At 72.6% G+C, this 57,671-nt stretch carries 48 protein-coding genes, 1 tRNA gene and 1 other RNA gene (1 of these 50 only partly in view); 13 read left to right on the forward strand and 37 right to left on the reverse strand.

Annotated elements, in window-relative coordinates; translation table 11 throughout:
- The first annotated feature begins 586 nt into the window (after positions 1–586).
- Positions 587–1,984 (forward strand): tetratricopeptide repeat protein, encoded by a 1,398-nt coding sequence (locus tag ABT232_RS02320; protein WP_351834815.1) that lies wholly within the window; start codon positions 587–589, stop codon positions 1,982–1,984.
- A gap of 43 nt (positions 1,985–2,027) precedes the next feature.
- Here ABT232_RS02320 and hppD read toward each other — a convergent pair whose 3' ends face one another.
- Positions 2,028–3,173 (reverse strand): 4-hydroxyphenylpyruvate dioxygenase, encoded by a 1,146-nt coding sequence (gene hppD, locus ABT232_RS02325; protein WP_351834606.1) that lies wholly within the window; start codon positions 3,171–3,173, stop codon positions 2,028–2,030.
- Between the two features lie 124 nt (positions 3,174–3,297).
- On the opposite strand from hppD, the gene ABT232_RS02330 reads away from it, so the two are divergent.
- The 5 genes from ABT232_RS02330 to ABT232_RS02350 are packed head-to-tail and all read left to right on the forward strand — an operon-like array spanning position 3,298 to position 7,492.
- Positions 3,298–3,780, forward strand: a complete 483-nt coding sequence (locus ABT232_RS02330) for an Lrp/AsnC family transcriptional regulator (RefSeq protein ID WP_351834609.1) — start codon at positions 3,298–3,300, stop codon at positions 3,778–3,780.
- 17 nt (positions 3,781–3,797) lie between these two features.
- Positions 3,798–4,445, forward strand: coding sequence for an ABC transporter permease (locus ABT232_RS02335; RefSeq protein ID WP_351834612.1), 648 nt, complete (start codon positions 3,798–3,800; stop codon positions 4,443–4,445).
- On the forward strand, positions 4,438–5,676 hold the full coding sequence (locus ABT232_RS02340) for a betaine/proline/choline family ABC transporter ATP-binding protein (protein WP_351834615.1): 1,239 nt from the start codon (positions 4,438–4,440) through the stop codon (positions 5,674–5,676). Before ABT232_RS02335 ends, ABT232_RS02340 begins: the two co-directional genes overlap by 8 nt.
- Before the next feature lie 53 nt (positions 5,677–5,729).
- Positions 5,730–6,527: an ABC transporter permease gene (locus ABT232_RS02345; RefSeq protein WP_351834817.1), complete on the forward strand. Its 798-nt coding sequence runs from the start codon at positions 5,730–5,732 to the stop codon at positions 6,525–6,527.
- Positions 6,524–7,492, forward strand: a complete 969-nt coding sequence (locus ABT232_RS02350) for a glycine betaine ABC transporter substrate-binding protein (RefSeq protein WP_351834618.1) — start codon at positions 6,524–6,526, stop codon at positions 7,490–7,492. Before ABT232_RS02345 ends, ABT232_RS02350 begins: the two co-directional genes overlap by 4 nt.
- A 39-nt stretch (positions 7,493–7,531) precedes the next feature.
- On the opposite strand, the gene ABT232_RS02355 is transcribed toward ABT232_RS02350, so the two are convergent.
- The 4 genes from ABT232_RS02355 to ABT232_RS02370 form a co-directional block, all read right to left on the reverse strand.
- Positions 7,532–8,323: a S16 family serine protease gene (locus ABT232_RS02355; protein ID WP_351834621.1), complete on the reverse strand. Its 792-nt coding sequence runs from the start codon at positions 8,321–8,323 to the stop codon at positions 7,532–7,534.
- 52 nt (positions 8,324–8,375) lie between these two features.
- The gene (locus tag ABT232_RS02360; protein WP_351834624.1) at positions 8,376–9,017 is read right to left on the reverse strand and encodes an IclR family transcriptional regulator; all 642 of its coding nucleotides are present in this window, start codon (positions 9,015–9,017) and stop codon (positions 8,376–8,378) included.
- Between the two features lie 303 nt (positions 9,018–9,320).
- A complete protein-coding gene (locus ABT232_RS02365) occupies positions 9,321–11,114 on the reverse strand; it encodes a DEAD/DEAH box helicase (protein WP_351834627.1) in 1,794 nt (597 codons plus the stop codon).
- 189 nt (positions 11,115–11,303) lie between these two features.
- On the reverse strand, positions 11,304–12,794 hold the full coding sequence (locus ABT232_RS02370) for an MFS transporter (RefSeq protein WP_351834630.1): 1,491 nt from the start codon (positions 12,792–12,794) through the stop codon (positions 11,304–11,306).
- A gap of 185 nt (positions 12,795–12,979) precedes the next feature.
- On the opposite strand from ABT232_RS02370, the gene ABT232_RS02375 reads away from it, so the two are divergent.
- A tRNA-Cys gene (locus ABT232_RS02375) sits at positions 12,980–13,054 on the forward strand.
- Between the two features lie 79 nt (positions 13,055–13,133).
- Here the strand turns inward: ABT232_RS02375 and ABT232_RS02380 are convergent.
- The 7 genes from ABT232_RS02380 to ABT232_RS02410 form a co-directional block, all read right to left on the reverse strand.
- The gene (locus tag ABT232_RS02380; protein ID WP_450871771.1) at positions 13,134–13,661 is read right to left on the reverse strand and encodes an SUKH-4 family immunity protein; all 528 of its coding nucleotides are present in this window, start codon (positions 13,659–13,661) and stop codon (positions 13,134–13,136) included.
- 66 nt (positions 13,662–13,727) lie between these two features.
- Positions 13,728–16,052: a xanthine dehydrogenase family protein molybdopterin-binding subunit gene (locus ABT232_RS02385; protein ID WP_351834633.1), complete on the reverse strand. Its 2,325-nt coding sequence runs from the start codon at positions 16,050–16,052 to the stop codon at positions 13,728–13,730.
- Positions 16,049–17,665, reverse strand: coding sequence for a 2Fe-2S iron-sulfur cluster-binding protein (locus tag ABT232_RS02390; RefSeq protein WP_351834636.1), 1,617 nt, complete (start codon positions 17,663–17,665; stop codon positions 16,049–16,051). The genes ABT232_RS02385 and ABT232_RS02390 overlap by 4 nt, the downstream gene beginning before the upstream one ends.
- Complete coding sequence (locus ABT232_RS02395) at positions 17,662–18,555, reverse strand: FAD binding domain-containing protein (protein ID WP_351834639.1); 894 nt, start codon at positions 18,553–18,555, stop codon at positions 17,662–17,664. Before ABT232_RS02395 ends, ABT232_RS02390 begins: the two co-directional genes overlap by 4 nt.
- A gap of 238 nt (positions 18,556–18,793) precedes the next feature.
- Complete coding sequence (locus tag ABT232_RS02400) at positions 18,794–20,416, reverse strand: beta-N-acetylhexosaminidase (RefSeq protein WP_351834642.1); 1,623 nt, start codon at positions 20,414–20,416, stop codon at positions 18,794–18,796.
- A 218-nt stretch (positions 20,417–20,634) separates the two neighbouring features.
- Entirely contained in the window at positions 20,635–20,916 is a 282-nt protein-coding gene (locus ABT232_RS02405; protein WP_043501286.1) for a DUF3039 domain-containing protein, read from the reverse strand.
- A gap of 30 nt (positions 20,917–20,946) precedes the next feature.
- Positions 20,947–21,519, reverse strand: a complete 573-nt coding sequence (locus ABT232_RS02410; protein WP_351834645.1) for a YqgE/AlgH family protein — start codon at positions 21,517–21,519, stop codon at positions 20,947–20,949.
- Positions 21,520–21,772: 253 nt separating this feature from the next.
- On the opposite strand from ABT232_RS02410, the gene murA reads away from it, so the two are divergent.
- The gene (gene murA / locus ABT232_RS02415; RefSeq protein WP_351834648.1) at positions 21,773–23,113 is read left to right on the forward strand and encodes a UDP-N-acetylglucosamine 1-carboxyvinyltransferase; all 1,341 of its coding nucleotides are present in this window, start codon (positions 21,773–21,775) and stop codon (positions 23,111–23,113) included.
- Positions 23,114–23,213: 100 nt separating this feature from the next.
- Here the strand turns inward: murA and ABT232_RS02420 are convergent, their stop codons facing one another.
- The 15 genes from ABT232_RS02420 to ABT232_RS02490 form a co-directional block, all read right to left on the reverse strand.
- Positions 23,214–23,495 carry an HU family DNA-binding protein gene (locus ABT232_RS02420; protein ID WP_003990598.1) on the reverse strand — a complete coding sequence of 94 codons (282 nt, stop codon included), beginning with the start codon at positions 23,493–23,495 and terminating at the stop codon, positions 23,214–23,216.
- Positions 23,496–23,863: 368 nt separating this feature from the next.
- A complete protein-coding gene (locus tag ABT232_RS02425; RefSeq protein WP_351834651.1) occupies positions 23,864–25,279 on the reverse strand; it encodes an NAD-dependent malic enzyme in 1,416 nt (471 codons plus the stop codon).
- Positions 25,280–25,658: 379 nt separating this feature from the next.
- Positions 25,659–27,968 (reverse strand): HelD family protein, encoded by a 2,310-nt coding sequence (locus tag ABT232_RS02430; protein WP_351834654.1) that lies wholly within the window; start codon positions 27,966–27,968, stop codon positions 25,659–25,661.
- Between the two features lie 60 nt (positions 27,969–28,028).
- Positions 28,029–28,814 carry an anti-sigma factor family protein gene (locus ABT232_RS02435; RefSeq protein ID WP_351834657.1) on the reverse strand — a complete coding sequence of 262 codons (786 nt, stop codon included), beginning with the start codon at positions 28,812–28,814 and terminating at the stop codon, positions 28,029–28,031.
- Positions 28,815–28,864: 50 nt separating this feature from the next.
- Positions 28,865–29,449 carry a sigma-70 family RNA polymerase sigma factor gene (locus ABT232_RS02440; RefSeq protein ID WP_351834660.1) on the reverse strand — a complete coding sequence of 195 codons (585 nt, stop codon included), beginning with the start codon at positions 29,447–29,449 and terminating at the stop codon, positions 28,865–28,867.
- Between the two features lie 194 nt (positions 29,450–29,643).
- On the reverse strand, positions 29,644–30,255 hold the full coding sequence (locus tag ABT232_RS02445; protein ID WP_351834663.1) for a CGNR zinc finger domain-containing protein: 612 nt from the start codon (positions 30,253–30,255) through the stop codon (positions 29,644–29,646).
- Positions 30,256–30,386: 131 nt separating this feature from the next.
- Positions 30,387–31,562 (reverse strand): uroporphyrinogen-III synthase, encoded by a 1,176-nt coding sequence (locus ABT232_RS02450; RefSeq protein WP_351834664.1) that lies wholly within the window; start codon positions 31,560–31,562, stop codon positions 30,387–30,389.
- 99 nt (positions 31,563–31,661) lie between these two features.
- Positions 31,662–33,056 (reverse strand): nitrate/nitrite transporter, encoded by a 1,395-nt coding sequence (locus ABT232_RS02455; RefSeq protein ID WP_351834667.1) that lies wholly within the window; start codon positions 33,054–33,056, stop codon positions 31,662–31,664.
- 157 nt (positions 33,057–33,213) lie between these two features.
- The gene (locus ABT232_RS02460) at positions 33,214–34,227 is read right to left on the reverse strand and encodes a hypothetical protein (RefSeq protein ID WP_351834670.1); all 1,014 of its coding nucleotides are present in this window, start codon (positions 34,225–34,227) and stop codon (positions 33,214–33,216) included.
- A 61-nt stretch (positions 34,228–34,288) separates the two neighbouring features.
- Positions 34,289–34,438, reverse strand: a complete 150-nt coding sequence (locus ABT232_RS02465; RefSeq protein ID WP_351834673.1) for a hypothetical protein — start codon at positions 34,436–34,438, stop codon at positions 34,289–34,291.
- A 6-nt stretch (positions 34,439–34,444) separates the two neighbouring features.
- Positions 34,445–35,275, reverse strand: coding sequence for an NAD(+) synthase (nadE, locus tag ABT232_RS02470; protein ID WP_351834676.1), 831 nt, complete (start codon positions 35,273–35,275; stop codon positions 34,445–34,447).
- Positions 35,276–35,362: 87 nt separating this feature from the next.
- Positions 35,363–36,718 carry an acyltransferase family protein gene (locus ABT232_RS02475; RefSeq protein WP_351834679.1) on the reverse strand — a complete coding sequence of 452 codons (1,356 nt, stop codon included), beginning with the start codon at positions 36,716–36,718 and terminating at the stop codon, positions 35,363–35,365.
- Entirely contained in the window at positions 36,715–38,910 is a 2,196-nt protein-coding gene (locus ABT232_RS02480) for a bifunctional polysaccharide deacetylase/glycosyltransferase family 2 protein (RefSeq protein ID WP_351834682.1), read from the reverse strand. The genes ABT232_RS02475 and ABT232_RS02480 overlap by 4 nt, the downstream gene beginning before the upstream one ends.
- Positions 38,910–40,541, reverse strand: coding sequence for a hypothetical protein (locus ABT232_RS02485; RefSeq protein ID WP_351834685.1), 1,632 nt, complete (start codon positions 40,539–40,541; stop codon positions 38,910–38,912). The genes ABT232_RS02480 and ABT232_RS02485 overlap by 1 nt, the downstream gene beginning before the upstream one ends.
- A 300-nt stretch (positions 40,542–40,841) precedes the next feature.
- Positions 40,842–41,825, reverse strand: coding sequence for a LysR family transcriptional regulator (locus ABT232_RS02490; protein WP_351834688.1), 984 nt, complete (start codon positions 41,823–41,825; stop codon positions 40,842–40,844).
- 84 nt (positions 41,826–41,909) lie between these two features.
- On the opposite strand from ABT232_RS02490, the gene ABT232_RS02495 reads away from it, so the two are divergent.
- From ABT232_RS02495 to ABT232_RS02505, 3 genes are all read left to right on the forward strand, one after another.
- Positions 41,910–43,109: an MFS transporter gene (locus ABT232_RS02495; protein ID WP_351834691.1), complete on the forward strand. Its 1,200-nt coding sequence runs from the start codon at positions 41,910–41,912 to the stop codon at positions 43,107–43,109.
- Between the two features lie 87 nt (positions 43,110–43,196).
- Entirely contained in the window at positions 43,197–43,484 is a 288-nt protein-coding gene (locus ABT232_RS02500) for a hypothetical protein (protein ID WP_351834694.1), read from the forward strand.
- Positions 43,484–44,494, forward strand: a complete 1,011-nt coding sequence (locus tag ABT232_RS02505) for a LacI family DNA-binding transcriptional regulator (RefSeq protein ID WP_351834697.1) — start codon at positions 43,484–43,486, stop codon at positions 44,492–44,494. Before ABT232_RS02500 ends, ABT232_RS02505 begins: the two co-directional genes overlap by 1 nt.
- A gap of 81 nt (positions 44,495–44,575) precedes the next feature.
- Here the strand turns inward: ABT232_RS02505 and dacB are convergent, their stop codons facing one another.
- From dacB to ftsE, 6 genes are all read right to left on the reverse strand, one after another.
- A complete protein-coding gene (gene dacB / locus ABT232_RS02510; RefSeq protein WP_351834700.1) occupies positions 44,576–46,171 on the reverse strand; it encodes a D-alanyl-D-alanine carboxypeptidase/D-alanyl-D-alanine endopeptidase in 1,596 nt (531 codons plus the stop codon).
- Between the two features lie 129 nt (positions 46,172–46,300).
- Positions 46,301–46,700: a transfer-messenger RNA gene (gene ssrA / locus ABT232_RS02515) on the reverse strand.
- A gap of 104 nt (positions 46,701–46,804) precedes the next feature.
- A complete protein-coding gene (gene smpB / locus ABT232_RS02520) occupies positions 46,805–47,284 on the reverse strand; it encodes an SsrA-binding protein SmpB (RefSeq protein WP_351834703.1) in 480 nt (159 codons plus the stop codon).
- 60 nt (positions 47,285–47,344) lie between these two features.
- Complete coding sequence (locus ABT232_RS02525; RefSeq protein WP_351834706.1) at positions 47,345–48,508, reverse strand: S41 family peptidase; 1,164 nt, start codon at positions 48,506–48,508, stop codon at positions 47,345–47,347.
- Positions 48,509–48,576: 68 nt separating this feature from the next.
- A complete protein-coding gene (gene ftsX, locus ABT232_RS02530; protein WP_351834709.1) occupies positions 48,577–49,494 on the reverse strand; it encodes a permease-like cell division protein FtsX in 918 nt (305 codons plus the stop codon).
- Between the two features lie 32 nt (positions 49,495–49,526).
- Entirely contained in the window at positions 49,527–50,216 is a 690-nt protein-coding gene (gene ftsE / locus ABT232_RS02535) for a cell division ATP-binding protein FtsE (protein WP_351834712.1), read from the reverse strand.
- Positions 50,217–50,453: 237 nt separating this feature from the next.
- On the opposite strand from ftsE, the gene ABT232_RS02540 reads away from it, so the two are divergent.
- Positions 50,454–50,645 carry a hypothetical protein gene (locus ABT232_RS02540; protein WP_351834715.1) on the forward strand — a complete coding sequence of 64 codons (192 nt, stop codon included), beginning with the start codon at positions 50,454–50,456 and terminating at the stop codon, positions 50,643–50,645.
- Positions 50,646–50,727: 82 nt separating this feature from the next.
- On the opposite strand, the gene ABT232_RS02545 is transcribed toward ABT232_RS02540, so the two are convergent.
- The 4 genes from ABT232_RS02545 to ABT232_RS02560 all read right to left on the reverse strand — a co-directional run bounded on the left by ABT232_RS02545 (position 50,728) and on the right by ABT232_RS02560 (position 55,904).
- Positions 50,728–51,375, reverse strand: coding sequence for an LPXTG cell wall anchor domain-containing protein (locus tag ABT232_RS02545; RefSeq protein WP_351834718.1), 648 nt, complete (start codon positions 51,373–51,375; stop codon positions 50,728–50,730).
- A 284-nt stretch (positions 51,376–51,659) separates the two neighbouring features.
- Entirely contained in the window at positions 51,660–52,763 is a 1,104-nt protein-coding gene (gene prfB, locus ABT232_RS02550; protein WP_351834721.1) for a peptide chain release factor 2, read from the reverse strand.
- 90 nt (positions 52,764–52,853) lie between these two features.
- Positions 52,854–54,086: a serine/threonine-protein kinase gene (locus tag ABT232_RS02555; protein ID WP_351834724.1), complete on the reverse strand. Its 1,233-nt coding sequence runs from the start codon at positions 54,084–54,086 to the stop codon at positions 52,854–52,856.
- Positions 54,087–54,194: 108 nt separating this feature from the next.
- Positions 54,195–55,904 (reverse strand): serine/threonine-protein kinase, encoded by a 1,710-nt coding sequence (locus ABT232_RS02560; protein ID WP_351834727.1) that lies wholly within the window; start codon positions 55,902–55,904, stop codon positions 54,195–54,197.
- Between the two features lie 397 nt (positions 55,905–56,301).
- Here ABT232_RS02560 and ABT232_RS02565 point away from each other — a divergent pair, with 397 nt between their 5' ends.
- Positions 56,302–57,671, forward strand: partial view of an FHA domain-containing protein gene (locus ABT232_RS02565; protein WP_351834819.1) — the 5' end (the start) only. Its footprint extends 2,497 nt past the window's final position; 1,370 of the gene's 3,867 nt are visible here — the first part of the coding sequence; its start codon is at positions 56,302–56,304; its stop codon lies off the right edge, out of view.

Raw genomic sequence — 57,671 nt, forward strand, 5'->3', positions numbered from 1 at the left:
CGAGGGCACGCCCAGGACCGAGACCACGCCGAAGGCCAAGAGCACACCGAAGACCGAGAGCACCGCGAAGACCCAGAGCACCGCGAAGACCGAGGACCCGGAGCGCGCCGGTGATGACCGCCCCGAGAGCACGCCGGACACCGGGCACGACCCGAACGCCGTAAGCCCGGAGAACGCCGTGGGCCCGGAGAACGCCGTGGGCGCGGAAGCCCTCAAGGGCACTGCCAGGCGCAGCCGCGCCGCGAGCGCCGGACGCGGGCGAGGCGGTGGCCGCCCGAAGAACGTCTCGGGCGCCGGGAGCACCCTGGGGGCCGAGGACGACCAGGCCCCGGTTCCGGCTGTCGGGACGTCGCGCGGTGGGCCGAGTCCCGCGCAGGCGACGGACGGTGACAGCGCCGAGGGTCTGGGCCGGGACGGAGCCGAGGCGGACGACGACGGCGATCGCGGCGCCGGGACCTGGCAGGGCACCGGTGAGCCGGTGGGTGCCGTTCGCAGCACCTTGGTCGTCGCGGACGGTGGGGCTCCGGAACCTCGGACCGCCGCGATCCCCCGCCCCGCCGCCGCCCAGGACGGGCCGTCGCCGTGGCTGCGCGTGCTCAAGGGCGTGGCGGGAGCCTCGCTGGTCGGGTGTCTGGTGCTCGGTGGCGTGCTGGTGTGGCGCGCGCCGGAGCGGCCGGGCGCGGCGGTGCCGGCCGCGGGGCCCGAGAAGGCGCGGGAGGCGGTGGTCGAGGGGACGCCCGCCGCGCTGGACGAACTGGCGGTGCTGATCGGGGACCGGGAGGCGCATCTGCGCAAGCACCCGCTGGACGCCCCGTCGTGGGCGGTGCTGGGTGCCGCGTACGTGGAGCAGGGCCGGCGGACCGCGGACGCGGGGTACTACCCGAAGGCGGAGCAGGCGTTGCGCACCTCGCTGAAGGTGCGGCCGAAGGGCAACGCGGAGGCGCTGGACGGTCTCGCGGCGCTGGCGAACGCGCGGCGGGACTTCCCGGCGGCGCGGAAGTGGGGCGAGGCCGCGCTGGCGGCGGACGCCAAGCGGTGGACGACGTATCCGCAGCTGATCGAGGCGTACACCGGCCTCGGTGATCACAAGGCGACGCGGCGGACCCTGGACCGGTTGCAGAAGCTGCGTACCGGGCCGGCCGTGATGGCGCGCGCGGCGGCCGTGTACTGGGACCAGGGCTGGCGCGAGGACGCCGCGGCGGCGCTGTCGGACGCGGCGGCGGCCGCGGAGACGCCCGCCGAGCGGGCCGCCTGGCTGGAGCGGGCCGGGCAGCTGGCGTGGGAGCGCGGGGACCGCGAGGGCGCGCTGCTGCACTTCCAGGAGGCGCTGCGGACCGATCCGGACCAGCGGGCCGCGCAGGCCGGCCAGGGCAAGGCGCTGGCGGCGCTGGGCCGGGTGTCGGAGGCGCTGAGCGCGTACCGGGCGGCGCTGGCCAAGCAGCCGGCGCCGGTGTACGCGCTGGAGCTGGGCGAGTTGTACGAGTCGCTGGACCTCGCGCAGCCGGCGCGGGTGCAGTACGACCTGCTGCGGGAGCGGGTGCGGGCGGCGGCCGCGGGCGGTGCGGACGAGCAGCTGGTGCTGGGCCGGTTCGAGGCGGATCACGGCGACGCGCGGGCCGCGGTGCGGCTGCTGCGCGCGGAGTGGCGCCGTCAGCCGTCGATCGCCGTCACCGACGCGCTCGGCTGGGCGCTGCACCGGGCCGGGGAGCACAAGGAGGCGCTGAAGCTGGCGGAGCGGACGATGGACGCGGAGAAGGGGGGCGGTGTGCGCAGCGCGCTGTACGCGTTCCACCGGGGGATGATCGAGAAGAAGCTGAACATGACCGGTCCGGCCCGGCGGCATCTGCGGGAGGCGCTGCGCATCAACCCGTTCTTCTCGCCGCTGGGTGCGCGGACGGCGCAGACGGCTCTCCAGGAGCTGGGCGAGCCGCCGCTGGTGAAGCCGCCGACGGGCGACGCGAAGTCCTCCGGGGCGGCGGGCTGACCGCTCGTCGCGCCCCGGAGGCGTTCGGTGCCGCGCGTCGTCGCTACAGGTTGCCGCGCTTGGCCTGTTCGCGCTCGATCGCCTCGAAGAGGGCCTTGAAGTTGCCCTTGCCGAAGCCCATGGAGCCGTGCCGCTCGATGAGTTCGAAGAAGACGGTCGGGCGGTCCTGGACCGGCTTGGTGAAGATCTGCAGCAGATAGCCGTCCTCGTCGCGGTCGGCGAGGATCTTCAGTTCGCGCAGGGTCTCCACGGGGACGCGGGTGTCGCCGACCCACTCGCCGAGGGTGTCGTAGTACGAGTCCGGGGTGTCGAGGAACTGCACCCCGGCCGCGCGCATGGTGCGGACGGTCGCCACGATGTCGTTGGTGTTCAGCGCGATGTGCTGGACACCGGCGCCGCCGTAGAACTCCAGGTACTCGTCGATCTGCGACTTCTTCTTGGCGATCGCGGGCTCGTTGATCGGGAACTTGACCTTCAGCGTCCCATCGGCCACGACCTTCGACATCAGCGCGCTGTACTCGGTCGCGATGTCGTCGCCCACGAACTCCTTCATGTTCGTGAAGCCCATGACCTTGTTGTAGAAGCCGACCCACTCGTTCATCCGGCCGAGTTCGACGTTGCCGACGCAGTGGTCGACGGCCTGGAAGGTGCGCTGGGCGGGCGGCTCGACCAGGGGGCTCGCGGCGGTGTAGCCGGGCAGGTAGGGGCCGTCGTAGCCGGTGCGCTCGACGAGGGTGTGCCGGGTCTCGCCGTAGGTGGCGATGGCCGCGAGGACGACCGTGCCGTGCTCGTCCTTCAGCTCGTACGGCTCGGCCACCGAGCGGGCGCCGTGCTCGATGGCGTAGGCGTAGGCGGCGCGGGCGTCCGGCACCTCGATGGCGAGGTCGACGACGCCGTCGCCGTGCTCGGCCACGTGCTGGGCGAGGAAGTGGCCCCAGGTGGTGGCGGGCTTGATGACGGAGGTGAGGACGAACCGTGCCGAGCCGTTCTCCAGCACGTACGAGGCGGTCTCACGGCTGCCGTTCTCCGGTCCGGAGTACGCGACCAGCCGCATGCCGAAGGCGGTGGAGTAGTAGTGCGCCGCCTGCTTGGCGTTGCCCACGGCGAACACGACCGCGTCCATCCCCTTGACCGGGAAGGGGTCGGCCTGCCGGGCGGTGTCGGGAGTGTGGTGTGTGGTCTGCGTCATAGCCGAAGCCTGGCCCCGCTCTGCAAGGTGCGCAATAGTTTGCGTATTCGCTGGGCAATCTGCTCAGCCGTACGGCCGCTTCGGCGGACTTTCTGTACAGGATGCTCACCGCAGGAGGGGTCGGATGGCGATCGATCGTCTGGACGGCCGGATCATCGTGCTGCTGGCGCGGGAGCCGCGGATCGGGGTGCTGGAGATGTCCCGGCGGCTGGGTGTGGCGCGCGGCACGGTGCAGGCGCGGCTGGACCGCCTTCAGTCGAACGGAGTCATCCGCGGATTCGGTCCGCAGGTGGACCCGGCCGCCCTCGGATATCCGGTGACGGCCTTCGCCACGCTGCAGATCCGGCAGGGGCAAGGAGCGGATGTGCGGGCCCACTTGGCGACCGTGCCGGAGGTGCTGGAGCTGCACACCACGACCGGCGCCAACGACATGCTGTGCCGGCTGGTGGCCCGCTCCAATGCCGATCTTCAGCGGGTGATCGACCGCGTTGTCGGTTTTGATGGCATTGTCCGGGCCTCCACCGCGATCGTCATGGAGAACCCCGTTCCGCTGCGGATCATCCCGCTGGTGGAGCAGGCGGCGGAGGATCCGGAGCGGACGTCCTAGTCGTGGGGTGAGGCGGTGTGAACTTCTGGGAGTACCTGGGCAGTCGCCATCAGCAGTTGCTCACCGACGCCGGGCAGCACGCCAGCGCCGTCTTCCAGTGCATGGTGGTGGCGACCGTCATCGGTGTGCTGATCGGGGTGGCCACCTACCGCAGCGCCTGGGCGGGCAATCTGTCCACGACCGTGACCTCCACCATCCTGACCATTCCCTCGCTGGCCATGATCGGTCTGCTGATCCCGATCGTCGGCCTGGGCGTGGCCCCGACGGTGATCGCGCTGACCCTGTACGGGCTGCTGCCGATCGTGCGGAACTCGATCGTCGGCCTGCGGGGCGTGGACCCCTCGCTGGTGGACGCCGCGCGGGGCATCGGGATGTCCCGGCTGACGCAGCTGGTGCGGGTGGAGCTGCCGCTGGCCTGGCCGCCGATCCTGACCGGCATCCGGGTCTCGACGCAGATGCTGATGGGCATCGCGGCCATCGCGGCGTACGCCTCCGGGCCCGGCCTCGGCAACGAGATCTTCCGCGGGCTGGCCTCCCTGGGCAGCAAGAACGCGCTGAACCAGGTGCTGGCGGGCACCCTCGGGATCATCGTGCTGGCCCTGCTCTTCGACGCCGCCTACGTCCTCCTCGGACGGCTGACCATCCCCAGGGGGATCCGTGCCTGAGACCAGCGCCAGTGGTGCCACCATCGAGCTGGAGAACCTGACCAAGCGGTATCCGGGCAATCCCGAGCCGTCGGTGGACAACGTCACCATGGAGATCGGCGCCGGCGAGACGGTGATCTTCGTCGGCCCGTCCGGCTGCGGCAAGTCCACCACGCTGAAGATGATCAACCGGCTGATCGAGCCGTCCGGCGGCCGGATCCGCATCAACGGCGAGGACGTCACCGACATCGACCCGGTGAAGCTGCGCCGCAAGGTCGGGTACGCCATCCAGTCGGCCGGTCTCTTCCCGCACATGACGGTCGCGCAGAACATCGGTCTCGTACCGAAGATGATCGGCTGGTCCAAGTCCCGGATCCGCTCGCGGGTGGACGAGCTGCTCGACCTGGTGGGCCTGGACCCCGGCGAGTTCCACGGCCGCTATCCGCGCCAGCTCTCCGGCGGCCAGCAGCAGCGGGTGGGCGTGGCGCGGGCGCTGGCCGCCGATCCGCCGGTGCTGCTGATGGACGAGCCGTTCGGCGCGGTGGACCCGATCACCCGGGACCACCTCCAGGACGAGCTGATCCGGCTCCAGCACGAGCTGCACAAGACGATCGTGTTCGTCACCCACGACTTCGACGAGGCGATCAAGCTGGGCGACCGGATCGCGGTCCTGCGGGAGCGGTCGCACATCGCCCAGTTCGACACCCCGGAGGCGATCCTCACCAACCCGGCGGACGACTTCGTCTCCGGTTTCGTCGGCGCGGGCGCCGCGCTGAAGCGGCTCAACCTGACCCGCGTACGCGATGTGGAGATCACCGACTATCCGACGGTGACCGTCGACGACCCGCTCCAGGGCATCTTCGGCCGGCTCCGCTCCAGCGGTACGAACGAGATCCTGATGCTGGACAAGCGGGGCCGCCCCTACAAGTGGCTGCGGCGCGGCGACCTGATGCGGGCCAAGGGGTCGCTGGCCCGCGCGGGCACCCTGGTGAGCGACACGGTGACCCGTGACGCCACCCTGCGCGACGCGCTGGAGGCGGTGCTCACCGACAACGCGGGGCGGGTGGTGGTGACCGGGCGGCGCGGCGAGTACACCGGCGTCGTCGACATGGAGACGCTGATGAACTCCGTGCACGAGCTGCTGGAGGCCGACCGGCTGGAGGCGATGGAGGCCCAGCACGAACTGGAGGAGGCGCGGGCCGAGCGCACCCACGCGGAGCAGGAGGGCTTCGGCGGGGAGGCGAAGGCGTGACCACCGATTCGCGGCGCGGCGACCGCCCCGAGACCGGACGGGAGGCCGACGACCTGCTCCACCAGGACGACGGCGAGCCGGATCAGGCCCCCGCGCCGCGCCGTCCCGCGCGCCGCCGGGTCGGCTGGCGGAAGCTGGTCTTCCTGCCCGCCTTCGTGGTGGCGCTGCTGCTGGCGACCTGGCTCTGGTTCGCACAGGCCGACCTCGACACCATCTCGGAGAACGCGCTGTCCGGCGGGCAGGTGTCCAAGGCGCTGTGGCAGCACATCCAGCTGACGGTGATCTCCACCTTCTTCGTGCTGATCATCGCCATCCCGCTGGGCATCCTGCTGACCAGGAAACCGTTCCGCAAGGCCACCCCGGTGGCGATGGCGCTGGCCAACATCGGTCAGGCGACCCCGGCGATCGGCCTGCTGGCGCTGCTGGTGATCTGGCTCGGCATCGGCCGCCGGGCGGCCCTGATCGGCATCATCATCTACGCCATCCTGCCGGTGCTGGCCAACACCATCGCCGGCCTCAAGGCGAACGACCCGACCCTGCTGGAGGCGGCGCGCGGTATCGGCATGTCCTCGACGGGTGTGCTCACCAAGGTGGAACTGCCGCTGGCGGTGCCGCTGATCCTGGCGGGCGTGCGGACGGCGCTGGTGCTGAACGTGGGCACGGCGACGCTCGCGACCTTCGGGGGCGGCGGCGGGCTGGGCGTGCTGATCACCACCGGCATCACCAGCCAGCGCATGCCGGTGCTGTGCCTGGGCGCCATCCTCACCGTCTCCCTCGCCCTGCTGATCGACTGGCTGGCCTCGCTGGCGGAAGTGGTGCTGCGGCCGCGGGGGCTGGAGGTGGGGACATGAGACGGCGGATGTGTCTGCTGCTGGCCGGCGGACTGCTGACGGCGGCCTCCGGGTGCGGGCTGACCAGCGGCTCGCCGATGGTCGACGATGTGCGGCCGGGCTCCGTCGGGCAGGGCGAACCGCTCGAGGGCGCGAAGCTGACCGTGACGTCGAAGGAGTTCACCGAGCAGCTGATCCTCGGCGCGATCATGGGGATCGCGTTCCAGGCGGCCGGCGCGGAAGTCCTCGACCGCACCGGCATCCAGGGGTCCATCGGCTCGCGCGAGGCCGTCAAGAACGGCGACGCGGACGCCGTGTACGAGTACACCGGCACCGCCTGGATCACGTACCTGGGCAACAGCGAGCCCATCCCGGACCCGCGGCAGCAGTGGGAGGCGGTGGCCGAGGCCGACCGGAAGAACGGCCTGACCTGGCTCGCGCCGTCCTCCCTGAACAACACCTACGCGCTGGCGATGAACCAGGCGAACTTCGAGAAGTACGGCACGAAGACGCTCTCGGACGTCGCCGAGCTGGCGGAGAAGGACCCCGGTGCCGTGACGCTGTGCGTGGAGGGCGAGTTCGCCAACCGGGCGGACGGGCTGCCGGGGATGGAGAAGGCGTACGGGATGGACATCCCGCCGGGCCGGGTCACGCAGATGGACACCGGCATCATCTACACCCAGGCGGCGAAGGGCAGCTGCACCTACGGCGAGGTCTTCACCACGGACGGGCGGGTGAAGTCCATGAACCTGGTGGTGATGGAGGACGACAGGAAGTTCTTCCCCAACTACAACGCGGCGCCGGTGATCAACACGGACACGCTGAAGGAGTGGCCGGCGATCACGGGCATCCTCGACCCGATCACGAAGAAGCTGGACAACTACGTGGCGCAGGAGCTGAACGCCAAGGTCGACGTGGACGGCGAGGACCCGCACCAGGTGGCGCTGGACTGGCTGGTGGACGAGGGGTTCGTGCGGGAGGGCTGACACGCTGAGCGATCGGGGACGGCCGGCAACCGGGAACGGTCAGCAGCTGGGGACGGACCCCTTGCCGGACTCCAGCGCCTCGAGGGACCGCACGGCGCCCTTGAGCGTGCTCACCGGGATCAGCCGCAGGCCCTTCGGCAGCTCCGCCTCGGCCTCCGAGCACTCCGCCTCGGGCACCAGGAAGACGGTCGCGCCGTCCCGCCGGGCGGCCTGCGTCTTCAGGGCCACCCCGCCGACCGCGCCGACCTTGCCGTCGGGCGTGATCGTGCCCGTACCGGCGACGGTGCGGCCGCCGGTGAGGTCGCCGCCGCTGCCGTCGCCGCGCAGCTTGTCCACGATGCCGAGCGAGAACAGCAGGCCGGCGCTGGGGCCGCCGACGTCGGCGAGTTCCAGCCGCACCTCGATGCCCTCGTCGGAGCGGCCGAGGTAGTTCAGCGCGGCCTCGGTCGCCGCGTCCTGCGACTGCCGCATCTGCTCCGTGTTGTACTCCTCGATCTCCTTGACGCTGTCACCGCTCGGGTAGACGGAGTCGCGGGGCATCACGGCCTGGTCGGTGCTGAACCAGCCGTCGACCACCTCCGCGAGCGACACCGCGGTGTCCGGGCTGGTCGCCTCGATGGTCGTCATCCGCAGCTCGCCGCTGGTGTCCCTGGTCGGGGCGCCCGAGACGGTGATCACCGGCGTCCCCTTGTCCTCCCCCAGCACGTTCGCGGTCAGCCCCGGCTGCGCCACCGCGAAGGGCAGCGGCGCGAACACCGCCGTGGCGACCAGCGCCACCACGGGCACCGCACAGACACCGAGGGCTTGGGGACGCGAGAGACGTGAGAGCACGGGGTCAATCTAACGTGAGCGAAGCGGGGTGCGGCCGGTGGGCGGCCGCAGCTCACCGCAGCGCTTCCGCGACCTCCCGCGCCGCCTCCATCACCCGGGTCCCGACCCGCTCCGGCACGGCGTCCGCCAGCATCACCACGCCGACGCTGCCCTCGACCCCGGTCACGCCCAGCAGCGGCGCGGCGGCCCCGCTCGCCCCGGCCTCCAGCTCGCCGTGCGTCAGCGTGTAGCCGGGCTCCGCCGAGGGCCGCTGCCGGGCGGAGAGGATCGCCTTGCCGGCGGCTCCGCGGTCCAGCGGATGCCGGAACCCGGCCCGGTAGGCCACGTGGTAGTCCGTCCACGTCGGCTCCACCACGGCGACGGCGAGCGCCTCGGCCCCGTCCACCAGTGTCAGATGCGCGGTGGCCCCTATGTCCTCCGCCAGCGACCGCAGCGCCGGCAGCGCCGCCTCGCGGACCAGCGGATGCACCTGGCGGCCCAGGCCGAGCACACCGAGCCCGACCCGGGCACGTCCGCCGAGGTCACGACGTACCAGTGCGTGCTGTTCCAACGTGGCGAGCAACCGGTACACCACGGTCCGGTTCACGCCCAGTTTGGTGGAAAGCTCGGTGACGGTCAGCCCGTGGTCCGTGTCGGCCAGCAGCTTGAGGACACGCAGTCCCCGGTCGAGCGTCTGAGAGGTCTCCGCGGTCACGACGCCCACTCCTTAAGTGGTGAGGTCGGCAGCCCCCTCGCGTCGGATGCGTCGCCGAGTCCCGTCAGCGACGCGCTTCAGAGGCCGCCGATCGGCCGGCGGCCCGGCCTGTGCCGGGCCGCGTCGCTTCACGGCTGCGCTCCGCGGCGGCGCTGCCACGGGGCGTGTGCGTAGCGGGACAGTAGCGAAGCCAGTCCGCTGAGCGGAAGGCATCGTCCAGAATCCGGGCAGTGACCGATATGACCTGCCGCGATTTGTCCTGTTACGTACGGCGCGCGCCGCCGCGTCTCACGCCTCGGGCGGCTACCGCATCCGCGTGGCCCACTCCTGCACCTTGGCGATCCGCTGCCGCAGCTGGCCGGCCGTGGCCTCCGCGGCCGGCGGCCCGCCGCACACCCGGCGCAGCTCGGTGTGGATGACCCCGTGCGGCTTGCCGCTCTGGTGGACGTACGCGCCGACCATCGTGTTCAGCTGCCGCCGCAGCTCCATCATCTCCTTGTGGGAGACCACCGGCCGCCGCTCGGCGGGCAGTTCCAGCAGGTCCGCCTCGGCGTCCGGCTTCTTCTTGCTGTGCGCGATCTGCCGCGCCTGCCGCTTCTGGAGCAGCAGCTGGACCTGCTCCGGCTCCAGGAGGCCCGGAATGCCGAGGTAGTCCTGCTCCTCCTCGCTGCCGGGGTGGGCCTGCATACCGAACTCGGCGCCGTTGTACATGACCCGGTCGAACACCGCGTCGGACTCCAGCGCCTCGAAGGGCAGCATGTCCTGTTCGCCGGTGTCCTCGTCCTGCTGCTTCTCCGCCTCCGCCAGGAGCTTGTCCTCCTCGGCGTACGGGTCCTCCTCGCCGTCCTTCTTCGGCTTGTCGAGGACGTGGTCCCGCTCGCGCTCCATCTCGTTGGCGAAGGTCAGCAGGTCGGGCACGGTCGGCAGGAACACCGACGCGGTCTCGCCGCGCCGCCTGGACCGCACGAAGCGCCCGACGGCCTGCGCGAAGAACAGCGGTGTGGAGATCGTCGTCGCGTACACCCCGACCGCGAGACGCGGCACGTCGACGCCCTCGGACACCATGCGTACGGCGACCATCCAGCGGTCGGTGCTGCCGCTGAACTCGTCGATCCGGTCGGAGGCCCCGGCGTCGTCGGAGAGCACCAGCGTCGCCTTGTGGCCGGTGATGTCCCGGATGAGCTTGGCGTAGGCGCGGGCCGAGTCCTGGTCGGAGGCGATGACGAGGGCGCCCGCGTCCGGGATCGCCTTCCTCACCTCGGTCAGCCGCTGGTCGGCGGCGCGCAGCACCGCGGGCATCCAGTCGCCGCGCGGATCGAGGGCGGTGCGCCAGGCCTGGCTGATGGCGTCCTTGGTCATCGGCTCGCCGAGCCGGGCCTCGATCTCGTCACCGGCCTTGGTCCGCCAGCGCATGTTGCCGCTGTAGGAAAGGAAGATCACCGGGCGGACGACGTTGTCGGCGAGCGCGGAGCCGTAGCCGTAGGTGTAGTCGGCGGCCGAACGCCGGATGCCGTCCTGTCCCTCCTCGTAGGTGACGAAGGGGATGGGGTTGGTGTCCGAGCGGAACGGCGTACCGGTCAGCGCGAGCCGCCGGGTGGCCGGCTCGAACGCCTCCAGGCAGGCCTCGCCCCACGACTTGGAGTCACCGGCGTGGTGGATCTCGTCGAGGATGACGAGGGTCTTGCGCTGCTCGACCCGGTTGCGGTGCAGCATCGGCCGGACGCCGACACCGGCGTAGGTGACCGCGACGCCGTGGTACTCACGGCCCAGCGGTCCCGCGCTGTACTCGGGGTCCAGCTTGATCCCTATCCGGGCGGCGGCCTCGGCCCACTGCTTCTTCAGATGCTCGGTGGGCGCGACCACGGTCACCTGCTGCACGACGTGGTGGTGCAGCAGCCAGGACGCCAGCGTCAGCGCGAAGGTGGTCTTGCCGGCGCCGGGGGTGGCGACCGCCAGGAAGTCTCGCGGCTGCTCCTGGACGTACTTCTCCATCGCCCCCTGCTGCCAGGCACGCAGCTTGCTGGCGGTTCCCCACGGGGCACGGCCGGGGAAGGCGGGCGAGAGGTGGTGGGAGGAGGAAGCGGCGGTGGTAGTCACGGTCTCCGTACGGGGTCGAATCCAGGGGGCCGCGCGCGGCGCGTCGCTCGAAGATGGCGGCGGGCGACGGGCGGGGCGCTCGGCTACGTAGGACAACCGGGCCACCCTACCGGCGCCCCGGCACCGTCAACGCGCGAACGACACCGGGTCGCCCGAGGGTGGGACTGACGTCACAACACCCTCGGTGACTCAGCGGTTTCGCAGCCGGGTCGTCACCCACGCGCCCGCCAGCGCCACCGCCGCCATGGGCAGGAAGACGGCCGCGAAGGCCACCGGATGGGAGGCGTCCGCGGAGCCGGACGCGGCGTGCGCGACCGTGCCGCCGCCGAGCGCCGCGAAGGCCGCGCCGCCGGCCGCGAGGAGGATCACATTGGACAGGCCGTCGGAGATCTGGAGGGCGGCGGAGTTGCTGCCGGCCTCCCGCGGGGCGGAGAGCTGGAGCAGCAGCACGCTGGTGGAGGAGATCACCAGGCCCATGCCGAAGCAGCCGAAGCCCCAGGCCACCGCCACCGTCCACACCGGCACCGCGTCGATCAGCACGCTCGGCGCGGTCGCGATGGCGGCCGCCACCAGCACCATGCCCGCCGTCGTCAGCCGCTCCCGGTACCGCTCCAGCCGAGGCCGCGACTGCACCCAGGAGCCCAGCGCCCAGGTCCCGCCGCCAGCCGCCAGCGAGAACCCGGCGAGCGTCGGCGACAGCCCCCGCTGGGTGACCAGCATCAGCGGGACGAAGGACTCCGCCGCGATGAACGAGCCCGCCGCGACACCGCGCAGCAGCACCACGGACGGCAGTCCGCGCGCCGCCCGGAAGGTGCCGCGCGGCAGCAGCCCGAGGGCCGTCGGGACCAGCAGGGCGGCACCGGCCGCGCCGGGCAGCAGGGAGATCCAGCGCAGGTCCTGGGCGGCGTACTGGAGGAGTCCGGCGCCCAGGGAGAGGCCGAGCGCGAGGCGGATGCGACGGCCGCCGAAGGAGCCCGTGCCGCCGGACCCGCCGTCCGCCGCCTCGCCCGCCTCGCCGTCCGCGCCGACCGCTCCGGACGCCCGGCGGCGGATCTGCGGCAGTGCCAGCGCCAGCGGGAACACGACGAGGACCGGGATGCCGACGAACACCCAGCGCCAGCCCAGCTGCTCGGTCACCGCGCCGGCGGCCAGCGGGCCGACGACCGAGGGGACGACCCAGCTCGCGGCGAACGCGGCCATGATCGCGGGCCGCAGCCGCTCCGGGTAGGCCCGGCCGACGATCACGTACAGCGCGACGATCACCAGTCCGCCGCCGAGGCCCTGCACCGCCCGGCCGAGGATGAACAGCCACATCGCCCCGGCCGTCCCGGACAGCAGCAGCCCCGCCGCGAAGGCGGCTATACCGCAGGTCAGCGGCCCCAGCGGGCCGCGCCGGTCGGACCACTGCCCGGACAGCACCATCGCGAACAGGCTCGTCGTGAAATACCCGGAGAACGCGAACGCGTACAGCGACACCCCGTCCAGCTCCCGCGCCGCGACCGGCATCGCGGTCCCCACGGCCGTCGCCTCGAAGGCGATCAGCAGAACGACGGAGACGATGCCGACGCTGAGCGCGCGGTAGGACCGGCTCAGCACCCCGCCGCTCTCGACGGGTTCGGGGAGCGGTGGGATCACTTCGGCGTCGGCGACAGCGGCGTCGCGGGGTTCCAGGGCGGCCATGCAGGTCAGAGTAAGGGGCAAGCACCTTGTTGACCCCTGTCGGGAGACGGTGATCTCCTCAGCCCTTGGTCGTACGACCAGCCGGCGTCCCGCGTTTTGTGAACGCCGTATGGCAGTCCCGTTGCAGCCCTCCCGATCCTCTTGAGCCCCGCTCCGCCCCGGCCATACCGTCAAGGCATCACGTCGGCCGTGTGCCCGAGTGGTTCAGGGGCTCGCCTGCAAAGCGAGTTACGTGGGTTCGAATCCCGCCACGGCCTCCATACGCACCGCGCGTCCCGGCGCGGTGCGCGGGCGGCATCCCGTCGGGGGTGCCGCCCCCTTGCCGTAGGTGACCGCGAGTCACCTCGGCGCGATTCCCGCCGCCGTCTCCAGGCCGGTCGTCACCTCGTCGCTCTTGGCGCGCAACAGGCAGAGGGCGAGGACCAGTTCCGAGACGTCCCGGTTCAGGGGGTCCAGGCGGGCCTGGGGTTCGGTCCAGCGCAGGATCTCGCCGGTGGCGCCGTCGACGACCAGGCCCGCGTCGCCCCGCAGGCGGCCGAGGCGTATCAACTGGTCGGCGGTGTGCGGGAGATGGTCGAGCGGGAAGTCGCCCGCGTACTCCTCGTCGGTGTAGAACTCGGTGAGCGTCGGCAGCGGCAGGTCGGTGTCCAGGGAGAACAGCGCCTCGTCCGCGGGCAGTCCGGTCTCGCTCAGGAAGCGGCGGGTCGGTTCATGGGTGAGCGTCGCGGGGAAGTCGACGTCCTCGAAGCGGGCCACCCGGCCGCGCCCGAACTCCTCGTCGAGCAGGCGCGGGGACAGGTCGAGGGCCAGGCCCGATGCGGTGGCCGGGGTGCTGATCGCCGTGACGACGGCGCCGGTCGTGCTCATGGGACAAACACTACGCGGCGCCACTGACAATCACCCTGACCAGCCCGGACACCGGTCACTCGGCGCCTACTGAGCGGTCACCACCGCCGCCTGCGGCCGGATCGGCAGCCGGTTCACGGGACGCCCCGTGGCCGCCCGCACCGCCGACGCGATCGCCGCCGGCGAGGCCACCACCGGCACCGCGCTGACCGCCTTCGCGCCGAACGGCGCCACCACGTCCCGCTCCTCGACGAGCTTGACGATCCGGATGTCCGGCGCGTCCAGGGCCGTCGGCAGCGCGTAACCGGTGAGGTCCGGGTGCCGTATCACCCCGCGCGGGGCGCGCAGGTTCTCGGTGAGGGCGATGCCGACGCCCTGGGTGACGCCGGCCTCGATCCGGGCCGCCAGCTGGGCGGGGTTCAGCACCCGGCCGACGTCCTGCGCGACCGCCAGCTCCACCACCCGGACGGAACCCAGCTCGATGTCGACGTCGACCACCGCGCGGATCGCGCAGAAGGCCATGCCCACGAAGGCGTCGCCCTGTCCGGCGGCGTCCAGCGGCTCGGTGGGGTGCGGCCGGCACTGAGCGGTCGCCCACAGCTCCTTGCCCTCCAGGGCCTCGCCGACCGTGGTGGACAGCACCCCGTCGTAGGAGGTGATCTTGCCGTCGGCGATCTGGAGCAGCTCGGTGGACATCCCGAACTTGTGGGCCAGCGGCTGGAGCAGCTGGGTGCGGACCATCTTGGCGGCGCGCTCGACGGCCCCGCCGGACACCCAGGTGTGCCGGCCCCGGCAGCCCGCCCCCGCGGGGGGCTGGTCGGTGTCCACCGGCGCCACGTGGACCTCGTCGACGCCCAGGATCTCCTGGACGATCTGCCGGGCGAGCGTGGTGAAGCCCTGGCCGGTCTCGACGGCCGCGCACAGCACGGTCGCCACTCCGTCCTGCACCTTCACCGTGGCCGTGGAGACCTCGTCGGCGCCCTCCGCGCCGAGCATGTGCACCATGCCGAGGCCGTAGCCCACGCCGCGGCGCACCGCGCCCGGTTCGCCCGCGCCCTCGGGGCCGCCGGGCAGCAGCCACTCGTCCTCGGGGGTGTCCTTGGGCAGCGCGGGCAGCGGGAAGTCCCGTACCGCCTGGAGGAGTTCGGCGACCGGCGCCGGGCAGGTGACCGTCTGGCCGGTCGGCAGGAGGTCGCCGGTCGCCATGACGTTGCGCAGCCGCAGCTCGGCCGGTTCGACGCCGAGTCTCTTGGCCAGCTTGTCCATCTGCGCCTCGTACGCGGCGCACACCTGCATCGCGCCCTCGCCGCGCACATGGCCGGAGGGCGGGTTGTTGGTGCGGACGGCCCAGCCCTCGATGAAGGCGTTGGGGACGACGTAGGGGCCGCAGGCGAAGGCGACGGCGGCGGCCAGCGCGTCCGCCGAGGTGTCGGCGTACGCGCCCGCGTCCAGCAGGATCTGCGCCTCGACCTTGACCAGCCGGCCCTCGGCGTCCGCGTGGTGGCGGTAGCGCAGCAGGGTGGGGTGGCGGTGGGCGTGGCCCAGGAAGGACTCCTCGCGCGTGGCCGTCAGCTTCACCGGGCAGCCGGTCTTCAGCGCCAGCAGGCCGAGCGGCAGCTGGAAGCCCTGGTCCTCGCGGTCGGCGGTGGCGCCGGGCACTCCGGTGACGACGACCTTGACCCGCTCGGGCTCCAGCCCGAAGGCGGCGGCGGCGGTGTCGCGGTCGGTGTGCGGGTCGGTGGAGGCCACGTACAGCTCCACGCCGCCGTCCGGGCGGGGCACGGCGAGCCCGGCCTCGGCGCCGATGGGGGCCGGGTCCTGGCGGCCGATGCGGTACAGGCCCTCGACGACGATCTCGCCGGCCGCCTCGGGGTCGCCGTGGCGCAGCGGGATGTGCCGGATCAGGTTGCCGTCGGGATGCAGCGGCTCGGCCTCGAAGGCCTGCTCGGGGTCGGTCACCGGCTCGAGCACCTCGTACTCGACGATGACGGCCGCGGCGGCCATCCGCGCGGTGTCCGGGTGGTCGGCGGCGACGGCGGCGATGGGCTCGCCGTGGTGGCGGACCACCTCGGAGGCGAAGACCGGCCGGTCGGCCGTGCCGCGGCCGTGCAGCGGGCTGCCGGGGACGTCCTCGTGGGTGACGACGGCCCGCACGCCCGGCATCGCGCGGGCGTGCGTGGTGTCGATGGAGGCGATCCGCGCGTGGGCGTGCGGCGCGCGCAGCACGGCCGCCCACAGCAGTCCCTCGGCCCACAGGTCGGCCGCGTAGGGGAAGGTGCCCTCCGTCTTGGCGCGGGCGTCGGCGGCGGGCAGCGAGGAGCCGAGGCCGTGCGGGATCGGCTCCGGGCCGGGGCCGGCCTCCGCGGCTGGGGCCGCGGTCGCGGTGGTCGCGGTGGCGGCTTCGTTGCTCACGCCTGGCCTCCGTCCTGTCCCTGTCCGTACGAGGGGTCACGTGGTGCGAACGCCGACGGGTTGACGCCTCCGGCGCCCGGCCCCGCCTGGTGCGGGATGCGGGCCTCGTCGGTGTCGTGTCCGGCCGGGTCGGGCGCCAGGTGCGCGTCGCGTTCGGCGACGACCTCCTGGACGGCCTCGACCACGGCCCGGTAGCCGGAGCAGCGGCACAGGTTGCCGCACAGCGCCTGCCGGGTCTCCAGCTCGGTGGGGGCCGGATTGCCCTCCAGCAGGTCGTGCACGGTCATCGCCATGCCGGGCACGCAGAAGCCGCACTGCACCGCGCCGCACCGGGCGAGCGCGCGCTGCACGTCGGAGGGCTGCCCGTCGACGGCCAGGCCCTCGACGGTGCGGACCTCGCTGCCGGCGGCGGTCACGGCGGGCACCAGGCAGGAGGCGACGAGCCGTCCGTCGACCTGGACGTTGCAGGCCCCGCACTCGCCCTGCGAGCAGCCGTCCTTGGCGCCGGCGAGGCCGAGGCGTTCGCGCAGCACGTACAGCAGCGACTCGCCGATCCACGCGTCGGTGACCGGGCGGTCGCTGCCGTTGACGCGCAGGACGTAGGAGGCGAGGGGGTGCTCTTCACCCGGAAGAGCGGGGCCGGGAGGCGGCTCCTCGGTGTCCCCCGTGGTCGCGGTGTCCCCGGTGGTCCCGGTGGCCTCGGTGGTCCCGGGTGCGTCGGGGACGGCCTCGGCGGCCGTGGGGTCGGTCTGCGGCGCGGGTTCGCCCACCGGCCCGGCGACCGCGGGCCGGTGGGGCTCGCCGGAGTCGTCGGTGAGGCCTTCCGGGTGGCTCTCGGCGGCCGTCGGGACCTGTCCCGGCCCCTCGGTGCCCGCCACGGCCTCGGCGGCCTCGAAGGCGCCTTCCACGGCCTCCACGGTGCCCTCGGCGCCCTCCCCGGCCGGCTGTCCGGGCGAGGAGGCGGGCGCGGTCGGGCGCTCCCGGTAGGCGGGCACGCCGATCTCCGGCGCCGTGCTCGCCGCGGCGGTGCCGTCCTCGGCGGTCGCCTGCTGCCCCCAGGCCTGTCCGGCGCCCTCCGTCGCCCAGGGCGCGGCCGCGCCGCCGGGCAGGGTCGCGGGCGGGGTGGCACCCCACTGCTCGACCAGCGCGGACGTGGTGAACTCGCCGGACTCGTCGGGGAGGTCACCGCCCGCGACGGGGATCGACCACTGGCCGGTGACGTCGTGGCCGGGGGCCGGCGGCGCCTCGGCGGTCTCCTCGAACGCCCACTGTCCGGTCGAGCCGGGGTCGTACGTGAACCGGTCGTGCCCGGTGTCCTGCCGCGGCACCGCGTTCGGGTCGGGCCACCGCACGCCGTCGGCGGGCATCGCCCAGCTGCCGGTGGCCGCCGGGTCGGTGCCCGCGGTGGTGGCCGGGGTGACCGTGATGGGCGGGGGCACGTAGCCGTGGCCGGGCGCGGCGAGCGGACTGTCGGAGGAGGCCAGGAGGGCGTCGATGCCGCCCTCGGGGAGTTTCACGAAGGCGGTGGCGCCGTCGTCGTAGTCGCCCTGGGGCAGCGGGTCCCAGCGGCCCGCGCCCTGGGGCGTGCCCTCTCCGTGCTGGTCGTCGGTCACGACAGCGCCCTCCCCAGTGCTCGTCGGGCCAGTGCGGCGACGGTGCGCCGCAGGTGCAGTACGGCGGGCGGAAGCGCGGCCACCGAGCCGTCCTCGGCCGGGACCGGGTCCGGGATGCAGGCCGCGGCGACGTACTCGCCGAAGGCGTGCAGCGCCTCCGGGACGATCGCGCGGTCGTTGTCCCAGTCGATGAGCTGGGCGACCCACTGCTCGGCCTCCAGGGGCCGCAGCGGCATCGGCGCTATGGCGCCCACGGCGCACCGGACGCCGCGCCGCGCGGGGTCGAGGACCAGGGCGACGGAGGCGACGGCGCGTCCGGGACCGGTGCGGCCGGTGGCCTTCAGGAACACCTGCGGGGCGTGCAGCAGCGGCACCCGCACGAAGCCGATGAGTTCGCCGCCGCGCAGCATCTCCATGCCGGCCAGCAGGTGCGACACCGGCATCTCGCGGCGGGCGCCGCCCGGGCCCGCGATGATCAGCGTCGCCTCCAGGGCGGCCAGCACCGGCAGCGCGTCGCCGGTGGGGGCCGCGGTGACGATGTTGCCGCCGAGGGTGCCGGCGTTGCGGATGTGCGGCGGGCCGGCGGCGCGCGCCGACGCGGCGAGCGCGGGGATGAGCGCGGCGAAGTCGGGGCGGCCCATGCGGGCGTGGGTGAGGCCCGCGCCGAGCAGGGCGTGGCCGTCCTGGTACTGCCAGCCGCGGATCTCGCTGATCCGGCCGAGGCCCACCAGTCCGGCGGGCCTGAGCTGACCCGAGTTGACGGCGGTCATGAGATCGGTGCCGCCCGCCACCGGTACCGCGGCAGGCATCGCGGTGAGCGCCGCCACGGCCTCGTCCAATGTGGCGGGCAGGGTGACGGCCTGCGCCGCCTGCGGTGCGTGCGTGGTCAAACCGGCTGCCCCTTCCCGCTGCCCCACCTGGTCCCGCCTGTGCTGCCGTACGGTACGTGCTGACAGGGTGGACGTGGCAACTCTGGCACATCTTCGCGGGGCACGAACGCGGGGGTCCGCTAGGAGGCATTCGCCCACCTCATCGGGGAGATGGTCCGTTTTGGCCGCACATCACCGCTTCGCCGGGATTGCCACTCTCCGGTGAACTACGGGCGGTTCCTCGGGCCCGAGCCGTCGCTCACCGCGCGGGCGGCGGGCCGTCGATCGGCCGCCCGAGCACTCCCGGCCGCCGCTGCCACGGCCGCGGTCCGGTGGGCGGGCGGTACGCCACCCCCAGGACGTCGAGCCGCCGGCGGTGCGTGTCCATCCGCCGCTCGAAGCCGGCGAAGTCCCGCCGGTCCGGGGCGGGCAGGGCGCTCCAGGCGACCTCGGCGAAGGCGGCGAGCCTCGGGAAGACCTGGTAGTCCACGCGCGCCTGGTCCTCCATCACCTCGGTCCACACGTTGGCCTGCGTACCCAGCACGTGCCGGGCCTGCTCGGGCGTCAACTCCGGCGCCACCGGCTCGAACCGGAAGACGTCCTCCAGAGTGCGGACGTAGCCGATGGGGACCGGCTCGTCCGCGCCGGCGTCCTGCCGGTGGTCGAGGTAGACCTGCTGCTCGGGGCACATGACCACGTCGTGGCCCGCGCGGGCGGCCGTCACCCCGCCCGCGTAGCCGCGCCAGGACGACACCGCCGCACCCGGCGCGAGGCCGCCCTCCAGGATCTCGTCCCAGCCGATGAGCCGGCGCCCGCGCGCGGTCAGCCACCGGTCGAAGTGGCCGATGAACCACGACTGGAGGGCGTCCTCGCCGGACAGCCCGAGTTCCGCGATGCGCGCCTGCGCCGCGGGCGAGTGCTTCCACTGCTCCTTGAGGCACTCGTCACCGCCGACATGGACGAACTCCGAGGGGAACAGCTCCAGCACCTCCTCGAAGACGTCTTCGTAGAAGCGCAGGGTGTGGTCGGTGGGGGCGAGCACGTTGGCGGAGATGCCCCAGTCGTCCCAGACCATGAGGGCGGTGGTGTCGACGACGTCGGTGTTCCCGAGTTCCGGATACGCGGCGATGGCGGCCTGCGAGTGGCCGGGTACGTCGATCTCCGGGACGACGGTGATGTGCCGTTCGGCGGCGTAGGCGACGATCTCACGGATGTCGTCCTGGGTGTAGTAGCCGCCGTGCGGCCTCTCGTCCCACAGCGGCGAGGCCCGGTGACCGAATCTCGTCCGCGCCCGCCAGGAGCCGACCTCGGTCAGCCGCGGGTACTTCAGGATCTCGATCCGCCAGCCCTGATCGTCCGTCAGGTGGAAGTGCAGGACGTTCAGTTTGTGCGCCGCCATGAGGTCCAGGTAGCGCAGGACGCCTTCCTTCGGCATGAAGTGCCGGGCGACGTCCAGCATGAGGCCGCGCCAGCGGAAGCGCGGGCCGTCCTCGACGGTGACGTGCGGCACGACCCAGGCGCGGTCGCGGTCGAGCGGGGCCCTGCGGTAGGCGTCGGGACCGAGGAGCTGCCGCAGCGTCTGGGCTCCCCAGAAGACACCGGCCGGGCCGCCGCCCTCGACGAGGACGCCGCCTCGGTCGCTGACGAGGCGGTACTCCTCGGGGCCCAGGGCGGGGTCGACACGGAGGCCGATGCCGCCCTCGGCCTCGGCCGGCTCCCGCCCCTCGCACAGCGGCAGGCCGGTGGCCTGCCGGAGGACGGACTGGAGCCAGTGGCCGACCCGTTCGGTCGCGGGGTCGGCGTAGAACCGCGAGTGCGCCGTCAGCCGCAGCTCGCCGGAGCCGGCGACGACACTGCGGGGCGCCGGAATCAGATCGGTCATGTCAGCCCTTCACCGCCCCGCTCCAGGCAGGCGTTGCAACATACGCAATGCGCGTTTCGTTGTGCACAACACCCTGAAGGTTAGGGAGTCCGGGAACAGGACGACAAGAGGTCTGAACCACTTCGTTCATGCCACACGAAAGGCCCCCGGGCGCGCCACAGCGCACTCGGAGGCCTCGCGGAGTTCGAACCGCTTCCGGGACCGCTCGACCGCTCGGACTACTTGTCGCCCTTGCCCTTGTCGTCGCCGCCGGCACCCATGGATTCGTAGATCTCCTTGCACATGGGACACACGGGGTACTTCTTCGGGTCACGGCCCGGCACCCAGACCTTGCCGCACAGCGCCACGACGGGCGTGCCGTCGAGGGCGCTCGCCATGATCTTGTCCTTCTGGACGTAGTGGGCGAAGCGCTCGTGATCGCCGTCGCCGTGGGACACCTGCGGCGTCGGTTCGACGAGGGTCCCCGTACCAGTCCCGCGCTCGGGCTCGAGAGTGCTCATAGGACCCAAGCGTACTGAAGGGCGCACGGATCAGTTGAGCGAAGGGTCGTCCGGATACGTCGCCACCATCGCCAGCTCGTTGCGCTGGCGGCGCAGCACCTCGCGCCACAGCCGCTCGGGGGCCGGGGACGAGACGTCCCCGGGTTCGGACTCGACGACGTACCAGGCGCCGTCGACCAGCTCGTCCTCCAGCTGGCCGGGTCCCCAGCCGGCGTACCCGGCGAAGATGCGCAGCGAGCCGAGGGCGGAGGCCAGCAGTTGTGGCGGTGCCTCCAGGTCGACCAGACCGATCGCCCCGTGCACCCGGCGCCAGCCCAGCGGCGCGGCCTCGCCGGACGCTCCGCCGGGGACGACGGCGACCCCGAGGGCCGAGTCCAGTGACACCGGGCCGCCCTGGAAAACTACGCCGGGCTCACCGGCCAGGTCCGCCCAGTCCTCCAGGATGTCGCCCACGCCCACCGGCGTCGGACGGTTGAGGACGACACCGAGGGAGCCCTCCTCGTCGTGGTCGAGAAGGAGCACCACCGCACGGTCGAAGTTCGGGTCCGCCAGGGCGGGCGTTGCCACGAGCAGCCGCCCCGTGAGCGAGGACACCTCGGTCATGCCAGACATGATCCCGCATCTTCCCCCGGCGTGGGGAGGCAATCCGGATGCCGGGGTGACCGCCGGCCGGGGCGCACCGGCGCACCCCGCGCGCACCGGCGCGACCGTGACCCCATGTGCCCGATAGGGAACGGTTCGTGTTGTGACACAGCTATGACGTGGCTGGGTGGCACTCGGGCTTACTGGAGGGGGGTGCACGGCGATTACTCTGTCTCTCCGGCCCTGCCCCCCATTCCAACGGAACGCGAGATTCATGACCGTCAACGACGATGTCCTGCTTGTCCACGGCGGAACCCCGCTGGAGGGCGAGATCCGTGTCCGCGGCGCGAAGAACCTCGTGCCCAAGGCCATGGTGGCCGCGCTGCTGGGCAGCGCTCCGAGCCGGCTGCGCAACGTGCCGGACATCCGCGACGTGCGGGTCGTCCGCGGGCTGCTCCAGCTGCACGGGGTGACGGTCCGTCCGGGCGAGGAGCCGGGCGAGCTGCTGCTCGACCCGACGCACGTCGAGAGCGCCAACGTGGCCGACATCGATGCCCACGCGGGTTCCAGCCGCATCCCGATCCTGTTCTGCGGCCCGCTGCTGCACCGTCTCGGCCACGCCTTCATCCCGGGCCTCGGCGGCTGCGACATCGGCGGCCGGCCCATCGACTTCCACTTCGACGTGCTGCGGCAGTTCGGCGCGACGATCGAGAAGCGGGCGGACGGCCAGTACCTGGAGGCCCCGCAGCGGCTGCGCGGCACCAAGATCCGGCTGCCGTACCCGTCCGTCGGCGCCACCGAGCAGGTGCTGCTGACGGCGGTCCTCGCGGAGGGTGTCACCGAGCTCTCGAACGCGGCCGTCGAGCCGGAGATCGAGGACCTGATCTGCGTCCTTCAGAAGATGGGCGCCATCATCGCGATGGACACCGACCGCACGATCCGCATCACCGGTGTGGACAAGCTGGGCGGCTACACCCACCGCGCGCTCCCGGACCGCCTGGAGGCCGCCTCCTGGGCGTCCGCCGCGCTGGCGACCGAGGGGAACATCTACGTCCGCGGCGCCCAGCAGCGCTCGATGATGACGTTCCTGAACACCTACCGCAAGGTGGGCGGCGCCTTCGAGATCGACGACGAGGGCATCCGCTTCTGGCACCCGGGCGGGCAGCTGAAGTCCATCGCCCTGGAGACGGACGTGCACCCCGGCTTCCAGACCGACTGGCAGCAGCCGCTGGTGGTCGCCCTGACCCAGGCCACGGGCCTGTCGATCATCCACGAGACGGTCTACGAGTCCCGCCTCGGCTTCACCTCCGCGCTGAACCAGATGGGCGCGCACATCCAGCTGTACCGCGAGTGCCTGGGCGGCTCGGACTGCCGCTTCGGCCAGCGCAACTTCCTGCACTCCGCGGTCGTCTCCGGCCCGACCCGGCTGCAGGGCGCCGACCTGGTCATCCCGGACCTGCGGGGCGGCTTCTCGTACCTCATCGCGGCGCTGGCGGCGCAGGGCACGTCGCGGGTGCACGGCATCGAGCTGATCAACCGGGGCTACGAGAACTTCATGGAGAAGCTCATGGAGCTCGGCGCCAAGGTCGAGCTGCCGGGCAAGCCGCTCGGCTGACCCTCCCGGTCACGCGTACGCCGATGGGGCGGTCACCCGGAGTCCGGGTGACCGCCCCATCGGCGTTTGTCGCGACGCCCCTGACGGGGCGCGGGGGGGCTTACTTGCCCTTCGCGGCTTCCTTGAGCTTGGAGCCCGCGGAGACCTTCACGCTGTAGCCGGCCGGGATCTGGATCGGCTCGCCGGTCTGCGGGTTGCGCGCGGTGCGAGCGGCACGGTGGGTGCGCTCGAAGGTCAGGAAGCCGGGGATGGTGACCTTCTCGTCGCCCTTGGAGACGATGTCGCCGACGACGTCGGCGAACGCGGCCAGGACGGCGTCGGCGTCCTTGCGGGTCACCTCGGCGCGGTCGGCCAGCGCGGCCACCAGCTCACTGCGGTTCATGTTGTTACTCCCGTGTTCTTCTTGCTGTTGGGGCGTGCCACGCGGCGGAGCCGCATATCGGGCACAGCGAAGCCGATGCTGCCAGGGCCCTCGGACGGGTCCCGGACCCGGGTCCGTCGTCAGACGCTCGCGCCCAGGGACGCATCCTGCCCCTACCTGCGGCGGGAAAGCCAATCCGGCACCCGTTGGAGTCGTGAGAACACCCTTGGGAGTCACACGATGAGCGCCACTGACCGGCCGTCCACCCGGAGGGCGGCCGACGGCCCGCTCACCCTAGAGGGCTGCCGGGGCCGTGCGGTTCCGCGACGCGCCGTGGTGACGGCGCATCGTGGCGATCCTCACAGCCGCGGCACAGCCCGGCCAGGGGGTCAGACGGTGGCGCCGGCCGCCTTCGCGGCCTCGCGCACCGCACCGGCGACGGCACCCGCGACCTTGTCGTTGAAGACGCTGGGCACGATGTAGTTCGGGTTGAGCTCGTCCTCGGTGACGACGTCCGCGAGGGCCTTCGCGGCCGCGAGCATCATCTCGGTGTTCACGGTGCGGGACTGGGCGTCCAGCAGACCGCGGAAGACGCCCGGGAAGACCAGCACGTTGTTGATCTGGTTCGGGAAGTCGGAGCGGCCGGTGGCCACAACTGCGGCCGTCTGGCGGGCGATTGCCGGGTCGACCTCGGGGTCGGGGTTCGCGAGCGCGAACACGATCGCGTCGTCGGCCATGGCGGCCACGTCGTCGCCGTCGAGGACGTTGGGGGCGGAGACGCCGATGAAGACGTCGGCGCCGCGCACCGCCTCCTTCAGGGTGCCGGTGATGCCCTCGGGGTTGGTGTTGTCGGCGATCCAGCGCAGCGCGGAGTCGGGGGCGGCGTCGACCAGGTCCTCGCGGCCGGCGTGCACCACGCCGTGGATGTCGGCGACGACGGCGTGCTTGACGCCGGCGGCGATCAGCAGCTTGAGGATGGCCGTACCGGCCGCGCCGGCGCCGGACATGACGACGCGGACGTCGCCGACTCCCTTGTTCACCACGCGCAGCGCGTTGGTGAGGGCGGCGAGCACGACGATCGCGGTGCCGTGCTGGTCGTCGTGGAAGACGGGGATGTCCAGGGCCTCGCGCAGCCGGGCCTCGATCTCGAAGCAGCGGGGCGCGGAGATGTCCTCCAGGTTGATGCCCGCGAAGCCGGGAGCGATCGCCTTGACGATCTCGACGATCGCGTCGGTGTCCTGGGTGTCCAGGCAGATCGGCCAGGCGTCGATGCCGGCGAACCGCTTGAACAGGGCCGCCTTGCCCTCCATCACGGGCAGCGCGGCCTTGGGGCCGATGTTGCCGAGGCCGAGCACGGCCGAGCCGTCCGTCACGACCGCAACGGAGTTGCGCTTGATGGTGAGGCGGCGGGCGTCCTCGGGGTTCTCGGCGATGGCCATGCAGACGCGGGCCACACCGGGCGTGTAGACCATGGAGAGGTCGTCACGGTTGCGGATGGGGTGCTTCGACGCCATCTCGATCTTGCCGCCGAGGTGCATCAGGAAGGTACGGTCCGAGACCTTGCCCAGCGTGACGCCCTCGATGCCGCGCAGCTGCTCCACGATCTGGTCGGCGTGCGCGGTCGACGTGGCCGCGATGGTGACGTCGATACGGAGCTTCTCGTGGCCGGACGCGGTGACGTCGAGGCCGGTCACCGAGCCTCCGGAGGACTCCACGGCGGTGGTGAGCTGCGAGACGGCGGTTCCGCTCGCGGGCACCTCCAGCCGGATGGTCATCGAGTAGGAGACGCTGGGCGCCGTTGCCATGCCGACTTCCTCTGCTTTCACCGTGTCGCGAAGTTGTGCCGTCCGATCGTCGCACCTACCACCGAGTACGTGGTAGCCGCCCTGGATTGCGAACGTTTTGTTCGCGCTCCGGCCACTTCGGGGCGACGCGGGGACCGCCTTTCGGAAAATCACTTCCACCATACGAGAAGTGTCCGGGCAAAGAAAGAGACCCACGTCACACGGAGTGACGTGGGTCTCCCTCACGTTCATGACACCGACCCGCCATGCTCGCCTCGCGGCAAGTGGTCGCTCGTAGCGACGAAGGTTGGGCCCGGGGGCTTGGATCGAGCCGGTGCCACACCCAGGCTAACAAACGATCCCGGACGACCATTCCTCTCCCGGAAAAAGATCCCCGCGGTCAGTCCCGCAGCAGGTCCGGAACCCCGGCCGCGTCCGGCTCGTCCCGCTCGCCGGAGACCACCGTCAGCTGCTGGGTCGCCCGGGTCAGGGCGACGTACAGCACCCGCAGTCCGGCCGGGCTCTCGTCGGCGATCTCGGCCGGGGAGACCACGACCGTCGCGTCGTACTCCAGGCCCTTCGCCTCCAGGCTGCCCAGGGCCACCACCCGTTCGCCGAGGCCGGCCAGCCAGCGCCGCGCCTCCTCGCGCCGGTTCATGGCCACGACGACGCCGACCGTGCCGTCGACCCGGTCGAGCAGCTGGGCGGCCTCCTCCCGGACGGTCGCGCCCAGCGACTCCCGGACCACCGCGAAGCGGGGCTGCACGCCCGTCGAGCGCACCGCCGACGGCGACTGCGACCCCGGCATCGCCAGCGCCAGCACCTTCGCGGCCAGCTCGGCGATCTCGGCCGGGTTGCGGTAGTTCACGGTGAGCTGGAAGCGGCGGCGCGGACGGCTGCCCAGGGCCTCGTCGCGGGCCTGGGCGGCCTCGTCGGGGTCGGACCAGGACGACTGGGCCGGGTCGCCGACGATCGTCCAGGTGGCGTGCCGGCCGCGACGGCCGATCATGCGCCACTGCATCGGGGTGAGGTCCTGGGCCTCGTCGACGATGACGTGGGCGTACTCGACGCGCTCCTGGGCCAGCCGTTCGGCGCGCTCGCGCTGCGTCTCCTCGCGCACCGGCATCAGCTCCTCCAGGCCGGTGAGCTGGTCCAGCGGGTCCAGCTCGCGCTTGGGGCGCGGCCGGGCCGGGGCACCCAGGATCGCCTGGAGCTCGTCGAGCATCGCGATGTCGTGCACGGAGTGCCCGTCCCGCTTCAGCGAGCGGGAGACCTTGCGCACCTCGCCGGGGTTGAGCACCCGCCGGGCCCAGCGGCCCAGCCGCTTCTCGTCGGCCATGGCCCGCAGCACGCTGTGCGGGGTCAGCTCCGGCCACCAGGCGTTCAGGAACGCGATGAACGGGTCCTCCGAGGTCACGTCCTCGTCGAAGGAGGAGCGCAGCTCGGCGGCGAGCTCGGGGTCGCTGTGCCGGGTCGCGCCGCCGGACTTCTCCCACAGGGCGTCCAGCAGCAGCTTGCGGGCGCGCGGACGCAGCAGGTTCACCGGGGCGGTGCCGCCGAGCGCGATGTGCCGGATCCGCTCCAGCTCCTCGGCCTCCAGCTCCAGCCGGCGGCCGAAGGCGACCACCCGCAGCAGCCGAGGCGAATCGTTCAGCTCCAGCGCTCCGCGCGCGGCCTTCCGCAGCACCTTGAGCATCCGGTACGAGCCCTTGGCGCGGGCCACGGCCGGGGAGTCGTACAGCGTGGCCTCGGCGCCGTCGACCAGCGAGCCGATCGCACGGATGGCGACCTGGCCCTCCTCGCCGAGCGAGGGCAGCACTCCCTCGGTGTACGCCACCAGCAGCGGGGTCGGCGAGACGATCAGGATGCCGCCCGCGTACCGGCGCCGGTCCTGGTAGAGCAGATAGGCCGCGCGGTGCAGCGCGACGGCGGTCTTCCCGGTGCCCGGGCCGCCCTCCACGTAGGTCACCGAGGCGGCGGGGGCGCGGATCACCAGGTCCTGCTCGGCCTGGATGGAGGCGACGATGTCCCGCATGGTGTGGCTGCGGGCCCGGCCGAGGGCGGCCATCAGGGCGCCGTCGCCGATCACGGACAGCTCGCGGCCGTCGAGGAAGGCCTTGAGCCGCGGACGCATCAGGTCGTCCTCGACGCCGAGGACCCGGCGGCCCTTGGAGCGGATCACCCGGCGGCGCACCACCCGGCCCGGGTCCACCGGCGTGGAGCGGTAGAACGGGGCGGCGGCGGGCGCCCGCCAGTCGATGACCAGCGGGGCGTAGTCCTGGTCGAGGACGCCGATACGGCCGATGTGCAGGGTCTCGGCGATGTCGGCGGTGCCGTCCTCGCGGACCGCCCCTTCCGCCGGCTCCACGGCGGTGTACGCGCCGTCGGGGCCCTTCTTGCCGTCCTTGCCGAGCAGCAGGTCGATCCGGCCGAAGAGGAAGTCCTCGAACTCGTTGTTCAGTCGGTTGAGATGGACACCCGCGCGGAAGACCTGGGCGTCCCGCTCGGCGAGCGCGCCGGGCGTGCCGACCTGGCCGCGCTGGGCCGCGTCGCGCATGAGGAACTCCGCCTCGTGGATCTTCTCCTCGAGGCGGCGGTACACCTTGTCCAGGTGTACCTGTTCGACGTCGATCTCACGATCGCGGACGGAGTCGTGACCGGTGTCGTGAACCGGGTCGACCGCGGAATCCTGCTGAGCCTGTGCGGCCACCGGGCCCCCTTCTGACGTGCTGGGCAGCCGTCCACCGTACGCGAAGGGGACCCGGGAAGGCTACGCGTCCACCTCCACCAGACGCTTGCCGTCGAAGGTCATGACCTCGAAGTGGTCGATCTCGTCCGGGGTGAACGCGGCGCCGCCGTGGACGTACAGCGGCTGCTTGGCCTGTTCGGTGGTGGCGCCCGGAATGCCGTAGCCCCAGTCCGGGACGGACCAGGAGGTGACCGTCTCGCGTTCGCCGTTGGTGCCGACGGCGATCAGGGAGCACTTCTGCGGGCCCTTGACGTTCTTCAGCTCCAGCACGGCGTGGGTGCCCCAGGCCTTCTTCTCCAGCGCCACGGTCGCGCTGACCTGGGTGCCGGGGTCGGTGGCGGAGACCTTGTCGTCGATGCCGTCGAAGGACGTCTTGGCGGGGCTGGTGGCGTGCGCGGAGACCTTCGGGCCGCCGTCGTCGCCGCCGCTGCTGGTCGCCACGGCGACGAACGGTCCGCCGACGATCAGCGCGGCCGCGGCCGCCACCATGTAGAAACCGCGCCGGCGCTTCTGCGCGCGGCGCTCGGCGACCTCGTCGACCAGCCGCTCCGCCAGCCGCGGACTGGGCCGGGCGGACAGCGACTCGCCGATCGCGGGCGTCCCGGCACCGGGCAGGTCGGCGAGCGCGGCCAGCATCGGCTCCATCCCGGCCAGCTCGTCCAGCTGCTCGGCGCACCACTCGCAGCCGGCGAGATGGGCTTCGAAAGCGGTTGCTTCGGCGTCGTCGAGAATCCCGAGGGCGTAGGCGCCGACGGTCTCGTGTTCGTTCGGGCCCGTGGGTCCCTCTGGCCCCTGAGATCCCTGCATGGGGCCAGACATACCCGGACCCCCCGCGCCGTATCCCCCGTACCCACTCATCACGCCGTCACCCCCCGCTCCTCCAGTGCCAGCTTCATCGACCGCAGGGCGTAGAACACCCGGGAGCGCACCGTGCCACTCGGTATCCCCAGTGTTGCCGCCGCCTCATTGACGGTACGCCCCTTGAAGTACGTCTCGACGAGCACCTCCCGGTGGGCCGGGGTCAGGTCGTCGAGCGCGTCCGACAGCGTCATCAGCCACAGCGCCTTGTCGATCTCGTCCTCCGCGGGGATGACCTCCAGCGGCGACGGGTCGACCTCCTGCGGCCGGGCCTGCCGGCTGCGGTGGCCGTCGATGACGATGCGCCGGGCGACCGTCACCAGCCAGGGGCGTACCGAACCGGTCGCTCGGTTGAGCTGACCGGCGTTCTTCCAGGCACGGATGAGCGTTTCCTGCACCACGTCCTCGGCGCGCTGCCGGTCTCCGGCGACCAGGCGCAGCACATAGGCGAGCAGGGGTCCGGCGTGCTCGCGGTACAGCGCGCGCATCAACTCCTCGTCCGGTTCCGAGGGCTGTGCGGACATGCGATGTCGGGCCCTCGTTCCACGTTCCTTGGCCACGACGGAATCCTTGCGCACGCCCACCTCCGATGTCCGGGGGTTCCCCCAGCCGGTCGCTCAGGGACGGGTACGCACGCGGGGCGCCGGGTGTTCAAAGACGGGAGACAGATTTCTGCGAAGTGGCGTCACGAGGCGGACATGAAGTCACATACCCCCCGCAGCGCCTTCACATTTTCCCCACCGGTGCCGAGGGCGGTCCAACGGCGGTGTAACCGACATCACTTCGGGAGCGGGGCTCCGGTGAGGGCCGCCCGGCGCCGGTGCCGCGCCACCCGCTCCCGGTTTCCGCACACCTCGCTGGAGCACCAGCGCCTGCGCCGTCCGCGGGAGTTGTCGAGGTACACGATCGGACAGTCGACGCCCGCGCACTGCCGCAGGCCCGCCCGCGCCACCGGGTCGGTGAGCAGGTCCACCACGTCCCGGGCCACCGCGGCGAGCAGCGCGGGGCAGTCCGGCGGCCGGTCCAGCCGCCGCAGGAGCGTGCCGTCCTCGACCCGCACCGCGCACGGCACCGGGGGCGCTGCGCGGGCGAACTCGTTGACGCGGGCGAGCGCGCGGTCGTACGCCGCGCCGGGCGCGGCGGGCCGCAGCGCGCCGCGCACCAAGGCGTCCGTGCAGGCGCGCAGTTCGCGGAAGCCGAACAGCCAGGAGGGATCGGCGTGGCCGAGCGGAGTGCCCGGCGGCACCAGTCCGGAGCCCGTGATCCAGGCGCACAACACCTCGACGCGGTCGAGCCGTTCGCCCGGGTGCGTGGTCGCCAGCAGGTCCAGACCGTGCCGTCCGGCGTCGAACCGCAGCTCGCGGGCGTCCGTGGCCGTACCCAGTGCCATGCGCCTGTCACCGCCTAGGGGTCACCTGGGTGAGGTGGGAGTCCGGGTGAGGAGTTCCCTCCTACAGTGCCCGCCCGGCCTCCCGGCCGGAACCCCTGGAAGCGGTCGCCTCGAGCGGACCTGCCGATCGGTCAGGCGTCGGCGTACTTGGCGTCCGCCGCCGGGTCCAGCGCGAGCCGGTAGCCGCGTTTGACGACGGTCTGGATCAGCTTCGGCGCCCCGAGGGCCGTCCGCAGCCGGGCCATCGCCGTCTCCACGGCGTGCTCGTCGCGCCCCGCGCCCGGCAGCGCCCGCAGCAGTTCGGCGCGGGCCACCACCCAGCCCGGCCGCCGCGACAGCGCCCGCAGCAGGGACATCCCGGCGGGCGGCACCGGCCGCAGCGCGCCGTCGACCAGCACCGCGTGCCCGCGGATCTCCACCCGGTGCCCGGCGATCGGCAACGACCGTGCCCGTCCCGGCAGTTCCTGGCAGAGCAGCTGGACGAGCGGGCCGAGCCGGAAGCGTTCGGGCTGCACGGTGTCGATCCCGTGCGCCTGGAGGGGCAGCGCGGTGACCGGTCCGACACAGGCCGGCACGACGTCGTGGCTGAGGGCGGCGAGGAGTTCGGGCAGCAGCCCGCGCTCCTCCGCGCGGTTCAGCAGGGACTGGGCGGCCGGCGCGCTGGTGAAGGTGACCGCGTCCACGCCCCGGGAGACGGCCGCGTCCAGCAGCCGGTCGACGGGTGACAGGTCCTCCGGCGGCATCCACCGGTACACCGGCACCCCCACCACCTCGGCCCCGCCGGCGCGCAGCGACTCCACGAACCCGGGCAGCGGCTCACCGTGCAGCTGTACGGCGATCCGGCGGCCCTCGACGCCCTCCTCCAGGAGCCGGTCCAGCACCTCGGCCATGGACTCCGAGGACGGCGACCACTCCTCGGTCAGCCCGGCGGCCCGGATCGCGCCCTTCACCTTCGGCCCGCGGGCCAGCAGCTCCACACCGCGCAGCCGCTCCAGCAGCGGCTCGCCGAGCCCCCAGCCGTCGGCGGCCTCTATCCAGCCGCGGAAGCCGATGGCGGTGGTGGCCACCACCACGTCCGGCACCCGGTCGAGCAGTTCCTTGGTCGCCGCCAGCAGTTCGCTGTCGTCGGCGAGCGGCACGATCCGCAGGGCCGGGGCGTGCAGGACCGCGGCTCCGCGCCGCTGGAGCAGGGCGCCGAGTTCATCGGCCCGGCGGGCGGCCGTCACACCCACGGTGAAACCGGCCAGCGGCCCGTGCTGCGCCTGCTGCTCGGTCCCGTTGTCCGGTCGCTGCTGTTCCTCGTACATAACTCTCGTCCCGGGCTGGAGTCGTTGCACCTACATGCCGACCGAGCCTGTCAACGCCGCGTGACAGGCTCGGTTCCGCTTCATGTCGTCGGTGTTACGTCACACCTCGGCGTAGCTGAGCTGCTGCTTCGTCTCCGTGGTCGACTCGGCGGCCGGGGCCTGCGCGGCCGGGCGGCGCCGAAGGTATACGGCCCAGGTGACCAGGAAGCACAGGGCGTACCAGACCAGGAAGGCGACGAAGGCGCCGGTACCGGAGCCGTAGGACATGAACGACTGCCGGAAGGCCATGTTGATCCCGACACCGCCGAGCGCGCCGACCGCGCCGATCAGGCCCATCGAGGCGCCGGACAGCCGCCGCCCGTAGGCCGCCGCCTCCTCGCCCACGAGGCCCTTGGCGAGCGCCTTGTTGTGGAAGATGCCGGGGATCATCTTGAACGTCGAGCCGTTGCCGAGCCCGCTGAGCACGAACAGCACCACGAAGACCGACGCGAACAGCGCCAGCGACTTCTGCATGCTCGCGTAGACCAGGACGGCGGTCGCGACGCCCATGCCGACGTAGTTGTAGAGGCTGATGCGCGCCCCGCCGTAGCGGTCGGCGAGCCAGCCGCCCAGCGGCCGGATCAGCGAACCCAGCAGCGGGCCGATGAAGGTCAGGTAGGCGGCCTGGAGCGGGGTGCGGCCGAACTGGTTGGTGAGCACCTGGCCGAAGGCGAAGCTGTAGCCGATGAAGGAGCCGAACGTGCCGATGTAGAGGAACGACATGATCCAGGTGTGCGGGTCCCGCGCGGCGTCCTTGGCGGCGCCGGTGTCGTTCTTGACGTTCTCCAGGTTGTCCATGAAGAGCGCGGCGAGGACGGCGGCGACGAGGATCAGCGGGATGTAGATCCCGAGCAGCACCCGCGGGCCGCCGCTGGCACCGATGATCGCGAGGGCCACGAGCTGGATGACCGGCACGCCGATGTTGCCGCCGCCGGCGTTCAGGCCGAGCGCCCAGCCCTTCTTCCGCAGCGGGAAGAAGGCGTTGATGTTGGTCATGGAGGAGGCGAAGTTGCCGCCGCCGACGCCGGCGAGGCAGCCGACCAGGAGGAAGGTGGAGAAGGAGGTCCCCGGCTCCATCACGGTGAACGCGGCGACGGTCGGGATCAGCAGCATGGCCGCCGAGACGACCGTCCAGTTCCGCCCGCCGAAGATCGCGACAGCGAAGGTGTACGGCACCCGCACCGCGGCGCCGACCAGGGTCACCACCGAGGTCAGCAGGAACTTGTCGGCCGGTGTGAGCCCGTACTCCGGCCCCATGAACAGGACCAGCACCGACCACATGGTCCACACCGAGAACCCGATGTGCTCGGAGAGCACGGAGAAGAACAGGTTCCGCCGCGCGACCTTCTCTCCGGTCTCCTTCCAGAAGACCTCGTCCTCCGGGTCCCACTGCTGGATCCAGCGGCCGCCCCTGCCGGGGGACGGGGGTGCGGGGGCTGTACTAGGGGCTGTCATGACGCCTCCACGGTGCTCCGGGCTCGGGTTCCAATCGGCTACGAGTGGCTGATCCCGAAGGTAGGGAGGGCGCGTTTCCGGACTGTGGCTGTGGGTGACCGGAAAGGAACTTTGCTCTCACCCTGGGTGGAAGCCGGATGAGAGGTCGCTCCCCGCGTCAGCGACCCGGCGGCTGCCAGTGGGGGTTCTGCTGCGGGTGGGGCGGCTGGGGCGGGTACGGCTGCTGGGGCTGCTGGTACGGCCGGTACGGCTGCTGCGAGGGCTGCGCCTGCGGCCGGTACGGCTGCTGCGAGGGCTGCGCCTGCGGCGGGTACGGCTGCTGCGAGGACTGCGCCTGCGGCGGGTACGGCTGCTGCTGAGGCGTGGCCTGCGCCGGGTACGGCTGCTGCTGAGGCGTGGCCTGCGGCGGGTACGGCTGCTGCGGGTACGGCTGCTGCTGGGGATGGGAGGGGGCGTACGGCTGCTGCTGGGGATGGGACGGCGGGGCGGCGGCGTAGGGCTGCTGCTGCGGGAAAGCGGGCTGATAGGGCTGGTACGGCTGCTGCTGTTGCTGCCCGAAAGGATTCCCGTGCCCCGGCAGCTGCCCGCCCGGCGGCAGATAGCGCACCCGCCCGCTCTCGTCGGCGACCGGCGCGAATCCGGCGGCCTGGAGCCGCGCCGCGAACTTGGCGTTGCGCCGCCGGGTGACGACGAAGCCGACGGCGAGGATGCCCATGAGGAACACCCACAGGAGACCGGACCACACCAGCGCGTCACCACCGCCGGCCTGCACGAAGGCGACCCCGCAGCCCACGGTGACACCGACCGCGCCGAACGCCATCCGCTTCTCGGCACTCTTCCCGGTGAGGTCGAAGTTGATCCGGGCCTTCAGCAGTTCCAGCGCGTCCGGCACGAACGGCGGCAGGGAGACCCCGTCCCCGGCGTTCGGGTACTGCGCCCAGTTCTGCGCGGCCCGGGTCCGGGCGTGCGGGGACGGGTCCGGCACGATCAGCATGACCAGCGAACTGTTGTTGGCGCCGCCCTGCCGCACGTCGGCGTACTCGTAGCCGAACTGCTGGGCCACGAAGGCCAGCTTGGCGAGCTTCTTCACCGACGCCATGGCACTGGTGAGCTGAACGGGCTCACCACTGCCCATCAGCCGCAGCATCTTCTGTATCTGCCGCTTGCTCACCCGAACCCACTCCCCGCGTCGTTCACCTGGGCAACGCGGGGCAGTGTTCCACATGAGCCTGTCAGGACGGGGCGGCGTGTTCCTGCCGCAGGTGGTCGTCGACGGCCCGGAGCAGCTGACGCGGCGCGTCCGGTGACACCCAGCCGATGACCGAGGCCAGGGTCCGCGCCGAGGCAGGGCGCGCGGAGACGGCGCCGGTGTGGGTGATCACCGGCGGTCAGGGCGCGATGGGCAGCTGACGCTTGTGCTCGGTGAGGTGGTAGCGGGCGACGATGGCCTCGAAGGCGGGCTCGGCGACCGGCTTGCCCTCCAGGAAGTCGTCGATGTCGTCGTAGGTGACACCGAGCGCGTCCTCGTCGGGCTTGCCCGGGTCGAGGGTCTCCAGGTCGGCCGTCGGGACCTTCCACACCAGCGAGTCCGGCGCGCCCAGCTCCGCCGCCACCGCGCGCACCCGGCGCTTGGTCAGGCCGGTGAGCGGGACGACGTCGGCGGCGCCGTCGCCGAACTTGGTGAAGAAGCCGGAGACCGCCTCGGCCGCGTGGTCGGTGCCGACGACCAGGCCGCCGTGCGCGCCCGCGACCGCGTACTGGGCGATCATGCGCTGACGCGCCTTGATGTTGCCGAGCACGAAGTCCTGGTGGCTCTCGTCGCGGAACACGGTGTCACCGGCCACCACCGCCGCGAGCGCGGCGTCGCTGGCGGGCTTCACATCGACGGTCAGGACGCGGTCGGGCCGGATGAACTCCAGCGCGCGCTGCGCGTCCGCCTCGTCCGCCTGGACGCCGTACGGCAGCCGCATCGCGAAGAAGGTGGCCTCGCCGCCGCCCTGGCGGACCCGCTCCACCGCCAGCTGGCACAGCCGGCCGGCCGTCGAGGAGTCCACGCCGCCGCTGATGCCGAGCACCAGCGAGCGCAGCCCCGACGAGGTGAGCCGCTCGGCCAGGAACGCCACCCGGCGCTCGATCTCCTGCGCCGCGTCGAATGACTCGCTCACCTGGAGCTCGCGGGCGATCTCCTGCTGCACGGACGTGGACGACGGGTCGGTCACGGTTGCTCCTCGGGTGGTGCGTGGCGGTCGTACGAACTCTAGAGGCCGGGTGACCTGCCCGGGGAGGAGCCCGGGCCGGTCACGGGATCAGCGGCGCCGTCTGCCCCCGGTACCCGCTCCGGTCGGCTTCGAACCGTTCGGCCACAGTCGCGGCTTGCGCTTGGCCGCCACGTCCTCGATCCAGCCGGTGGTGGCGATGACCACGCCGATCAGGGGCCAGACCAGGCAGAACATCCAGATGAGGTAGGTGGAGTCGAGCGCGGCCACCGCCTGGTCGTCCTGCATGAAGGGCAGCTCGTAGAGCAGGTCGAGGATCGGGACCGTGGCCATGATCAGCATGTTGTGCCACAGGTAGATCGTGACCGCCCGGTTGTTGGACAGGGTGACCAGCTTGTCCCAGCGGGCCAGGCGGCCCGGCAGGGTCTCCCAGGACGGGGAGTACTGGAGGAGGATCACCACGAACCCGAAGGACCAGGTCGCCTGGGCCAGCGGGATGTCGTTGAGGTCCCAGCCGTCGGGGCCCAGGTGGTTCGAGGCCCACCACAGGCCGAAGGCCATCACCAGCGCGGAGCAGGAGACGGCGACATAGCGCGGGATCCGCTTCAGCAGGCCCTCGTGGTGGGCGAAGCCCAGCACCCAGCAGCCGCCGTAGACCGCGAAGTCGGTGACCGCGTTGCCGGTCTCGCCGGGGATCGTCACCAGGCCGGTGCCGACGATCGCCGTCAGGCCGAGCGGCGCGAGCAGCGTCGGCCACGGGGCCTTGCGGAACGCCCACAGCAGCAGCGGGGACGCCACCACGAACCACAGGTAGGCGCGCAGGTACCACAGCGGTCCCGCCGCCTGGACGGCCCAGGTGTCCTCCAGCAGCCCGGACTTGGAGCCGATGTGCCACGGGAACGGCGGGGCGCCGATCGGGATGAGGTAGTTGATCAGCTCGATCACGCCCCAGGTGGGGCCGTCGGACGACTCCTTCGCCGGGTTCCAGCCGCCCGCGAACATCAGCGTCAGCACCACCGCGCTGAACGCCCACATGGGCGGCAGCAGACGCCGGATGCGGCTCTTGATGACGCCCGGCGCCGGACGCTTGAGGGAGCGCGCCATCAGCGAGCCCGCCAGGGCGAACATGACGCCCATCGACGGGAACAGCACCGTCAGCCACGCCCATCCGAACAGGTGGTAGACGACGACGCGGACCAGCGCGATCGAGCGGAGGAGGTCGAGGTAGCGGTCCCGGACCGGGCCCTTGGGCCGCGGTGCCGCGGCCTCGGGGGCCTCCGAGGTCTCGGGGGCCTCGGGGGCCTCGGGGGTCGCGAGGGCCGCCGTCGGCGGCTGCGGGTCCGTGACGCGCTGCTGCGGGAAGCCGTACGACTGCCCCGGCTGTTCCGGCTGCCCGCCCGGCTGGCCCTGCTGTCCCGTGCCCGCCGGGTATCCCTGGCTGCTCATCCCACCGGCCTCCGCTCGCCGCTCTCCGTCGCTCGCTGCCTGGGCACCGGACCGCCCGGCGCCTCCACCACTCCGGTCCGCCGCAGCTTCTGCCAGCGCAGTCGGCCGCCGGTCAGGGCGGTGATCCAGGACTGGAGCAGGACGACGTACATGAGCTGGCGGTACAGGATCTGCTGGAGCGGCAGCGAGATCAGGTGGGTCATGCGTTCGCGGTCGAGGCGGAAGGCGTAGGCCGCGCAGACCGCCTGGATGGCGAGGACGCCCAGCCAGGCCACGATCGTCTTCTGGGTCGGGCCGAAGACGAGGCCGTAGAGGAGGAAGACGTCGATCAGGGGTGCCAGCAGCGGGGCCAGGACCATGAACAGGGAGACCAGCGGCAGGCCGACGCGGCCGAAGCGGCCCGAGGGGCCCTTCTCCACCACGGCTCGGCGGTGCTTCCAGATGGCCTGCATGGTGCCGTAGGACCAGCGGTAGCGCTGGGACCACAGCTGCTGGACGGTCTCCGGGGCCTCAGTCCAGGCGCGGGCGTTCTCCGCGTACACCACGCGCCAGCCGTCGCGGTGCAGGGCCATGGTGATGTCGGTGTCCTCGGCGAGGGTGTCCTCGCTCATGCCGCCGACACGCTCCAGCGCCGAGCGGCGGAAGGCGCCGACCGCGCCGGGGATGGTCGGCATGCAGCGCAGCATGTCGTACATCCGGCGGTCCAGGTTGAAGCCCATCACGTACTCGATGTGCTGCCAGGCGCCGATCAGGGAGTCCCGGTTGCCGACCTTCGCGTTGCCCGCGACGGCGCCGACGCGCGGGTCACCGAAGGGCTGGACGAGTTCGCGGACCGTGGCCGGTTCGAAGACGGTGTCGCCGTCCATCATCACGACGATGTCGTGACGGGCGTTGGCGAGACCGCGGTTGAGGGCGGCCGGCTTGCCCGCGTTGAGCTGCCGGATGACCCGCACATTGGGCAGGCCCATCGCCTCGACGATCCGGGCGGTGCCGTCCGAGGAGCCGTCGTCGATGACGAGGATCTCGATCGGATGCTCGCTCGCCATCAGGGAACGCACGGTGTTCTCGATGCACTTGGCCTCGTTGTACGCCGGGACCAGCACCGACACCGGTTCGGTGACGGTCGGTCCCCAGCGGAAGCCGCGGCGGCGGACCCGGCGGGCGTGCAGTCCGGAGAGCAGCAGCATCAGCACGAACCGGCCGATGACCAGCGAGCCGATGATCGCGAGGCCCACCACCAGGCCGTCGGTGATCTTCTCGGAGGCCTGGACCAGGAAGGTCCACGCCTTGCCCTTCCACAGGTCGAGGCCGGTGACCTCGGTGTGCGCGCTGGGCGCGTCCAGGGCCTCGGTGAGGTTCTGGAACTCGTAGCCCTCGTCCTTCAGCTCCGGCAGGAACCGGTCCAGCGCCTGCACGGTCTGGCTGCGGTCGCCGCCGGAGTCGTGCATCAGGACGATCGCGCCGGCGCCGCCCTTCGGGGTGGCGCGGCGGATGATCTCGTCGACGCCGGGCCGGCGCCAGTCCTCGCTGTCGGTGTTGTTGACGACGGTGATGTAGCCGCGGCTGCCGATGTACTCCGTGACCGGCCACGACTTGTTGTCCATGGCGCCGGAGAAGGAGGAGTACGGCGGCCGGAACAGGGAGGTGCGGATGCCGGCCGCGCCGGACAGCGCGAGCTGGTTCTGCGACAGCTCCCAGTCGATGCGCTGCCTCGACTGGTAGGAGAGGTCCGGGTGGTTGAAGGTGTGCAGGCCGATCTCGTGACCCTCGTCCACCATCCGCTTGACCAGGTCCGGGTAGCGGGAGGCCATGGTGCCGGTGACGAAGAAGACGGCGTGCGCGTCGTGCTTCTTCAGCACGTCCAGGACCTTCGGGGTCCATTCCGGGTCGGGGCCGTCGTCGAAGGTGAGGACGAGCCGGTGGTCCGGGACGGAGAGGCTGGTGGTGCGGCCGCTGCGGGTGTCGATGACCGGGCCGCCCTTGAGGATCTCCTCGGGGACCTGGTCGGAGGCGGCCGGGGGACGGACGCGGTGGTCGGCGAGGATCTCGCTGTGCACATAGCCGCGCAGCATCAGCATCGCCATCAGGGCGACGAGGACGAGCGCGGGCAGCAGGAAACGCAGGGGCAGGCGACGTTGCCGGGAGCCGTCACGGGCTCCGGTCGCCGCCCTCCGACGAGGGCGGGATGCCATCAGAGGACGTGCTCCGGGGACGAGGTGGGGAGGGTGAGCGGGGAGGGGTGGGCGGCCGTGCCGTCGGCGAGCGCGTCCAGGCCGGAGCCGGTGCCCGCGCTGTCACCGCCGCCCGTGGTCACGGTGGGGTCCGGGGTGACCCCGCCGTCGGTGGGTGTCGGGTCCGGCGAGGCGGTGACCGTCGGGTCCACCGGGGTGGACGGGTCGGGCTCGGTCACACCGGAACCGGGCTTGGCGGTGGTGCGGGTCGCCGTCGGGGCGGGGTCCTCGACGTCGGTGCCCGGGGCCGCGGGGCTGGTGGAGGCGCCCGGTACGGCACCTTCGGCGTCCGGCGAGGCGGTGGCGCCCGCGCTGCCGGACGGGGTGGCGCCGGGGGCGCCGGTGCCGGTGGCGTCGGGCTCGGCCGACTCGGCGTCCAGCGGCGGGCTGTCGACCTGGTTCGCGGGCCGGCCGCCGTTCTGGTTCGGCACGGGCAGCCAGGGGGCCTCGGAGGTGCCGGACAGCAGGGTGGCGACGATGACGACGGCGTAGACCGCGCAGGCGATGGCGACGGCCATGCCGATCCGGCGGAAGCGGCGGCTGCGGCGGCCGGTCTCGTCGACGAAGACGGGTCCGTCGGCGCCTTCCTCGGCGACCGGACGGGCCGCGGAGGCCTGGCGTATGAGCCCGTCACCGAACTGGACGGCGTCCAGCTGGATGGTGACCTCGTGCGGATCGTGGGTGGCCGCGCCGCTCGGGTCGCCGGGCTCCTGCCAGGGATCGCGGAGGGGGGCGGCGCCGGAGCGGGTGCCGGTGCCGGAACCGAGGGAGGTGCCGGAGCCGGCGGAGCCGGATGGAGTGCCGGAGCCGGCGGAGCCGAAGGGAGTGGCGGAGCCGAGGGAGCCCGCGGAGCCGAAGGGAGTGCCGGAGCCTGTGGAGGTGCCGTGCCCCGTGGGCGTACCGGGGCCGCCGGCAGCGCCGAAGCCGCCGGTGCGGTCCAGCGCGCGGGTCTCGTCCAGGGCGCGGGTCTCGTCGAAGGCGCGGGTCTCGTCGAGGGCGCCGGTCGCGCCGTGGCCGCCGGTCACGCCAGGTCCGCCCGTCACGCCGGGTCGGCCGAGTCCACGGCGGGCGCCGAGCCCACCGAGCGCACCCGACCCACCGGGCTGCGCGGGGACGCCGGATCCGCCGAACCCTCCGGAGGCACCAGGAGCACCGGGAGCACCAGGAGCACCCGTGGCACCGAACCCGCCGGACACACCGCGCGGCGCCCCGGAGAACCCGCGCGGCCCACCGGGTGTGCGACGCGCACCGCCGGCCGTCCCGCCGGGCCACCCGCCCGGCTCGCCGGGTATCCCACCGGACCCGCCAGACCTCCCGCCGGATATGCCGTCGGCCCCGCCGGACGTCCCACGCTCCGCGTCCTCCGGGCCGCGCTGCTCGGGCATGCCGACCTTGGGGAAGGCCCGCGTCTCCGCCACCTGCTGGACGACCTGCGTCTCGGCGGCGTCCGCCGCCGGGTCGAACAGACCGCCGTCACCACGGCCGTCACGACCGTCACGGCCGAAGTCGGAACCGAAGTCACCGAGACCGGCATCGAAGTCGGAGCCACCGTCGCGGTCGGCGTCACGGCCGAAGTCGGAACCAGCGTCCACGCCACCCTCACGGTTTCCGCCGCGCCGAAACGCGGACGCGCCTCCGGCCTCCGGAAACGCCTGTGTACCGGCAGCCCGAAGCTCCCCCGTCGGGGACGCGGCCTCGGGCCATTCCGGTTGGGCGTCTTCTCGCCACTTGTTCACGTGCGCACTTCCCCCCACGGGACAGTTACGGGTGCGCCTACGACCCCGAGCACCCGTCGGTCGAACCAGGCCCCCACCCGGCCCGAGCGCCCCGTTTACCACACCGTGCTCAGGCCATGAATGTAGCGCACCAGGGGGTGATGTGTTCGCCGCGCGTCACTTGTGGACATCCATGAGCGCAATGTCCATGGCTGGAATCCATCGGTCGGCGGGCCGTCGCAGCCACCCATGCTCGGCGGACAGCTCCGCCGCGGCCTGCCGCAATGCCTCCAGCCCGGGATGCACCAGCCCCTTTCGCCACACCAGCGACAGGGGTGACAGCGGAACGGGATCGATCAAGGGACGCAGTACACATCCGGGCATGGCCGGAAAGGTAACCACGGCCAGGACCGGGCAGCCGGTCTTCGCCATGATCCTCTGGAACTCCTCGTCCCCGACGGCCAGCGGAGCGGGTGACGCCACCTCGATCCCGCGTCCCTCGAACAGGCGGTGCGCGAGGTCGGTCCACTCCGGCGTGCGCGGGTTCCCGGCCCCGGCGTACACCGTCTCCCCCGCCAGCTCGGCCAGCGGCACCGCCTCCAGCGCGGCCAGCCGGTGCCCCTCGGGCAGCACGATCGCCATCGGCTCGAACCGCACCGGCTGATGGGCCAGCCGTCCGCGCAGCGCCGGGTCGAGGCCCGCGTACCGCCCGAAGGACGCGTCCAGCCGCCCCGCGATCAGCTCTCCCGCCGCTCCGGTCAGGCCGCTCTCGAAGCGGGCCATCAGCTCCAGCTCGGGGGCGAGTTCGCGGGCCCGGTGCAGCACGCGGCGCGGGGTGCCGAGGCCGGTGGTGTTGAGGTCGACCAGCAGGGGCCGGGTCTGCCCGAAGGCGGCGAGGAGGTCGTCCTGCGCCTGGAGCACCCGGCGCGCGTGCGGCAGCAGCCGCTCCCCGTCGCCGGTCAGCGTGACCTGACGGGTGGTCCGTACGAACAGCTCGGCGCCGACCTCCCGCTCCAGCCGCCGTACGTCCCTGCTGAGCGCCTGCTGGGCGACGTAGAGCCGGGCGGCGGCGCGGGTGAAGTGCAGTTCCTCGGCGACGGTGACGAAGGCGCGCAGCAGGCGGGGGTCGAGGTGGCGGGATTCTCCGGCGGGCGCGGGCACGCGCGGCAACTTACAACACAGGTGCGTGAATCGGCACCGGACAGGTGTTGGACCCCTTGATCGCATCCGGGCGACGGTGGGCGCATGCCGTACCGCGATCTCTTCACCCGTCCAGGGACCAGGGCGTTCACAGCCGGAAACCTCATAGCCCGTCTCCCGATGGGCATGCTCAGCGTCAGCGCGATCGTGATGATCGCCGGGTCGCGGGGCTCGTACGCCCTGGCCGGCGCGGTCACCGCGGCCGGCCTGGCGGCGACCGCGGTGGTCGCGCCGTGGACCGCGCGGCTCGTGGACCGGTACGGCCAGGCGCGGATCGCCGTGCCCGCCACCCTGGTCGCCGCCCTGGGCAGCCTGGCCCTGGTCGTCTGCGTCCGCCGCGGCCTGCCCGACTGGACGCTGTTCGCCGCCTACGCCGCCACCGCGACCACCCCCAACCTCGGCGGTATGTCCCGGGCACGCTGGGCGTATCTGCTGAAGGACGACCCGGCCGCGCTGCACACCGCGAACGCCTTCGAGCAGGCGGCCGACGAACTGGGCTTCATGCTCGGGCCGGTGCTGGCGGCCTTCCTGTGCGGGACGCTCTTCCCGGAGGCGGGCACGCTCGTCGCGGTCGCCCTGATGGTCTGCGGGGTGCTGCTGTTCACCGCCCAGCGGGCCACCGAGCCGCCCGCGCGGCCGGGCACCCACGGCAGATCGCCGATCCGGGCGCCCGGCATCCCGCCGCTGCTGGCGGTCTGTCTCGCGACGGGCGCGGTCTTCGGGTCGATGGAGGTCGTCACCCTGGCGTTCGCGGACGCACAGGGCCGGCAGACGGAGGCCGGTCTGGTCCTCGGCCTCCAGGCCGCCGGGTCCTGCGTGGCCGGGCTGGTCTACGGCAGGGTCCGGCCGAGCGGCCCGGCCGAGTCCCGCTATGTGCGGTGCCTCGCCGCGATGACCGCGCTGCTCGTCCTGCCGCTGCTCGCGGCGGCGCTCACCGGCTCCCTCCTGGTGCTCGCGGGGGCGCTGCTGATCGCCGGGATGGCGACCGCGCCGACGCTGGTGACGGGCATGGCCCTGGTGCAGGTGCGCACCCCGGAGGGGCGGCTCAACGAGGGCATGACGCTCGCGGTGACCGGTCTGCTGGGCGGGATCGCCTGCGGCAGCGCGCTGGGCGGCTGGGCGGCGGAACACCTGTCGGTGACGGCCGGGTACGGCGTGCCGGTCGTGGCGGCGGGCGCGGCCCTGCTGATCGCCGCGGTCCCGGTGGTGTTCAAGCCCGTTCGCGCGGTCGAACCGCTTCACTGATTCCGCCCGAACCATTGACGCCCCGCAGGTCCCCGCATACGTTCGCCCGTCGAAGCGCTTCGACTCTGTCGGGTAAGGGGTCCGGGCTTGAAGTTCACCGATGGCTACTGGCCGCTGCGCGAGGGCGTCACCGCGGCCCACCCGGTCGAGCCGCGCCACGACCACGCCCACGGGGTGACGCTGCGGGCGTACGGGCCGCCGCCGGGCGGGCGGGTGACGGTGCCGGCCGGGGACGTGGCCTTCACCGTCGTCCGCGAGGGCGGTCGGCCGCGGGCCTCGTGCGACGATCCGGCGGCGCCGTGGGCCCTGCCGGCCGGAGAGCGGATCGTGCGGGCCCCCGCCGGTACCGGCGTCCTCACGCTGGAGCCGGCCTGATGGTCAAGATCACGGACGTGGCCCGGCACGCGGGCGTCTCCCCCAGCACCGTGTCCTACGCGCTCAGCGGCAAGCGGCCGATCTCCGAGGAGACCCGGCGCCGCGTCCACGCCTCCATCCGCGCCCTCGGCTACCGCCCGCCCGCCGGTGCGAGCGTCCTCGGGGGCGGCCGGGCGAACCTGCTGGCGCTGATGGTGCCGCTGCGGGCCGGGACGGACCTGCCGGGGGTGATGCCGTTCGTGATGTCGGTGATGACCACGGCACGGGCGTACGACCACGATGTGCTGCTGCTGACCCGCGAGGAGGGCGTGGACAACCTGCGCCGGGTCGCGGAGACCGCGTCGGCGGATGCCCTGATCCTGATGGACGTCCGGCTCGACGATCCCCGCCTGCCGTTGCTGCGCTCGCTGGGGCGGCCGGCGGTGGCGATCGGCGTCCCGGCCCGTCCCACCGGCCTGACCTGCGTCGACCTGGACTTCGAGGCGGCGGGCGAGGCGTGTGTGGACCATCTGGCGGGCCTCGGCCACCGGGTCGTCGCCCTGGTCGGTGCGCCCGCGGAGGTCTACGCCCGCCGGACCGCGTCCGCCCAGCGCGTGGTGCGGGGCTTCACCGCCGCCGTCGGCCGCCACGGCCTCGCCGGCTCCGTCCACCCTTGCGAGGCGACGCCCGCGGCGGCCCGCCGGGTCGCCGAGCGCCTGTTGCGCGAGCGACCGGCGCCGACCGGTGTCCTCGTGCACCACGAGGCCGTGCTGGACCCGCTGCTGCGCGCCTTCGCTCAGCTGGGCGTGGGTGTCCCCGACGACCTCTCGGTCACCGCCGTCTGTCCGGCCGAGCGGGCGGAGTCCGCCCGTGTCCCGCTGACCTCGGTCGCCGTGCCGTCCGCCGAGATCGGCGCCCGAGCGGTGGAGCTGGTGCTGCACCGCCTGAACGGCGACCCGGCGCCGTCGGTGACCCTGCTGCCCCCGGCGCTGACGATCCGCGCCAGCACCGCGAGCCGGACGGCCGGGTGAGCGGGTGCGGCGGCGAGGAACCGCCTCACCGGCCCCGACGGCCCCGACGGCCGCCACGGGCCGGTGGCCGCCGGGCAGCCGTCAGCACCGCGCGGGCTTGCGCCAGGCGCATTCGGCGGCGCCGTCCGCCGTCTTCGCCCGGCGCGGCTCGACGAGCGTGGCGGCCTGGGCGGTGGACCGTGCGAGCGTGGCGACGACGGCGTCCTCCAGCGGCTTCACGGAGGAGGCGAGGTAGTTGTTGAGCACGATGCTGAACACCAGTTCCCGGCCGTCCGCGTCGGTGACGTACCCCGACAGCGCCGACGCCCCCGTCAACGACCCCGTCTTCGCCCGCGCGTTGCCCGCCGCGGGCGTCCCGCACATCCGGGTGCGCAGCGTGCCCCCGGTGAACCGGTCGGGGTCGCAGGCCACCGGCAGGGAGCGCTGCCAGTCGGCGTACCAGGGCTCGGCGCGGACGGCGAGGAGCAGGTCGGCGAGCTGCCCGGCGGTGAAGTTGTCCATCCGGGACAGGCCGGAGCCGTCGACCTGGCGGAGCTTCGCGGTGTCGATGCCGACGCTCCCGAGGTAGCCGCGGACGGCTGCGAGCCCGGCGGACCAGCTGCCGGAGCCGGCCGTCTCGTGGCCCATGGCCTTGGTCAGCACCTCGGCGTGCATGTTGTTGGAGAGCTTCATGAACGGCACGAGCAGGTCCTTGAGCGGCATGGACCGGTGCTCGGCCAGCGGGCGGGCGCCGTCCGGGGTCTCGCGGCCGAGCCGGGTGGGTCCGGTGACCCGCACGCCGTGCGCGGCGAGCGCGTCGCGGAAGACGGCGGCGGCGAGTCCGGTGGGCTCCCAGACGCTGATCCACTCCTTGGCGCCGGTGCCGCCGACGGGTGTCGTACCGTCCACGACGATCGTGTTGGTGCCGTGCTCCCGCTCGACGGAGAGGGCGTTCGCGCCACCGGCGGCGACGGTGGTGGCACGGACGTCGACCTCGACGTACGCGGTGTCGGGCGTGACCCGGACGACGGGCTCGTCACCGGCCCCGGCGCCCGGCTTGACCTGCACGATCACCGTGCCGGTGTCGTAGTCGGCGTCGGGGGCGACGCTCAGCGCGCTGATCTGGGCGGCGTAGTAGGCGGACTCGTCGTCGGCGGCCCAGGACCGGCCGAGGCGCTGGGCGTCGAAGCGGGTGTCGTCGGCCAGGAGCCGCCCTTCGACGCGGGTGATCCCGGTCTCGGCGACCCGGGCGGCGAGCCGGTCGTAGTCGGCGGCGAGCAGGGTGGGGTCGCCGGTGCCGCGCAGATACAGGTCGCCGCGGAGCACGGACCCGCGCTGCCGTCCGCCGGCCAGCACCTCGGTGCCGAACCGGTACTCCGGCCCGAGGATCTCCATCGCGGCGGCGGAGGTAGCGAGTTTGGTGTTGGAGGCGGGCATCAGCCGGGTGGTGGGCTGCCGCTGGTAGAGCGGTTCGCCGCTCTCGGCGTCGGCGACCACCACACTCGCCAGCCCGCCCTCCAGCCGCGGATCGCCGAGGACGGTGTCGATGGCCTCGCCCAGACCGGTGCGGTCGGCATCCGCGCCGGCCGGCGCCCCGGGGCCGAGGACGGCGGCGGCGAGCGCGAGGGCGGCGGGCCACCGCCAGGCGCGGACACGGGAGTTGACGCGTCGTTCGGAACGGTTCACGGGTCTCCTCATGCCTCAGCAGCATCCCGGAGACCCCCGCCCGGCGACAGACCGCCTCCGGCCCGTGGGCGGCGGAGGCGGACGCGCGCAAACGACGAGGACCCGGTGGTGTGACACCACCGGGTCCTCGTCACATGGAGATTGTGGAGATGGCGGGAATCGAACCCGCGTCCAACGGTGCGGAACCAGGGCTTCTCCGTGTGCAGTCCGCTCTGATTTTCTCGGCCCCGGAGATCACGCGGACAAGTCTCCGACGGGCTCAGTCACTGTTAGATTTCCCTCTTCACCCCGTGACCGGGATCAAGGTTTAGTCCCCTAGCTGATGCCAGGATCCGGGTCGGGAACAGCCCCGGGCTGACACTCCCGTAGTAGGAGGCTCGCTCTGCTACCTGAGATCAGGCAGCGAGGGCGAAGGCCTGCTGGGAGGAATCGCGCTTGGTATTGGCGATTATTTTTTTCGGCCTGTGGTTTACGAGATCATGGCCGCTTCCTCGACACGCTTCCCCTGCTTCGACAACCGCTGTCGAAACCGATCATCCCCATGTTGTTTTTTCAAACCCTCCGAGGAGGGCAACGCACCGGCGTGCGGTGCAGGTGCCATCGTACGTGACCAACGCGGACACGTGCCAGCGTATTCCCGGGGGGTCAGGCCCGCTGCTTGCGGCGGACCGCCGACATCGCCCGGTCCGCCTCGCGGCGGTCCTGCTTCTCGCGCAGCGTCTGCCGCTTGTCGTACTCCTTCTTGCCCTTCGCCAGCGCGATCTCGATCTTCGCGCGGCCGTCCTTGAAGTACAGGGCGAGCGGCACGATGGTGTGACCCGTCTCCTGGGACTTCGCCTCCAGCTTGGCGATCTCCTCGCGGTGCAGCAGCAGCTTGCGCTTGCGGCGGGCGCTGTGGTTGGTCCAGGTGCCCTGGCTGTACTCCGGCACGTGCACGTTGTGCAGCCACGCCTCGTGCGCGTCCAGCTGGACGAAGCCGTCCACCAGCGAGGCACGCCCCTGGCGCAGGGACTTCACCTCGGTACCGGTGAGGACCAGACCGGCCTCGTAGGTGTCGAGGATCAGATAGTCGTGCCGCGCCTTCTTGTTCTGCGCGATCAGCTTGCGCCCTTTTTCCTTAGCCATAGTGCCGACCATTTTCGCACTACGGAGGGGGTGCGCGGGAAGCCATTAAGCGGTGGGCCGCTACTCGCCGAGTCCCGTCAGCACGGTCTGTGCCCGCCGCAGCGCCTCCTGGTCCGCCTCGAGGTCGGGCGTGATGCCGCGGCCGTCGACACCACGGCCGGAGGGGGTGCGGTAGTGCCCGACGGTCAGCTCGGCCACGGACCCGTCGGGCAGCCGGCTCGGCATCTGCACCGAGCCCTTGCCGAAGGTGCGCGAGCCCACGACGACCGCGCGGCCCCGGTCCTGAAGGGCCCCGGTGAGCAGCTCGGCCGCGCTCATCGTGCCCCCGTCGACCAGGGTGACCAGGGGTTTGGCGGTGTCGCCGCCGGGCTCGGCGTGCAGCGCGCGCTGCTCGCCCTCGATGTCGTAGGTGGCGACGAGGCCGCCGTCGAGGAAGGCGGAGGCGGCGGTCACGGCCTCGGTGACCAGGCCGCCGGAGTTGCCGCGCAGGTCCAGGACGATCCCGGCGCCGGCCGGGGCCCGCCGGACGGCGGTGCGGACGGCGTCGCCGGAGCCCTTGGTGAAGGCGGCGATCTTGATGAGGGTGCTGCCGTCGGAGAGCGTGCGCACGGTCACACAGTCGGTGGACAGCCGGGCGCGGCGCAGGGTGAGCTGCCAGGCGCGCGTGCCGCGCTCCAGGCCGAGCCGGACCGTGGTCCCGGCGGGCTCGTCGGTGGCGTCCCCGCGCAGTGCCGAGACCACCTCGGTGACCGGCCGCCCGTCGACCTTGCGGCCGTCGACGCTGCGCAGCCGGTCGCCCACGCGGATCCCGGCGCCGGCCGCGGGTGATCCGGCGGCCACCCGGGTCACCTCGATCCGCCCGTCCCGCTCGCGCCGCGCCCACAGTCCGACGCCCGTGTAGGCGCCGTCCAGGGCCTCCTGGAACTCCTCGTACTCGCCCTCGGAGTACACGGCGTCCCAGCGGTTCCCGCTGCGGCTGACGGCCCGCTCGGCGGCCTCCATGGGCGACTTGCCGTCGGCCATGGCCTCCACGGCGGCCTCGGTGACCGCGTCGGGGCGGGCGACGGAGGCGGCCGTGCGGGACGGGCCGGGCGCGGGCTCCTGATCGGCGCCGGGCAGCGAGCCCGTCGCGGCACCGGCGACGAGCACGCTCGCGAACACCAGTGTCAGGGCGGCCCCGCGGCGCATGCGGCGGGGCTGACAGAACAGGTCACGACCTGACATGCCGGTGAGTCTAGGACAACGCGAAGGGCCGTACGGTCGGTTGACCGCACGGCCCTTCTTGGCATGCGTCACACCTTCAAGTACTTGCGCAGCGCGAAGAACGCGGCCAGCGCGGGCATCAGAAGGCTGGTGGCGAGGATGAGCGGCAGCTTCGTCAGAACGGCGTCCCAGCCGATGAAGTTGATCAGGTTCAGCTTCTCGGACAGCGCCAGCCCGTGGTCGATGATGAAGTACCGCGCGACCACCAGGAACCCGCAGGCGACCGCGCCGCCGATGAGTCCGGCGACCGCCGCCTCCATGATGAACGGGGCCTGGATGTAGAAGCCGGAGGCACCGACCAGCCGCATGATGCCGGTCTCCCGCCGTCGGCTGAACGCCGAGACGCGCACGGTGTTGACGATCAGCATCAGGGCCACCACCAGCATCAGCGCCATGATGGCGCGGGCCGCCCAGTTCATGCCGTTCAGCAGCTCGAAGAGGTTGTCCAGGGTGCCCTTCTGGTCCTGCACGGACTGCACGCCGTCGCGGCCGTTGTAGGCGGTCGCGATGACCTGGTACTTCTCCGGGTCCTTCAGCTTGACGCGGTACGACTCCTGCATCTGGTCCGGCGTCAGGGAGCTGGCCAGCGGGGAGTCGCCGAACTGCTCCTTGTAGTGCTTGTACGCCTGGTCCTGCGACTCGTAGGTCACCGTGTCGACGACCGACATCTTCTTGAGGTCGGTGAGGATCTGGTCCTTCTGCTCCTCGGTGACCGCGCCCTTGGCGCAGTTGGGGTCGGACTCGGCGTCGCTCTTGTTGCAGAGGAAGATCGAGACGTTGACCTTGTCGTACCAGTAGCCCTTCATGCTGGTGACCTGGTCGCTCATCAGCAGCGAACCGCCGAACAGGGCCAGGGACAGGGCGACGGAGACGACGACCGCGAAGGTCATCGTCAGATTGCGGCGGAGACCGACACCGATCTCCGACAGAACGAACTGGGCGCGCATGGCGTCTGGTTGAGCCTTTCCGTCGTGGATCGTCAGTGCTGGTAGCCGTAGACGCCGCGGGCCTGGTCGCGGACGAGACGGCCCTTCTCCAGCTCGATGACGCGCTTGCGCATCTGGTCCACGATGTTCTGGTCGTGCGTGGCCATCACGACGGTCGTACCGGTGCGGTTGATCCGGTCGAGCAGTTTCATGATGCCGACGGAGGTCTGCGGGTCGAGGTTGCCGGTGGGTTCGTCGGCGATCAGCAGCTTGGGCCGGTTGACGAAGGCCCGCGCGATCGCGACGCGCTGCTGCTCACCGCCGGACAGCTCGCCCGGCATCCGCTCCTCCTTGCCGCCGAGGCCGACCAGTTCCAGCACCTGCGGCACCGACTTGCGGATCTCGCCGCGGGACTTGCCGATGACCTCCTGGGCGAAGGCCACGTTCTCGGCGACGGTCTTGTTCGGCAGGAGCCGGAAGTCCTGGAACACCGTCCCCAGCTGGCGGCGCATGTGCGGCACCTTCCAGTTGGACAGACGCGCGAGGTCCTTGCCCAGAACGTGCACCTGTCCGTGGCTGGCCCGCTCCTCGCGGAGGATCAGCCGCAGGAAGGTGGACTTTCCGGAGCCCGAGGACCCCACGAGGAACACGAACTCGCCCTTCTCGACCTCCAGGGAGACATCCCTGAGGGCTGGGCGGGTCTGCTTGGGGTAGACCTTGGAGACATTGTCGAATCGGATCACGGATGCACCACGGGTCGCCGGGGGTAGATGAGCGTGACCATACGCGAACCGGGGAGGGGAGCGCAGTCACCGGTTGCGGTTGCGTGGTGGTTGTGCACTTTTGTACCGAGCCGGGCCGGACGCGCTTGCGGCAAGGGCCCCGCGCACCCTTCGGGCGAACCTGGCACAGTGGAAGGGGAACGTTCTCACCCCGAGGAGCGTTGTCCAACGAGAAACCGGCGCTAGGAGGGCGAGCACATGACGTACGACCGGCTGGTGTGCGCGAACTGTGCCGCGCCCGTGAGCGAGGGCCGCTGCCCCGTGTGCCGGGCGAACCGCGAGCGGCTCCAGCAGGGGAATCCCCTCGCGCATCTCACCCCCATGACGCTGATCGCCCTGCTGGCGGTCCTGGTGGCGGCGGTGGCCCTGCTGGCGCACCAGACCGCGTAACGACGGCGCGGCGGCCTGCGAAGACGCCGAGAAGGGCCCGGAGCGTTCCGCTCCGGGCCCTTCTCGCTACGTTCGGCTAGCCTCAGGCGGCCGCACCGCCGCGGCCGCCCACGAGGCGCGGCAGCACGCGGAAGCCGATACCGCCGGCGATCATCGTCGCGGCGCCGATCAGCAGGAACGTGGTCTGCGCGGCACCGGTCTCGGCCAGCTCGTCGCCGCCGCCCTGGGCGGAGGTGTCGGCCGGGGTGTCCGAGCCGGTGTCGGTCAGGGCCGAGGAGCCCTCGCTCTGGGCGGAGCTGTCGGACCCGCCGTCGGGGTCGGCGTTGTTGCCGCCACCGTTGCCGTTGCCGTTGCCGTTGCCGTTCCCATTGCCGTTCCCGTTGCCGTTGCCGTTGCCCGGCTCCTCCGGCTCGTCGGGCTCGGTCGGGTCCTCCGTCGGGTCGGTGGGCGGCTCCTCCGTGGGCGGCTCCTCGGTCGGGGGCTCCTCGGTGGGCGGCTCCTCGGTCGGAGGCTCCTCCGTGGGCGGCTCCTCGGTGGGGAGCTCGGTCGGGATCGGGTCGACCGTCGGCGTCGGGTCGGGGCTCGGCGACTCGTCGCCGCACAGCACACCGAGCAGGCAGTCCTCCGCCTCCGCGGCGGAAGCGGCGCCCGCGGCGGTCAGCGAGGCACCGGCGGCGATCACGGCACCCGCGGCGATCCGCGCGACACGGATCCGCGTCTTCTTCGTCATGTGGTTGCTACCCCCAGTAGCTGAATCGTCAGTGAGGCGGCGCTCGGGGCCGTGATCGACGGAGGGAGGTAGCTGTTGCTCAGGCCCCCCGGTTCACATGCGCCCCAGAAATACGCATGCCGCGCCTCAGACTTCCGATTTTTGACAGCAACGTCAAGGCCGTTGCGTGTGCATTGTCCGTCTCTGCCGCGCTTTGCCGGGGGTTGGAGACTGTGAGTGTGATGTAAAACCCGGACAAACGCCAACCGCCCCTGAACCAGGGGCGGTTGGCGATGTCGACAAACCTACTTCTCCTGCTGCTTGCGCCAGCGAATGCCGGCCTCCAGGAACCCGTCGATCTCACCGTCGAGCACGGCCTGCGGGTTGCCGACCTCGAACTCCGTCCGCAGGTCCTTGACCATCTGGTACGGGTGCAGGACGTAGGAACGCATCTGGTTGCCCCAGGAGCTGCCGCCGTCCTTGAGGGCGTCCATCTTGGCCCGCTCCTCCTGGCGCTGCCGTTCGAGCAGCTTCGCCTGGAGGACGTTCATGGCGGTGGCCTTGTTCTGGATCTGCGACCGCTCGTTCTGGCAGGAGACGACGATGCCGGTCGGCAGGTGCGTGATGCGCACCGCGGAGTCGGTCGTGTTGACGCCCTGGCCGCCGGGGCCGGAGGACCGGTAGACGTCGATGCGCAGATCGGACTCGTCGATGTCGATGTGGTCGGTCTGCTCGACGACCGGCAGCACCTCGACGCCCGCGAAGGACGTCTGGCGGCGGCCCTGGTTGTCGAAGGGCGAGATCCGCACGAGGCGGTGCGTGCCCTGCTCGACGGAGAGCGTTCCGTAGGCGTACGGCACCTTCACGGAGAAGGTGGTCGACTTGATGCCGGCCTCTTCGGCGTACGACGTCTCGATGAGTTCGGTCTTGTAGCCGTGGCGCTCCGCCCAGCGCAGATACATGCGCTGGAGCTGCTCGGCGAAGTCGGCCGCGTCCACGCCGCCCGCCTCGGCACGGATGTTCACGAGCGCCTCACGGGAGTCGTACTCACCGCTCAGCAGCGTCCGGACCTCCATCTCGTCCAGCGCCTTGCGGACGGACGTCAGCTCGGACTCGGCCTCGGCACGGGTGTCCGGGTCGTCCTCCTCCTCGGCCATCTCGAACAGCACGGCGAGATCGTCGATCCGCGAGCGCAGGGCCTCGGCCTTCCTCACCTCCGCCTGGAGGTGGGAGAGCTTGCTGGTGATCTTCTGCGCCTCGTCCGGGTTGTCCCACAGGGAGGGCGCGGCCGCCTGCTCCTCTAGAACGGCGATGTCTGCCCTCATCGTGTCGAGGTCCAGAACGGCCTCGATCGACTCCATGGTCGAGGAGAGGGACTTGAGCTCTTCGGATACATCGACGACTGCCACGCCTCCAGCGTAACGGCTCCACCGACCGCCCGGCGCCGGGCGTCCGGGCCCGGTGCCCGTGGGCGCCGCGGCCCCGGCGGGCGGGCGCCGTCACGGGCTGTCGGGTGCCGAGCTCTCCGTGCCGGGCGGCGTCGCGTCCGCGTCGTCGCCCGAGGTGGCGAGATACGCGCCGGCGCCGACCGCCGCCGCCAGGACGACCGCGGCCGCGCCGAGGGTGATCCGGCGCCGCCGGGTGGCGGCCCGGTGCCGGGCGGAGCCGGGCCGGGGCGCACCGGCGGCACGGGGGGCGCGGGCGGTGCCGTGGGCCCCGCCGGCCAGCTCGTCCGGGGCCGGGACGCGCATCGAGGTGTGGGTGTCCCGGTTGGAGTCCGGCTTGGCTCCGGGGACCAGCGACACCGCCCCACGCCGCTCGCGCGCCGCGGGTTCCGGCACGGGCTGCGGCGCCTCGTCGGCCGGCTCGTCCTCGGTGTCGGGCTCGTCCACGTCCAGCGGCGGCATCCCGGCGAGCGAGGGCAGCTGCTCGCGCAGCCGCGCGCCCAGCTCGGAGGCGCGCAGCCGGGAGGCGGGGGCCTTGGCCAGGCACTGCACGATCAGCTGCCAGAGCTCGTCGGGGATGCCGGGCAGCGGGACGACGGTCTCGGTGACGTGCCGGCGCAGCACGGCCCCGGGGTGGCCGCCGCCGAACGGGGTGAACCCGGCCAGCAGCTCGTAGAGCACGGTGGCCAGCGCGTAGATGTCGACGGACGCGCGCGGCGGCAGGCCCTCCACGATCTCCGGCGCGAGGTAGTCGGGGGTGCCGATGACCTTGGTGGCGCGGGTCCGCTGCGGGGTGTCGATCAGCTTGGCGACGCCGAAGTCGGTGAGCAGCGCGCGGTGCGAGCCGCCGGGGCCCAGCGGCCCCTGCATGTCGAGCAGCACGTTCTCCGGCTTCACGTCCCGGTGCACGACCCCCGCCGCGTGCGCCACGGCGAGCCCGTCGGCGACGTCGGCGACGATCGCGACCGCCGCCTCGGGGGCGAGCCGGCGTTCCCGTTCGAGGCGGGTGCGCAGGTCGGTGCCCCGGACCAGGTCCATGACGAGCGCGAGGTCGTTGCCGTCGACCACGAGGTCACGGACGGAGACGATGTTCGGGTGTTCGAGCCCGAGCAGGGCCGTCCGCTCCTGGACGAAGCGCCCGACGAGCTCCTGGTCGGCTGCCAGATCCTCGCGCAGCAGCTTGACGGCGACGGGGCCCTCCGGCCCCTCGCCCAGCCACACCGTGCCGGCGCTGCCCCGTCCCAGGATCTGGTTCGCGGTGTACCGGCTGCCGATCTTCCGTGCCAAGACTGCTCCTACAGACGCGTGTTGTCGCTAAAACTACGCGTCCGGCGAGCCAACCTTCACCGCGGAGGCGGAAATCACCCGCCGGGTGTCGACAAATCAACAGACTCGCTACTGCGTGGAGCCGCCCGATCCGCCGGTTCCGTCGGATCCGCCCAGATCGCTGATCCATCCGCTGACGGTGCCGACCCAATCGGTGAGCTGCTCCCAGTAGCTCTTCCCGGTGCCGATCCACTCCTGGAGCGGGCTCAGCTCCCAGATCAGCCATCCGGCGACGAACAGGATGACGATCGTGAAGAGGCATCCCTTGAGGCAGCCGAGCCCGGGGATGCGCATCGGGTTGGCGCTGCGCTGCCGCGGCTGCCTCGGCTCGCGCACCGGCCGCTGCGGCTCGGGCGGGGGCGGCGGGGCGTACCGCTGGGGCTGGGGCTGCTGCTGCGGGGCGTACTGCTGCGGCTGGGGCTGCTGCGGATAGCCGTAGCCGGGCGGCGGGCCCTGCTGCTGACGGGGCTGCGGGCGCTGCTGAGGCTGCTGGGGCTGCTGCTGGGGCCGGGCGACCTGCCGCTGGGGGCGGCGGCGCAGCGGGTCCTGGCTGGGGTCGAGGTACTGGACCTGCGTCTGCTCGTTGCGGTCCCGCGCGGCCCGCAGCTGGCTCTGCCAGGGGTGCTCGCCCTGCTGGCCCTGGCCCTGGCCCTGGCCCTGCTGGCCCTGCTGGTGCGGGGGCACCGGCGGCATCACGGCGGTCGGGTCGGCGGCGCCGGTGTTCGGCAGCACGGCGGTGGGGTCGGCGGCGCCGGCCGGGCCCCCGGTGTGCGGGAGGACGCTGGTCGCGCCGTTCGGGTCGTAGCCGCCCTGCGGCAGGACCTGGGTCGGATCGGCGGCGCCCGGCATGCCCGGGACGGCGGCGGGGTCCGGGTCGGGGGCGAGCAGCGCGCCGACGTTCTCGGCGGCGGCGATCTGCGCGGAGTTCGCGTGCACGCCGACGCCCTCGGCGACGACCCGCAGGCCGCGCGCCAGGTTCTCGGCGCTGGGCCGCTCGTCGGGGTTCTTGCGCAGACAGCGCTCTATGACCGTCCACAGCGGCTCGGGGACGGTGGAGGGGCGGCGCGGTTCGGCGCTCAGGTGCTGGTGCAGCACCTCCAGGGCGGACTGGCCGGAGAACGGCGGACGGCCGGTGACCAGCTCGTACAGCAGGATGCCGGCGCCGTAGATGTCGACGGCGGAGGTCTGCGGGCGGCCCTCGGCGGACTCCGGCGCCACGTAGGCGGGCGTGCCGACGAACTCGTGGGTGCGGGTGAGGCCGGGAGAGTCGGCGAGGCGGGCGATGCCGAAGTCGGTCAGCATCGGGTGCATCTGGCCGGCGTTCTGGCGGAGCAGGACGTTCGCCGGCTTCAGGTCGCGGTGGACCACCCCGTCGGCGTGGCTGGCGGCGAGCGCGTCGGCGATCTGCGCGGTGAGCAGGGCGGCGGCGACGGGCGTGAAGGGGCCGTTCTCGCGCAGGTAGCGGTGCAGGTCGGGGCCGTCGACGAGATCCATGACCAGGGCGAGCAGATCACCCTCGACGACCAGGTCGCGGACCCGGACGATGTTGGGATGGGTCAGCCGGAGCAGCACGGAGCGCTCCCGGAGGAACCGCATCACGACGTCGGCGTCGTTGGCCAGCTCCTCCTTGAGGACCTTGATGGCGACGGTCTCTCCGGGCTGTCCGGGCACGGCCGCCTCGGCGCCCGCCGTCTCCCGCTGGCGGGCTCGCCAGACGGTGCCTGTGGCGCCGCGTCCGAGCGGCTCCTCAAGCAAGTACTTGCTGCCGACTGGCCGCACGTCACGCGCTCCCTGTTGCTTGCCTTGCCTGCTGGTCAGTGTTCCGACCCACTGTAGTGCCGTGGTGCCAGGGACCGGGCTGTCGTCTTTCTGTGGGTCTTACGTGTGCGTCCCCGGGCACGTTCGACGGTGCGACGGGAAGACACGGAAGGACGTCGAAGCAAAGACGCTCACCTCGGTCTCCAGGTTGCCGAATCCCGGCGTGACCGATCTCAACTGATCACCGGCGCTGTATTTGTCAGGCACTTTTGCGGGCAGAGCCGACCAATCAAGATCACTTGTTCCGGAGCGGCGGGCGTGTTGTCGGTGTCAGGTGCGAGGATGCGTGCAGTACTGGCCGACGTGCTCGTGCGGGGTGGGGGACTCCGTGCCCGGGCAGAAGGGACCGCTGACGGCGATGCAGATCCGGCTGACCGTCGTAGACCCGCTGAGCCCGCCGCCTGACCAGGCGCGGGGCCGCGCCACGAGCCGCGACGTGCTGGTCACCGCGCCCGCCGGCACGGCCCTCTCGGCGGTGGCCTCGGCTCTTGCCTCGGCGGTCACCGGGGAGGGCGGCGCCCAGCCCGGCCCGGTGGTGCTGTACGCGGGCGCGGAGCGCCTGGACGACCGCCGCTGCACCCTCGGCGAGCCCCCGCTGCTGGACGGCGCCGTGCTCTCCCTCGGCGCCCCCGCCGACCCCGAGCCGCACCCCGAGGTCGACGACGCCCCGGCCCGCCTCGACGTGGTCGCCGGGCCGGACGCGGGCGGAGTGCACCTGCTGCACGGCGGCCGGATCGACATCGGCCGCTCCGCCGACGCCGACGTCCCGCTCGACGACCCCGACGTCTCCCGGCTGCACTGCGCGGTGACCCTCGCCGCCGACGGCCGCGTCACGGTCGCCGACCTCGACTCCACCAACGGCACCACCCTGGACGGCACCCGCGTGGGCACCCGCCCGGTCCGCTTCGCGCCGGGCGCGCTGCTGCGGCTCGGCGAGTCGGCCCTGCGGCTCGCCCCGGCCGGCGGCCCCGGCGCGCGCCGGGAGACGGTTCCGGACGGTGAGGGGCACGTCCGTGTCTCCCCGCCGCCTGCCGACGTACCGCGGGCCCCGGAGAGCCACGCCCGCGCGGACGGCGCCGCCGACGACGCCCGGCCGGGCCGGGACGCCGCGCGCGCCCCGGAGCACGCCCCGGTCGAACCGCCCGTGCGCCCGCCGGTCGTACCGGGACAGAGCGGAGCACCCAGGATCGAGGGGCGGGGCGCCGGACGCCCACCCGGCGGTCGGCTGGTGCCGCCCGCCCAGCCGCCGTCCGGCGGCGAGACGCACGGCGGACGCCACGGCGTGCCCGGCCTGCCCGGCACCCCGGACCCGGCTCTCGAGCCGGCCGTGCGGGACACCCCGGGCGTCCCGGACGCCCCGCGCCGGCGCGGGGGCATCGGCGCCTGGGCCCGCCGCCTGACCGGCGGACGCGGCGAGCAGCCGGTGGCCGAGGCGCAGCCGTACGTCGTGGAGGCGGCCGGCGCGCCGCTGCCGGCCCCGGCGGCCGGACCCCTGCTGCCGGAGACCTGGCCGGACATGGCGGCCCTGCTGCTGACCGCGCTCGGCCCGGGGCCCCGGCTGTGGGAGCGCGGGCCGGGACACCCGGAGGCGCTGACGGTCCGGCTCGGCACCGCCGACCGGACGGCACCCGACGGCTCGGGACTGCTGCCCGCCGTCCCGGTCACCGCCGACCTGCGCGAGGTCGGGGCGCTGGGCCTGGCCGGGCCGCGCCCGCGGCTCGCCGGGCT

It is taken from the genome of Streptomyces sp. NPDC001532, from assembly GCF_040298625.1.
In the GTDB taxonomy this organism is placed as follows: Bacteria; Actinomycetota; Actinomycetes; order Streptomycetales; family Streptomycetaceae; genus Streptomyces.

What these genes read in the sequence shown, in the direction of transcription:
- hppD (WP_351834606.1), bottom strand. Translation starts at nt 3,173, where the DNA reads ATGACGCAGACCACACACCACACTCCCGACACCGCCCGGCAGGCCGAC.
- ABT232_RS02330 (WP_351834609.1), top strand. Translation starts at nt 3,298, where the DNA reads ATGGCGATCGATCGTCTGGACGGCCGGATCATCGTGCTGCTGGCGCGG.
- ABT232_RS02350 (WP_351834618.1), top strand. Translation starts at nt 6,524, where the DNA reads ATGAGACGGCGGATGTGTCTGCTGCTGGCCGGCGGACTGCTGACGGCG.
- ABT232_RS02370 (WP_351834630.1), bottom strand. Translation starts at nt 12,794, where the DNA reads ATGGCCGCCCTGGAACCCCGCGACGCCGCTGTCGCCGACGCCGAAGTG.
- ABT232_RS02380 (WP_450871771.1), bottom strand. Translation starts at nt 13,661, where the DNA reads ATGAGCACGACCGGCGCCGTCGTCACGGCGATCAGCACCCCGGCCACC.
- ABT232_RS02400 (WP_351834642.1), bottom strand. Translation starts at nt 20,416, where the DNA reads ATGACCGATCTGATTCCGGCGCCCCGCAGTGTCGTCGCCGGCTCCGGC.
- ABT232_RS02405 (WP_043501286.1), bottom strand. Translation starts at nt 20,916, where the DNA reads ATGAGCACTCTCGAGCCCGAGCGCGGGACTGGTACGGGGACCCTCGTC.
- ABT232_RS02410 (WP_351834645.1), bottom strand. Translation starts at nt 21,519, where the DNA reads ATGACCGAGGTGTCCTCGCTCACGGGGCGGCTGCTCGTGGCAACGCCC.
- murA (WP_351834648.1), top strand. Translation starts at nt 21,773, where the DNA reads ATGACCGTCAACGACGATGTCCTGCTTGTCCACGGCGGAACCCCGCTG.
- ABT232_RS02420 (WP_003990598.1), bottom strand. Translation starts at nt 23,495, where the DNA reads ATGAACCGCAGTGAGCTGGTGGCCGCGCTGGCCGACCGCGCCGAGGTG.
- ABT232_RS02425 (WP_351834651.1), bottom strand. Translation starts at nt 25,279, where the DNA reads ATGGCAACGGCGCCCAGCGTCTCCTACTCGATGACCATCCGGCTGGAG.
- ABT232_RS02435 (WP_351834657.1), bottom strand. Translation starts at nt 28,814, where the DNA reads ATGCAGGGATCTCAGGGGCCAGAGGGACCCACGGGCCCGAACGAACAC.
- ABT232_RS02445 (WP_351834663.1), bottom strand. Translation starts at nt 30,255, where the DNA reads ATGGCACTGGGTACGGCCACGGACGCCCGCGAGCTGCGGTTCGACGCC.
- ABT232_RS02450 (WP_351834664.1), bottom strand. Translation starts at nt 31,562, where the DNA reads ATGTACGAGGAACAGCAGCGACCGGACAACGGGACCGAGCAGCAGGCG.
- ABT232_RS02455 (WP_351834667.1), bottom strand. Translation starts at nt 33,056, where the DNA reads ATGACAGCCCCTAGTACAGCCCCCGCACCCCCGTCCCCCGGCAGGGGC.
- ABT232_RS02475 (WP_351834679.1), bottom strand. Translation starts at nt 36,718, where the DNA reads ATGAGCAGCCAGGGATACCCGGCGGGCACGGGACAGCAGGGCCAGCCG.
- ABT232_RS02480 (WP_351834682.1), bottom strand. Translation starts at nt 38,910, where the DNA reads ATGGCATCCCGCCCTCGTCGGAGGGCGGCGACCGGAGCCCGTGACGGC.
- ABT232_RS02495 (WP_351834691.1), top strand. Translation starts at nt 41,910, where the DNA reads ATGCCGTACCGCGATCTCTTCACCCGTCCAGGGACCAGGGCGTTCACA.
- ABT232_RS02505 (WP_351834697.1), top strand. Translation starts at nt 43,484, where the DNA reads ATGGTCAAGATCACGGACGTGGCCCGGCACGCGGGCGTCTCCCCCAGC.
- dacB (WP_351834700.1), bottom strand. Translation starts at nt 46,171, where the DNA reads ATGAGGAGACCCGTGAACCGTTCCGAACGACGCGTCAACTCCCGTGTC.
- smpB (WP_351834703.1), bottom strand. Translation starts at nt 47,284, where the DNA reads ATGGCTAAGGAAAAAGGGCGCAAGCTGATCGCGCAGAACAAGAAGGCG.
- ABT232_RS02525 (WP_351834706.1), bottom strand. Translation starts at nt 48,508, where the DNA reads ATGTCAGGTCGTGACCTGTTCTGTCAGCCCCGCCGCATGCGCCGCGGG.
- ftsX (WP_351834709.1), bottom strand. Translation starts at nt 49,494, where the DNA reads ATGCGCGCCCAGTTCGTTCTGTCGGAGATCGGTGTCGGTCTCCGCCGC.
- ABT232_RS02540 (WP_351834715.1), top strand. Translation starts at nt 50,454, where the DNA reads ATGACGTACGACCGGCTGGTGTGCGCGAACTGTGCCGCGCCCGTGAGC.
- ABT232_RS02545 (WP_351834718.1), bottom strand. Translation starts at nt 51,375, where the DNA reads ATGACGAAGAAGACGCGGATCCGTGTCGCGCGGATCGCCGCGGGTGCC.